At 72.7% G+C, this 54,294-nt stretch carries 55 protein-coding genes (2 of these 55 only partly in view); 26 read left to right on the forward strand and 29 right to left on the reverse strand.

Features of this window, described 5'->3' with window-relative positions:
* The 3 genes from ACZ4O3_RS12370 to ACZ4O3_RS12380 all read right to left on the reverse strand — a co-directional run.
* On the reverse strand, window positions 1-62 hold the start of the coding sequence (locus tag ACZ4O3_RS12370; RefSeq protein WP_467722104.1) for a response regulator transcription factor. 604 nt of this gene lie to the left of the window's left edge; the window shows 62 of its 666 coding nt (coding positions 1-62); its start codon is at window positions 60-62; its stop codon lies beyond the left edge, outside the window.
* Window positions 59-1,291 (reverse strand): sensor histidine kinase, encoded by a 1,233-nt coding sequence (locus tag ACZ4O3_RS12375; protein WP_467722105.1) that lies wholly within the window; start codon window positions 1,289-1,291, stop codon window positions 59-61. Before ACZ4O3_RS12375 ends, ACZ4O3_RS12370 begins: the two co-directional genes overlap by 4 nt.
* A gap of 184 nt (window positions 1,292-1,475) precedes the next feature.
* Window positions 1,476-2,126: a TetR/AcrR family transcriptional regulator gene (locus ACZ4O3_RS12380; protein ID WP_384995190.1), complete on the reverse strand. Its 651-nt coding sequence runs from the start codon at window positions 2,124-2,126 to the stop codon at window positions 1,476-1,478.
* A gap of 223 nt (window positions 2,127-2,349) precedes the next feature.
* Here ACZ4O3_RS12380 and ACZ4O3_RS12385 point away from each other — a divergent pair, with 223 nt between their 5' ends.
* Complete coding sequence (locus ACZ4O3_RS12385; protein WP_467722106.1) at window positions 2,350-3,456, forward strand: medium chain dehydrogenase/reductase family protein; 1,107 nt, start codon at window positions 2,350-2,352, stop codon at window positions 3,454-3,456.
* A gap of 113 nt (window positions 3,457-3,569) precedes the next feature.
* Here the strand turns inward: ACZ4O3_RS12385 and ACZ4O3_RS12390 are convergent, their stop codons facing one another.
* Window positions 3,570-4,262 (reverse strand): TetR/AcrR family transcriptional regulator, encoded by a 693-nt coding sequence (locus tag ACZ4O3_RS12390; RefSeq protein WP_384995186.1) that lies wholly within the window; start codon window positions 4,260-4,262, stop codon window positions 3,570-3,572.
* A gap of 204 nt (window positions 4,263-4,466) precedes the next feature.
* Here ACZ4O3_RS12390 and ACZ4O3_RS12395 point away from each other — a divergent pair, with 204 nt between their 5' ends.
* On the forward strand, window positions 4,467-4,916 hold the full coding sequence (locus tag ACZ4O3_RS12395; protein ID WP_362718812.1) for a nitroreductase family deazaflavin-dependent oxidoreductase: 450 nt from the start codon (window positions 4,467-4,469) through the stop codon (window positions 4,914-4,916).
* On the opposite strand, the gene ACZ4O3_RS12400 is transcribed toward ACZ4O3_RS12395, so the two are convergent.
* Window positions 4,906-6,201 carry a geranylgeranyl reductase family protein gene (locus tag ACZ4O3_RS12400; RefSeq protein WP_362718810.1) on the reverse strand — a complete coding sequence of 432 codons (1,296 nt, stop codon included), beginning with the start codon at window positions 6,199-6,201 and terminating at the stop codon, window positions 4,906-4,908. The two genes, ACZ4O3_RS12395 and ACZ4O3_RS12400, sit on opposite strands and share 11 nt — an antisense overlap.
* Before the next feature lie 237 nt (window positions 6,202-6,438).
* On the opposite strand from ACZ4O3_RS12400, the gene ACZ4O3_RS12405 reads away from it, so the two are divergent.
* On the forward strand, window positions 6,439-7,794 hold the full coding sequence (locus ACZ4O3_RS12405; protein ID WP_362718807.1) for a dipeptidase: 1,356 nt from the start codon (window positions 6,439-6,441) through the stop codon (window positions 7,792-7,794).
* A 61-nt stretch (window positions 7,795-7,855) separates the two neighbouring features.
* Window positions 7,856-8,578, forward strand: a complete 723-nt coding sequence (locus tag ACZ4O3_RS12410) for an MBL fold metallo-hydrolase (RefSeq protein ID WP_362718804.1) — start codon at window positions 7,856-7,858, stop codon at window positions 8,576-8,578.
* Here ACZ4O3_RS12410 and ACZ4O3_RS12415 read toward each other — a convergent pair.
* From ACZ4O3_RS12415 to ACZ4O3_RS12425, 3 genes are all read right to left on the reverse strand, one after another.
* Window positions 8,560-8,805, reverse strand: a complete 246-nt coding sequence (locus ACZ4O3_RS12415) for a hypothetical protein (RefSeq protein ID WP_467722107.1) — start codon at window positions 8,803-8,805, stop codon at window positions 8,560-8,562. The two genes, ACZ4O3_RS12410 and ACZ4O3_RS12415, sit on opposite strands and share 19 nt — an antisense overlap.
* A 257-nt stretch (window positions 8,806-9,062) precedes the next feature.
* Window positions 9,063-10,103 (reverse strand): NUDIX hydrolase, encoded by a 1,041-nt coding sequence (locus ACZ4O3_RS12420; protein WP_362718798.1) that lies wholly within the window; start codon window positions 10,101-10,103, stop codon window positions 9,063-9,065.
* A gap of 144 nt (window positions 10,104-10,247) precedes the next feature.
* Entirely contained in the window at window positions 10,248-10,445 is a 198-nt protein-coding gene (locus tag ACZ4O3_RS12425; RefSeq protein WP_467722108.1) for a hypothetical protein, read from the reverse strand.
* A gap of 414 nt (window positions 10,446-10,859) precedes the next feature.
* On the opposite strand from ACZ4O3_RS12425, the gene ACZ4O3_RS12430 reads away from it, so the two are divergent.
* Entirely contained in the window at window positions 10,860-12,878 is a 2,019-nt protein-coding gene (locus ACZ4O3_RS12430) for an NPCBM/NEW2 domain-containing protein (RefSeq protein WP_362718792.1), read from the forward strand.
* An 84-nt stretch (window positions 12,879-12,962) separates the two neighbouring features.
* On the opposite strand, the gene ACZ4O3_RS12435 is transcribed toward ACZ4O3_RS12430, so the two are convergent.
* Entirely contained in the window at window positions 12,963-13,919 is a 957-nt protein-coding gene (locus ACZ4O3_RS12435) for an ROK family protein (protein ID WP_384995168.1), read from the reverse strand.
* Between the two features lie 221 nt (window positions 13,920-14,140).
* Between ACZ4O3_RS12435 and ACZ4O3_RS12440 the strand changes: the two genes are divergently transcribed.
* On the forward strand, window positions 14,141-15,190 hold the full coding sequence (locus ACZ4O3_RS12440) for a LacI family DNA-binding transcriptional regulator (RefSeq protein WP_362731000.1): 1,050 nt from the start codon (window positions 14,141-14,143) through the stop codon (window positions 15,188-15,190).
* Window positions 15,191-15,197: 7 nt separating this feature from the next.
* Window positions 15,198-15,989: a hypothetical protein gene (locus tag ACZ4O3_RS12445; protein ID WP_467722109.1), complete on the forward strand. Its 792-nt coding sequence runs from the start codon at window positions 15,198-15,200 to the stop codon at window positions 15,987-15,989.
* A 15-nt stretch (window positions 15,990-16,004) separates the two neighbouring features.
* On the opposite strand, the gene ACZ4O3_RS12450 is transcribed toward ACZ4O3_RS12445, so the two are convergent.
* Window positions 16,005-17,303 carry a DUF6986 family protein gene (locus ACZ4O3_RS12450; protein WP_467722110.1) on the reverse strand — a complete coding sequence of 433 codons (1,299 nt, stop codon included), beginning with the start codon at window positions 17,301-17,303 and terminating at the stop codon, window positions 16,005-16,007.
* Window positions 17,304-17,513: 210 nt separating this feature from the next.
* On the opposite strand from ACZ4O3_RS12450, the gene ACZ4O3_RS12455 reads away from it, so the two are divergent.
* The gene (locus tag ACZ4O3_RS12455; protein WP_467722111.1) at window positions 17,514-18,464 is read left to right on the forward strand and encodes an endonuclease/exonuclease/phosphatase family protein; all 951 of its coding nucleotides are present in this window, start codon (window positions 17,514-17,516) and stop codon (window positions 18,462-18,464) included.
* 59 nt (window positions 18,465-18,523) lie between these two features.
* Here the strand turns inward: ACZ4O3_RS12455 and ACZ4O3_RS12460 are convergent, their stop codons facing one another.
* The 4 genes from ACZ4O3_RS12460 to ACZ4O3_RS12475 all read right to left on the reverse strand — a co-directional run bounded on the left by ACZ4O3_RS12460 (window position 18,524) and on the right by ACZ4O3_RS12475 (window position 21,691).
* A complete protein-coding gene (locus ACZ4O3_RS12460; protein ID WP_362731364.1) occupies window positions 18,524-19,486 on the reverse strand; it encodes an electron transfer flavoprotein subunit alpha/FixB family protein in 963 nt (320 codons plus the stop codon).
* Between the two features lie 52 nt (window positions 19,487-19,538).
* A complete protein-coding gene (locus ACZ4O3_RS12465) occupies window positions 19,539-20,327 on the reverse strand; it encodes an electron transfer flavoprotein subunit beta/FixA family protein (RefSeq protein WP_362731366.1) in 789 nt (262 codons plus the stop codon).
* A gap of 217 nt (window positions 20,328-20,544) precedes the next feature.
* The gene (locus ACZ4O3_RS12470; protein WP_467722112.1) at window positions 20,545-21,054 is read right to left on the reverse strand and encodes a flavin reductase family protein; all 510 of its coding nucleotides are present in this window, start codon (window positions 21,052-21,054) and stop codon (window positions 20,545-20,547) included.
* Between the two features lie 208 nt (window positions 21,055-21,262).
* Window positions 21,263-21,691 carry a TlpA family protein disulfide reductase gene (locus ACZ4O3_RS12475; RefSeq protein WP_467722113.1) on the reverse strand — a complete coding sequence of 143 codons (429 nt, stop codon included), beginning with the start codon at window positions 21,689-21,691 and terminating at the stop codon, window positions 21,263-21,265.
* 91 nt (window positions 21,692-21,782) lie between these two features.
* On the opposite strand from ACZ4O3_RS12475, the gene ACZ4O3_RS12480 reads away from it, so the two are divergent.
* Window positions 21,783-22,199: a DUF4395 domain-containing protein gene (locus ACZ4O3_RS12480; RefSeq protein WP_467722114.1), complete on the forward strand. Its 417-nt coding sequence runs from the start codon at window positions 21,783-21,785 to the stop codon at window positions 22,197-22,199.
* Window positions 22,200-22,385: 186 nt separating this feature from the next.
* Entirely contained in the window at window positions 22,386-23,114 is a 729-nt protein-coding gene (locus ACZ4O3_RS12485) for a lysophospholipid acyltransferase family protein (protein ID WP_362730347.1), read from the forward strand.
* A 3-nt stretch (window positions 23,115-23,117) separates the two neighbouring features.
* On the opposite strand, the gene ACZ4O3_RS12490 is transcribed toward ACZ4O3_RS12485, so the two are convergent.
* The 5 genes from ACZ4O3_RS12490 to ACZ4O3_RS12510 form a co-directional block, all read right to left on the reverse strand.
* The gene (locus ACZ4O3_RS12490; protein WP_467722115.1) at window positions 23,118-23,819 is read right to left on the reverse strand and encodes a B3/B4 domain-containing protein; all 702 of its coding nucleotides are present in this window, start codon (window positions 23,817-23,819) and stop codon (window positions 23,118-23,120) included.
* A 10-nt stretch (window positions 23,820-23,829) separates the two neighbouring features.
* Window positions 23,830-24,423: a transglutaminase domain-containing protein gene (locus tag ACZ4O3_RS12495; protein WP_467722116.1), complete on the reverse strand. Its 594-nt coding sequence runs from the start codon at window positions 24,421-24,423 to the stop codon at window positions 23,830-23,832.
* 87 nt (window positions 24,424-24,510) lie between these two features.
* Window positions 24,511-25,581, reverse strand: coding sequence for a threonine aldolase family protein (locus ACZ4O3_RS12500; protein WP_362724880.1), 1,071 nt, complete (start codon window positions 25,579-25,581; stop codon window positions 24,511-24,513).
* A complete protein-coding gene (locus ACZ4O3_RS12505) occupies window positions 25,578-26,336 on the reverse strand; it encodes an SDR family oxidoreductase (protein WP_362724877.1) in 759 nt (252 codons plus the stop codon). The genes ACZ4O3_RS12500 and ACZ4O3_RS12505 overlap by 4 nt, the downstream gene beginning before the upstream one ends.
* Before the next feature lie 38 nt (window positions 26,337-26,374).
* Complete coding sequence (locus tag ACZ4O3_RS12510; protein ID WP_362724874.1) at window positions 26,375-27,772, reverse strand: DUF6421 family protein; 1,398 nt, start codon at window positions 27,770-27,772, stop codon at window positions 26,375-26,377.
* Window positions 27,773-28,185: 413 nt separating this feature from the next.
* Here ACZ4O3_RS12510 and ACZ4O3_RS12515 point away from each other — a divergent pair, with 413 nt between their 5' ends.
* Entirely contained in the window at window positions 28,186-28,869 is a 684-nt protein-coding gene (locus ACZ4O3_RS12515; RefSeq protein ID WP_362724871.1) for a glycerophosphodiester phosphodiesterase, read from the forward strand.
* 4 nt (window positions 28,870-28,873) lie between these two features.
* Here ACZ4O3_RS12515 and ACZ4O3_RS12520 read toward each other — a convergent pair whose 3' ends face one another.
* Window positions 28,874-29,413 carry a GNAT family N-acetyltransferase gene (locus tag ACZ4O3_RS12520; protein ID WP_362724868.1) on the reverse strand — a complete coding sequence of 180 codons (540 nt, stop codon included), beginning with the start codon at window positions 29,411-29,413 and terminating at the stop codon, window positions 28,874-28,876.
* 145 nt (window positions 29,414-29,558) lie between these two features.
* Between ACZ4O3_RS12520 and ACZ4O3_RS12525 the strand changes: the two genes are divergently transcribed.
* The gene (locus ACZ4O3_RS12525) at window positions 29,559-29,951 is read left to right on the forward strand and encodes a VOC family protein (RefSeq protein WP_362724866.1); all 393 of its coding nucleotides are present in this window, start codon (window positions 29,559-29,561) and stop codon (window positions 29,949-29,951) included.
* A gap of 139 nt (window positions 29,952-30,090) precedes the next feature.
* Here the strand turns inward: ACZ4O3_RS12525 and ACZ4O3_RS12530 are convergent, their stop codons facing one another.
* Entirely contained in the window at window positions 30,091-30,651 is a 561-nt protein-coding gene (locus ACZ4O3_RS12530; RefSeq protein ID WP_467722117.1) for a MarR family winged helix-turn-helix transcriptional regulator, read from the reverse strand.
* Window positions 30,648-32,303 (reverse strand): FUSC family protein, encoded by a 1,656-nt coding sequence (locus ACZ4O3_RS12535; RefSeq protein ID WP_467722118.1) that lies wholly within the window; start codon window positions 32,301-32,303, stop codon window positions 30,648-30,650. Before ACZ4O3_RS12535 ends, ACZ4O3_RS12530 begins: the two co-directional genes overlap by 4 nt.
* A gap of 199 nt (window positions 32,304-32,502) precedes the next feature.
* On the opposite strand from ACZ4O3_RS12535, the gene ACZ4O3_RS12540 reads away from it, so the two are divergent.
* The 3 genes from ACZ4O3_RS12540 (at window position 32,503) to ACZ4O3_RS12550 (ending at window position 34,804) form a co-directional block, all read left to right on the forward strand.
* Entirely contained in the window at window positions 32,503-33,048 is a 546-nt protein-coding gene (locus tag ACZ4O3_RS12540) for a DUF5134 domain-containing protein (RefSeq protein WP_467722119.1), read from the forward strand.
* 95 nt (window positions 33,049-33,143) lie between these two features.
* Window positions 33,144-34,079: a M56 family metallopeptidase gene (locus ACZ4O3_RS12545; protein WP_467722120.1), complete on the forward strand. Its 936-nt coding sequence runs from the start codon at window positions 33,144-33,146 to the stop codon at window positions 34,077-34,079.
* 56 nt (window positions 34,080-34,135) lie between these two features.
* On the forward strand, window positions 34,136-34,804 hold the full coding sequence (locus ACZ4O3_RS12550; protein WP_467722121.1) for a phosphatase PAP2 family protein: 669 nt from the start codon (window positions 34,136-34,138) through the stop codon (window positions 34,802-34,804).
* Here ACZ4O3_RS12550 and ACZ4O3_RS12555 read toward each other — a convergent pair.
* Window positions 34,801-35,034 (reverse strand): hypothetical protein, encoded by a 234-nt coding sequence (locus ACZ4O3_RS12555; protein ID WP_467722122.1) that lies wholly within the window; start codon window positions 35,032-35,034, stop codon window positions 34,801-34,803. The genes ACZ4O3_RS12550 and ACZ4O3_RS12555 overlap by 4 nt on opposite strands.
* A gap of 85 nt (window positions 35,035-35,119) precedes the next feature.
* Here ACZ4O3_RS12555 and ACZ4O3_RS12560 point away from each other — a divergent pair, with 85 nt between their 5' ends.
* A complete protein-coding gene (locus tag ACZ4O3_RS12560) occupies window positions 35,120-35,860 on the forward strand; it encodes an HAD family hydrolase (RefSeq protein WP_467722123.1) in 741 nt (246 codons plus the stop codon).
* 137 nt (window positions 35,861-35,997) lie between these two features.
* Entirely contained in the window at window positions 35,998-36,660 is a 663-nt protein-coding gene (locus ACZ4O3_RS12565) for a TetR/AcrR family transcriptional regulator (RefSeq protein ID WP_384995115.1), read from the forward strand.
* A gap of 9 nt (window positions 36,661-36,669) precedes the next feature.
* Here the strand turns inward: ACZ4O3_RS12565 and ACZ4O3_RS12570 are convergent, their stop codons facing one another.
* Window positions 36,670-37,218, reverse strand: coding sequence for a DUF6214 family protein (locus tag ACZ4O3_RS12570; protein ID WP_362729093.1), 549 nt, complete (start codon window positions 37,216-37,218; stop codon window positions 36,670-36,672).
* Between the two features lie 185 nt (window positions 37,219-37,403).
* Here ACZ4O3_RS12570 and ACZ4O3_RS12575 point away from each other — a divergent pair, with 185 nt between their 5' ends.
* From ACZ4O3_RS12575 to ACZ4O3_RS12585, 3 genes are all read left to right on the forward strand, one after another.
* Window positions 37,404-38,750: an FAD-dependent oxidoreductase gene (locus ACZ4O3_RS12575; protein WP_467722124.1), complete on the forward strand. Its 1,347-nt coding sequence runs from the start codon at window positions 37,404-37,406 to the stop codon at window positions 38,748-38,750.
* A gap of 124 nt (window positions 38,751-38,874) precedes the next feature.
* On the forward strand, window positions 38,875-40,233 hold the full coding sequence (locus tag ACZ4O3_RS12580) for a nucleobase:cation symporter-2 family protein (RefSeq protein WP_467722125.1): 1,359 nt from the start codon (window positions 38,875-38,877) through the stop codon (window positions 40,231-40,233).
* A gap of 160 nt (window positions 40,234-40,393) precedes the next feature.
* Window positions 40,394-41,188, forward strand: a complete 795-nt coding sequence (locus tag ACZ4O3_RS12585; protein ID WP_467722126.1) for a DUF5995 family protein — start codon at window positions 40,394-40,396, stop codon at window positions 41,186-41,188.
* 41 nt (window positions 41,189-41,229) lie between these two features.
* Here ACZ4O3_RS12585 and ACZ4O3_RS12590 read toward each other — a convergent pair whose 3' ends face one another.
* Window positions 41,230-42,498 carry a lanthionine synthetase LanC family protein gene (locus ACZ4O3_RS12590; protein ID WP_467722127.1) on the reverse strand — a complete coding sequence of 423 codons (1,269 nt, stop codon included), beginning with the start codon at window positions 42,496-42,498 and terminating at the stop codon, window positions 41,230-41,232.
* Window positions 42,499-42,619: 121 nt separating this feature from the next.
* Entirely contained in the window at window positions 42,620-43,369 is a 750-nt protein-coding gene (locus tag ACZ4O3_RS12595; RefSeq protein WP_467722128.1) for a PaaX family transcriptional regulator C-terminal domain-containing protein, read from the reverse strand.
* A 71-nt stretch (window positions 43,370-43,440) separates the two neighbouring features.
* On the opposite strand from ACZ4O3_RS12595, the gene ACZ4O3_RS12600 reads away from it, so the two are divergent.
* Both ACZ4O3_RS12600 and ACZ4O3_RS12605 read left to right on the forward strand, forming a co-directional pair.
* Window positions 43,441-45,102 carry an acyl-CoA dehydrogenase family protein gene (locus ACZ4O3_RS12600; RefSeq protein ID WP_467722129.1) on the forward strand — a complete coding sequence of 554 codons (1,662 nt, stop codon included), beginning with the start codon at window positions 43,441-43,443 and terminating at the stop codon, window positions 45,100-45,102.
* Between the two features lie 128 nt (window positions 45,103-45,230).
* Entirely contained in the window at window positions 45,231-47,210 is a 1,980-nt protein-coding gene (locus ACZ4O3_RS12605; RefSeq protein ID WP_467722130.1) for a HEAT repeat domain-containing protein, read from the forward strand.
* A 26-nt stretch (window positions 47,211-47,236) separates the two neighbouring features.
* Here ACZ4O3_RS12605 and ACZ4O3_RS12610 read toward each other — a convergent pair whose 3' ends face one another.
* Window positions 47,237-47,830 (reverse strand): Rv1733c family protein, encoded by a 594-nt coding sequence (locus ACZ4O3_RS12610; RefSeq protein WP_467722131.1) that lies wholly within the window; start codon window positions 47,828-47,830, stop codon window positions 47,237-47,239.
* Between the two features lie 294 nt (window positions 47,831-48,124).
* Here ACZ4O3_RS12610 and ACZ4O3_RS12615 point away from each other — a divergent pair, with 294 nt between their 5' ends.
* Both ACZ4O3_RS12615 and ACZ4O3_RS12620 read left to right on the forward strand, forming a co-directional pair.
* The gene (locus ACZ4O3_RS12615; protein WP_384995088.1) at window positions 48,125-48,802 is read left to right on the forward strand and encodes a uracil-DNA glycosylase; all 678 of its coding nucleotides are present in this window, start codon (window positions 48,125-48,127) and stop codon (window positions 48,800-48,802) included.
* Window positions 48,803-49,079: 277 nt separating this feature from the next.
* Window positions 49,080-50,006, forward strand: coding sequence for a sirohydrochlorin chelatase (locus ACZ4O3_RS12620; RefSeq protein ID WP_362731910.1), 927 nt, complete (start codon window positions 49,080-49,082; stop codon window positions 50,004-50,006).
* A 54-nt stretch (window positions 50,007-50,060) separates the two neighbouring features.
* On the opposite strand, the gene ACZ4O3_RS12625 is transcribed toward ACZ4O3_RS12620, so the two are convergent.
* A complete protein-coding gene (locus ACZ4O3_RS12625; protein ID WP_384995082.1) occupies window positions 50,061-51,092 on the reverse strand; it encodes a lactonase family protein in 1,032 nt (343 codons plus the stop codon).
* Window positions 51,093-51,197: 105 nt separating this feature from the next.
* The gene (locus ACZ4O3_RS12630; RefSeq protein ID WP_467722132.1) at window positions 51,198-52,685 is read right to left on the reverse strand and encodes an FUSC family protein; all 1,488 of its coding nucleotides are present in this window, start codon (window positions 52,683-52,685) and stop codon (window positions 51,198-51,200) included.
* Window positions 52,686-52,897: 212 nt separating this feature from the next.
* On the opposite strand from ACZ4O3_RS12630, the gene ACZ4O3_RS12635 reads away from it, so the two are divergent.
* Both ACZ4O3_RS12635 and ACZ4O3_RS12640 read left to right on the forward strand, forming a co-directional pair.
* A complete protein-coding gene (locus ACZ4O3_RS12635; RefSeq protein WP_362730714.1) occupies window positions 52,898-53,374 on the forward strand; it encodes an Lrp/AsnC family transcriptional regulator in 477 nt (158 codons plus the stop codon).
* A gap of 91 nt (window positions 53,375-53,465) precedes the next feature.
* Window positions 53,466-54,294: the 5' portion of an MFS transporter gene (locus ACZ4O3_RS12640; RefSeq protein WP_467722133.1), read on the forward strand. 614 nt of this gene lie beyond the right edge of the window; the window shows 829 of its 1,443 coding nt (coding positions 1-829); its start codon is at window positions 53,466-53,468; the stop codon falls past the right edge of the window.

A 54,294-nucleotide genomic window follows, 5' to 3' on the forward strand; every position in this document is an offset into this window, starting at 1 on the left:
AGCAATGCCCGGAACCCGGCCCGCACCAGCGACTGGTCGTCGGCGAGCAGTACCCGGATCATCGGTCCTGCCGGTCGGTCAGGGGCAGCACGGCCAGGACCCGGAAGCCGCCGTCGGCGCGTGGCCCCGCCTCGATCGTGCCACCGAGGGCGGCCGCCCGTTCCCGCATCCCGGCCAGGCCGTTCCCGCTGCCGCCCGCGTCCGCGCCGGTCGCCGGACCGTCGTCGTCGATCCGCAGCCGCAGCTCCCCGCCCCCGCGTCCGAGCCGCACGCGCGCGTGCCGGGAACCCGAGTGCCGTACGACATTGGTGAGCGCCTCCTGGACGATCCGGAAGGCGGCCAGATCGGCGCCGGGCGGCAGCCGGGGCGGCTCCCCCTCCACGGTCACCGTGAGCCCTGCGCTCGCCGCCTGTTCGACCAGTTCCGGCAGCCGCCCGAGGCCGGGAGCGGGCGTTCGCGGCGCGTCTCCCGGGGCGCGCAGGGTGTCCAGGACCTGACGCACCTCGCCGAGCGCCTCCTTGCTGGCGGCCTTGATGGTGGTGAGCGCGGCCCGGGCCTGCCCGGGGTCGGCGTCCAGGAGCGCCAGGCCCATGCTCGCCTGGACGTTGATGACGGAAATGCTGTGCGCCAGTACGTCGTGCAGTTCGCGGGCGATCCGCAGTCGTTCCGCGTCCGCCCGCCGCCGGGCCGCCTGAGCGCGGTCGGCCCGCTCCCGCGCCCACTGCTCACGCCGCAGCCGGACCAGCTCCGCCACGAAGAGGACGATCAGCACCCAGGTGGCGACGATCACCTCCTGGCCCGCGCTTGCCCCCGTGTCACCCGGTGGGGGCAGCCTGCGGTACAGCCAGAGCGAGATCAGCAGGTGGCCGCCCCACAGCATCCCGACGGCCGCCCAGGCGGCCCGGCGGCGCCCGGCGACGACGGCGCTGAAGCAGGCCACGGCAACGGCCGCGAAGACCGGGCCGTAGGGGTAGCCGGCCGCGAGGTAGCCGAGGGCGAGCAGCGCCGTGCCGAACACCACGGGCACCGGGTGCCGGTGCCGCCACAGCAGCAGCGCGCAGGCGGCCAGCAGCAGCAGCCGGGCGTACCCGTCCAGGGGTTCGCGGTGCGGCTGCCCGTGGGCGGCGAATTTCGAGCCGGCCAGGACCAGCACGGTGAGCGGGAGGGTGGTGCGCCATGGGAGCCGGCCGCGCGGCGGCTCGCCCGTGCCCTCGCCCTCGTGGTGCCACCACGGGGGGCCGTGGTGCCACCACTGCGCGGGGCCGCGCCCCCGTTCCCGCCGCTCGTCCATGCCCGCCACGCTAGACGGCACCCGCCCGCACGAGCGTCAGCCCGGCGAGGTGATCACACGTACTCCCCGCGGAGTAGGGAGCCGCGTGCGGGTGCGGCGGGGGCCGTGCGATCCGTAACCGCACGGACAGGAGCCCTGCGGTCACGAACCGTGCGGTCAGAAGTCGCGGTCAGCGGCCGCGTGCTCAGCGGCCGTCCGTCAGTTCGGCGACCTCGGCGTCGAAGAGCCGCTCCGGATCGAACCCCATGCCCGTGAACTGCCCGGCGAGTTCCAGCGAGAGCACACCGTGCATCCGGGTCCAGAACGCCAGCGCCCTGCGCAGCACCCCCGGCGACGCGGGGTGGCCCCCGGCCCACTCGCGGTGCTGGGCGAGGTGGGCCGTGAAGCCCGCGGAGGCCGGCGCCTCGGGCTCGGCCGCGGCGCACACGTCGAGCAGTGCGGCCATGATCTCCTGGGCAATGGCGGTGATGTCGTCGGGCGCGTGGTAGCCGGGCACCGGCGTGCCGTAGACGAGGAAGTACCGCTGGGGGTCGTCGAGTGCCCAGCGGCGCAGAACGTGCGCGAGGCCTTCGATGCCGGCCCGGGAGCCGGCCGCGGCGCGGAAGGTCTCCGCAAGGCCCCGGTAGGCGTCCCGGATCAGCTCGGTGATCAGCTCGTCGCGGCTGCCGAAGTAACGGTAGAGGGCGGGGCCGCTCATGCCCAGCTCCTTGGCGATCGCGTTCAGGGACAGGCCCGACGCGCCGGACTTCGCGATCTGTTTCCAGGCATGCGCCTTGATGTCGGCCCGCACCTGGCTCCGGTACCGCTCGCGGGGGCTCACTGCTTCTGCCGCCATGACCTGCACGCTCCTCTCGCTGCTGACGTGTGCGCTTTGGGGCTGTTCCGGCTGTTTCAACCTATCACTTCAGAGATCACTTCTAACGGAAACTAGCTCCCTCCGCTTCGCGATAGCTTGACACTTAGGCTATGACCAATCATTTTAGTTATAGCTTCTAACGCAAGCGGACACTCCTCCCGCTTGCGACTGCGTCTTCAGGGAGATCGTCATGGAGGTCGTGATGGAAAACGCCGCAAACACCGCACGCCAGCAGGGCACCACCACCGGCACCGAGCTCGTCGAGGTCGTCCTGCCGGGCATCGTGGAGCCCGAAGGCCTGCAGATCCGGCACCGGCAGATCCCGGCCCCGGGCGCCGGCCAGATCGTCGTACGCGTGGAGGCCACCGGCGTCTCCTTCGCGGAGCAGCAGATGCGCCGCGGCCGCTACTACGACCAGCCGCCGTTCCCCTTCGTCCCCGGCTACGACCTGGTCGGCACCGTGCTCACGGCCGGCGGGGGAGTCACGCCCGGCCTCGTCGGCAAGCGGGTGGCGTCCCTGGTCAAGGTGGGCGGCTGGGCCAGTCACGTCGTGCTCGACGCGGCCGACGCCGTGGAGGTGCCGGCCGGGGTCGGGGCGGCGGAGGCCGAGACGCTGGTCGTCAACGGCATCACGGCCTGGCAGATGCTCCATCGCAAGGCCAGGGTGCGGCAGGGCGGCACGATCCTGGTGCACGGCGCCAACGGCGGGGTCGGCACAGTCCTCGTCCAGCTCGCGCGCGCCGCGGGCCTGCGCGTCATCGGCACGGCCTCCGCCCGCCACCACGACGCGCTGCGGGAGATGGGTGTCACCCCGGTCGACTACCGTGCCGAGGACGTCCCCGCCCGGGTCCGCGAACTGGCCCCCGGTGGTGTCGACGCCGTCTTCGACCACCTCGGCGGCCGCAGCGTCGTCGACTCCTGGAATCTCCTCGCCCGGGGCGGCACCCTCGTCGCCTACGGCAGCGCCACCACCCGGGACGACTCGGGCTCCAAGCAACTGCCCGTCCTGAAGATCCTCGGCCGGGTGCGGCTGTGGAACGCGCTGCCCAACGGCCGGCACGCCTGCTTCTTCAACGTCTGGGAGGGCCGCGCCCTCGGCAAGAACCGCTTCCGGGCCCGGCTGAGCGCCGACCTCACCCAGGTGTTCGAGGCCCTCCAGCGCGGTGAGGTCACCGCCCGCATCGCCGCCCGGCTGCCCCTCACCCGGGCCGCGGAGGCCCTGCGGCTCGCCGAGTCGGGGACGGTCGCGGGCAAGATCGTACTCGTCCCGGACACCGGCGCCGGAACGTCGGCCGCCGAGGCCCGGTGACGACCGCCTGCACCGGGACGGGTGCCGACGCCGGGACGGGCACCGGCCCGGCGACCGGTCTTCACCCGGACCGCCGGAGCCCGCCGCGGCAAGACGGGGTGCCGCAGGACCGGCTACGGGAAGACCAGGCCCACCCCGTGGGCGAGCTGCGCGGCCGCATGCCGGAAGAACCGGTCACGGTCCTCCACGACTCCCTTGAACTGGCCGAACAGTTCGAAGCCGACCAGCCCGAACAGCTGCGCCCACGCCGCGGCCATGGCCACGGCCACCTCGGGCGGCAGGCCCGGCATGAGCTCGTCGGCCATCCGGCGGGCCTCGGGCGCGAGTTCGGCGGGCACGGGGGTGCGGGCCAGACCCCGTCGCTCGAACGCGTCGAGCAGGATGCCGATCAGGACGAGGGCGACCCGGGCGGCCGGCTGGATGGTGGTGTCCGGCGCCGAGTAACCGGGCACCGGCGAGCCGTAGATCAGCGCGTACTCGTGGGGGTGGGCCAGCGCCCAGCCGCGCACCGCCTCGCAGACCGTGACCCAGCGCTGCGCGGGGGCGGCATCGGCGTCGGCGGCGTGCGCGGTCTCGGCGGCCTCGCCGAGGGAGTCGTAGGCGTCGATGATCAGCGCGGTGAGCAGGTCGTCGCGGCTCGGGAAGTAGCGGTAGAGCGCCGAGGAGACCATGCCGAGTTCGCGCGCGACGGCCCGCAGCGACAGCTTGGCCGCACCCTCGGCCGCGAGCTGTCTGCGCGCCTCGTCCTTGATGGCCGCGGTGACTTCCATCCTGGCTCGCGCGCGGGCGCCCTGTGCGGTGGTCATGGAGAGCAGTCTGCCACGCGGGCAGAGCGGTGCACACATTTTGGAGCAGTGCACTCGAACTGGAGCACCGCACCTCCTTCAGTGCACCGATCCCAAACAAGTGCACCGCACAAAAAAGAGAGCACTGCTCTTGCTTTGGGCCGCCGATCTCCCCCACACTGAAGTCAAGCGAGAGCACCGCTCTCCCAAATGGTGGGGGTCACCGTGTCGACACATGTTCAGAAGCCCGGCTGGTTCACCGTCAAGGTCTTCAACCGGGCCGTGGCCTCGCTCACCGGGCGCGGCATCAGCATCTGGGGCTCCCGCGTGCTCGCCGTCCGCGGACGCAAGAGCGGGGAATGGCGGACCACCCCCGTGAACCTGCTGACGGTGGACGGACAGCAGTATCTGCTCGCGCCGCGCGGCCACGTCCAGTGGACCCACAACATGCGCGCCGCCGGCGGCGGCGAACTGCGGCTCGGCAAGAACGTGGACGTCTTCACCGCCACCGAGGTCGCCGACGACGACAAGGTCGAGCTGCTGCGGGCCTACCTGAAGCGCTGGAAGGCCGAGGTCGGCGTCTTCTTCAACGGGGTCGGCCCCGACTCTCCGGACGCCGACCTGCGCCGCATCGCTCCGGACCACCCGGTCTTCCGGATCGCCGTCACGAAGTGACCGAGCCCTCCGTGTTCGGGTCGTCCACGTCGTCCGTCTCGTCCGCCTCGGCGTCGGCGGCCCGCTGCGCGGCGACCGGCTCCGGAGCCAGTGTGGTGAGGGCGCGCTGGGCCAGCGGGTGGGAGCGGACGAGTTCGCCGAGCGAGGTCCGGCCCTGGGTGATCTCCTTGAAGGCGCGCCAGGCGGGGCGGAAGCCGGTCAGGGCCGCGTGGAACAGGCCGGGCCTGCGCTCGAACACCGCCAGCATCCGCTTGCCGACGCTCATCTCGACGCCGAGGCCGGCCTTGACGGCGAAGGCGTAGTTCAGCGCCTGACGGCGGGTGTCCACGGCGTCGTGGGCCTCGGCGATGCGCACCGCCCACTCCCCCGCAAGCCGTCCGGAGCGCAGCGCGAAGGAGATGCCCTCGCGGGTCCACGGCTCCAGCAGGCCCGCCGCGTCACCGCACACCAGCACCCGGCCCCGCGACAGCGGTGAGTCGTCGGCGCGGCAGCGGGTCAGGTGGCCCGAGGAGATGCTCGGTTCGAAGCCGGCGAGGCCGAGCCGGGCGATGAAGTCCTCCAAGTAGCGCTTGGTCGCCGCGCCTTCGCCCCGTGCCGAGATCACGCCGACGGTCAGGGTGTCGCCCTTGGGGAAGACCCAGCCGTAACTGCCGGGCATCGGGCCCCAGTCGATGAGCACCCGCCCCTTCCAGTCCTCGGCGACCGTCTCCGGCACCGGGATCTCCGCCTCCAGGCCGAGGTCCACCTGGTCGACCTTCACGCCGACGTGGGCGCCTATCCGGCTCGCACTGCCGTCGGCACCGACCACCGCGTGGGCCAGCACGGTCTCGCCGCCCTGGAGGACCACGGCGACCGTGCGCCGGTCGGGGACGGCCGAGCCGTGCTGCTCGACGCGCTGCACGGCGGCGCCGGTGCGCAGTTCGGCACCCGCCTTCTGGGCGTGCTCGACCAGCTGCTGGTCGAACTCGGGCCGGTTGATCAGCCCGAACATCATCTGCTTGGAACGGCGGGTGCGGGTGAACCGGCCGTTGTTGGAGAAGGTGACCGCGTGCACCCGGTCCTTGAGGGGCAGCTCGAAGCCGGGCGGGAGCGAGTCGCGCGAGGGTCCGATGATGCCGCCGCCGCAGGTCTTGTACCGGGGCAGCTCGGCTTTCTCCAGCAACAGCACGCGCCGTCCCGCGACCGCCGCCGCGTAGGCCGCCGAGGCCCCTGCGGGTCCCGCGCCCACCACGACGACGTCCCACACCCGCTGCATGTCGTCCGCCGAGGAATTCTCACCGCTCACGATGGTCCGCTGCTCCGATCAAGCCGTAGAAGCCGTAAAAGCCGTATGCCGTGTCCGGCCGTAGGGGCCGTGGTCAAGCCGTGGGCGCCGTCCCGGCCCGCGGGCCGGGACCTGCCCGTCCGCAGCCGGGCACCCATCACCTGTCCCCCCGCATCCTACGGCGGAGATCGCCGCAGGCCGCTGTGGGAGGATCACTCCACTCACCAGTTCAACGTCGCACCCACGAGGAGCGTGCCCATGTCGTCCAATCCGGTCGCCGAGACCGTCGCCGCCCTGCTGCCCAGGGCGAGGGCGGAGCTCGCCGAGCTGGTGGCCTTCAAGTCGGTGGCGGACTTCGCCCAGTTCCCGAGGAGCGAGAGCGAGGGCGCCGCGAACTGGGTCGCCGACGCGCTGCGCGCCGAGGACTTCGTGGACGTCGCCGTGCTGGACACCCCGGACGGCACCCAGTCGGTGTACGGCTACCTGCCTGGGCCGGAGGGTGCCAAAACGGTCCTGCTGTACGCGCACTACGATGTGCAGCCGCCGCTGGACGAGGCCGCCTGGACCAGCCCGCCCTTCGAGCTGACCGAGCGGGACGGCCGCTGGTACGGACGCGGTGCCGCCGACTGCAAGGGCGGCGTGATCATGCACCTGCTCGCGCTGCGGGCGCTGAAGGCGAACGGTGGCGTCCCGGTCCACGTCAAGGTGATCGCCGAGGGCTCGGAGGAGATGGGCACCGGCGGTCTGGAGCGGTACGCCGAACAGCACCCCGGCCTGCTGACGGCGGACACGATCGTGATCGGCGACACGGGCAACTTCCGTGTCGGCCTGCCCACGGTGACCACGACCCTGCGCGGCATGGCCATGCTCCGGGTCCAGATCGACACCCTCCAGGGCAATCTGCACTCCGGGCAGTTCGGCGGTGCCGCCCCGGACGCGCTTGCCGCGCTGATCCGGGTACTGGACTCGCTGCGCGCCGAGGACGGTTCGACGACGGTCGACGGGCTCGCGCCGGAGTCGGGCTGGGAGGGGCTGGAGTACGCCGAGGAGCAGTTCCGCACGGACGCCAAGGTGCTGGACGGCGTCGGCCTGATCGGTGACGGCTCGGTCGCGGACCGCATCTGGGCGCGTCCGGCGGTCACGGTGCTCGGCATCGACTGCCCGCCGGTGGTCGGCGCCACCCCGTCGGTCCAGGCGAGCGCCCGTGCCCTGGTCAGCCTGCGGGTGCCGCCGGGCGTGGACGCGGCCGAGGCGAGCAAGCTGCTGCAGGCCCACCTGGAGGCGCACACGCCATGGGGTGCCCGGGTGCGGACCGAGGCCGTCGGCCAGGGCCAGGCGTTCCGCGCCGACACCACCAGCCCGGCGTACCAGGCGATGGCCGACGCGATGTCGGTCGCCTATCCGGGCGAGACGATGCAGTACGCCGGCCAGGGCGGCTCCATCCCGCTGTGCAACACCCTGGCGAGCCTGTACCCGGACGCCGAGATCCTGCTGATCGGGCTGAGCGAGCCGGAGGCGCAGATCCACGCGGTCGACGAGAGCGTGTCGCCCGAGGAGCTGGAGCGCCTGTCGGTGGCGGAGGCGCTGTTCCTGCGGAACTACGCGGCGGGCTGAACCGCTCTGCCCTCGGCAGAGGACCCTCGTCCGCGGACGGGGGTCCTCCTACGGTCGGGCCATGGACGTCATCGAGCTGTTCCCCCGGCTGCACCTGCTGCGCTTCCCCGTCGGCCAGGCCTACCTGTGGCACGACCCGGACACCGGCGTCTCGACCCTGATCGACGCCGGCCCGCTCGGCTCCGGCAGGCCCGTCGCCGACGCGCTCACCGCGCTGGGGCGGTCCCCTTCGTCGGTACGGCGGATCGTCCTCACCCATTTCCACGAGGATCACGTCGGCGGGGCTGCCGAGTTCGCCGCCCTCAGCGGCGCCGAGGTGCTGGCCCACCGTCTGGACGCGCCGGTGATACGGGGCGACCTCCCGGGGCCGCCCCCGGTGCTCGAGGAGTGGGAACTGCCGGTCCACGCCGCGGCCGCGAAGCGGCTGCCCGTCGGTGAGCCGGCCCGTCCGGACCTGGTGACGGAGTTGTCCGACGGTGACGTCCTGGACTTCGGCGGCGGCGCCCGCGTCGTGCACGTCCCGGGTCATACCCACGGCAGTATCGCCCTGCATCTCCCCTCGCAGGAGCTGCTGTTCACCGGGGACGCGGCGGCGGCCGCGCCGGACACCGGCTCGGTGATGCCCGGGGTGTTCAACCTCGACCGGAACCAAGCCCTCGCGTCCTTCCGGCGGCTGGCTGCTCTGCGGGCCGAGGCGGCCTGCTTCGGACACGGCGATCCGGTGACCGCGGGCGCCTGCGGGGCGCTGCGGAAATCCGCGGACACCTACGGGTCGCCGTGGTGACCATGGGGCTGGATGTTCTTCCCGATGACGTGGGTGGACGTGCCGCCGGCCTTGGTGTCACCGGAGTTGCAGGTGTCCGCCCTGCCCTGACTGGAGCAGGGGGCGAGACCGGCCGAGGTTCCCTTGTCGCCGCCACCACCGCCACCGCTGCTGCAGGCGGCGAGCGCCAGGATGAGCCCGGCGGCAAGTGCGAGTCCCCTTGTGGGGGCCGAAGAGTGCGCGCGCATGTCCCTCCTTCGACCGGTGGATGTCCGGCCTGTGCACGGCGGACGACGGCCGCGAGGAAGTTGAGCTGCGCACCGACGTTAGAACGCCCGTGTACCTCCTCCACGTACCTGTTCATACCGGGACGGCATCGACTCACCCTCGGTTGTCCCTCGGAACCTTCCGCCCCACGCAAAGTCCCCCACACAAGCCCGGGACGGGGCGGTGCGTGCGTCAACTCACGTGAGATCAGACCTGTTTGACAGATCATCAGAGACTGTCAACCGACCGGGACGCCGGCCTCCAGATAGAGCGCGGCACCGCGCTCGCGTGCCCGCAGCGCCCAGCGCAGCCGTTCGTAGCGCACCGGGGGCAGCATCTCCGCGGCCTCCTGTTCGGTGACGAAGCGCCAGCCGCGCAGTTCGGGCCCCGGCAGCACCAGCCGCCCGGCCTCGGCGGAGTCCAGCCGGCCGCCGTCGAAGAGCAGCCGCAGGCCTCCGTAGCGGGGCGGTACGGGCTGCTCCCAGTCGACGACCAGCAGTCTCGGCACCTTCTCCAGCCGTATCCCGGTCTCCTCCTCGACCTCACGCACGCCCGCCTGCGCGGGGGCCTCACCGGGCTCGACGACACCGCCGGGGAACTCCCAGCCGGCCTTGTAGGTGGGGTCGACCAGCAGGACACGGTCCCGCTCGTCGAAGAGGAGCACTCCGGCCGCGAGGGTCTCGGCGGTGGGTTCCGGGGTCTGCACGATCTCGCAGACGGTCGCGGCACCGGTGCCGACGGCCTCGGCGATGTACACGGCCGTCTCGTAGGGGGTGAGGGCGCTGGTGTCCACGAGATGGGCGTCGGCGCCGATCCAGGCGGCGAGGGCGGCGCGGTAGGGCTCGATCCGGTCGTAGGACCACTGCCGGACGCGTATCTCGCCGTCCGGCAGGTCGGGCGGGATCTCCCGGCCGGCTATCCGCTCGCGCAGGATCGTTTCGGCCGGGGTGAGACACAGGTGCCGGACGGCGATCCGGCGGGCCGCGAGACCGCCGAAGATCTCGTCGCGGTACTCCTGGCGCAACAACGTCATCGGAACCACCAGGGTCCCGCCCAGCTCGGCCAGCATCGCCGCCGCGGTGTCGATCACCAGCCGGCGCCAGATCGGCAGATCCTGGAAGTCGCCGGTCTCGGCGAGGTGCTTGGCCGGCAGCAGGTGTGTCAGCGCCCCGCCGATGACCTCGGGGTCGAAGAGCGTGCTGTTCGGGATCAGTTCGATCAGTTCACGTGCGGTGGTGCTCTTGCCCGCACCGAACGCGCCGTTGACCCAGACGATCACGGACTCCCCCTCTTCTGTTGGCCCCCTGAGGCTTGCCCGTTCCACACTGCCACGGAAACCAGTTCCCGTTGAGGGCGCGCAGAACGGAGTGCCGGTGCCCCTTGGGGGAACACCGGCACCGCCGATCGCTCCGGCCCCGCCGGACTACCGCCGGCCCAGGAAGTCCTGATCGGCCTTGAGGCTGTCCTCGCCCACGAGGTGGCCGACGTGCTCCAGGGTGTCCGAGACGAACAGGTCGTCGAGCGGACCGCCGGAGGCGGTTGCGGCGTGCGACGGGGTGATGGCGGCCACGACGAATCCGGTGGCCAGGCTGGCGATGGCGAGCATGCTGCGCTTCTTCATGCCCCTTTCAACTTCGCCGGCGGCCAGGGGTCACGGGTGGACCCACCGAGGGAGCAACGCGGCACGGGAGCTGAAGTGGCCCGCCTGACCGCAGTGGCGCGGCCGGCCGCCTCGGCCGCCCCAGCAGCAGATCCCGTTGGGCAGGACATCGGATGTCCGGCGCTGCGGCGCCCCGCAGACCCCACAGGCCGCCCTCAGGCACCTCACAGTCTCTCGCGACGTCACCATTCAACACAACCCAACGGACATCAAAGCCTCTCCGCCTCAACCAGCGGGACAACCGGGCCAGTAGAGCCGGCAAAGCAACCTTCGCCACTCCCCTTCCAACACAGCCGAACAGCTCCTACCATAAGCGCGCACCGATGACGCCCACCCACCGCTATCCCACCTTTCGCGAGTCGGAGGAACGTAACGATGCGTCACCCTCACACCCGCACAACCCGCCGAAGAGTGGTCGGAGCACTGACCGCGGCCCTTCTGTGTACGGCGGGACTCGCCGCGCCCGCGGCCGCCGGCGCCGGGGCGCCCGGCTCGGCCGCCCCGGCCGACGGTCTCGCCCTCACCCCGCCGATGGGCTTCAACAACTGGAACTCCACGCACTGCGGCGCGGACTTCGACGAGACCATGGTCGAGGGCATCGCGGACCTCTTCGTGTCGAAGGGCCTCAAGGACGCCGGCTACCGGTACGTCAACCTCGACGACTGCTGGGCCCTGCCGAGCCGCGACGCGGACGGCAAGCTGGTCCCGGACCCGGCCCGGTTCCCGCACGGCATCAAGGCGGTCGCCGACTACGTGCACGCCAAGGGTCTCAAGCTCGGCATCTACACCAGCGCGGGCACCAAGACCTGCAACGACGCGGGCTTCCCCGGCGCCCTCGGCCACGAGTACAGCGACGCCCGGCAGTTCGCCGACTGGGGTGTCGACTACCTCAAGTACGACAACTGCAACAATCAGGGCGTGGACGCCAGACAGCGCTACCTCACCATGCGGGACGCGCTGAGGGCCACCGGCCGGCCCATCGTCTACAGCATCTGCGAATGGGGCGAGAACAAGCCCTGGGAGTGGGCGTCGGACGTCGGTCAACTGTGGCGCACCACCGGGGACATCAGTGACAGCTGGGGCTCGATGGTCTCGATCCTGAAGCAGAACCTGCCCCTCGCGCCCTACGCGGGTCCCGGGCACTGGAACGACCCGGACATGCTGGAGGTCGGCAACGGCGGCATGACCGACACCGAGTACCGCACGCACTTCTCGATGTGGTCGATGATGGCGGCCCCGCTGCTCATCGGCACCGACCTGCGCAAGGCCACCCCGGCGACCTTCGACATCCTGGACAACAAGGAGGTCATCGCCGTCGACCAGGACCCGCTGGGCGAACAGGGCACGGTGCTCTCCTCTGCGGGCGGACGCTGGGTCGTCGCCAAGGAGATGAAGGACGGCAGCCGCGCGGTCGCCCTCTTCAACGAGTCCGGGTCTCCCCAGCGCATCGCGACCACCGCGGCGGCGGTCGGCCTCCCGAAGGCGCCCGCCTACACCCTGCGCGACCTGTGGCAGCACCGGAGCTACAACACCGCGGGCACCATCTCCGCGGTCGTCCCGGCGCACGGCACGGCCCTGGTCCGGGTCGCCGCCGACCGGCACTGGGCAGCCAACCCGCCGGCCGTCGAACTCGGCCTGAACGGCAGCCGGTTCATCGAGCCGGGCAGCACGGCAGCACTCACCGCCTCGGTCACCGACCTCGGCCGCACGACGGCACGCAAGGTCTCCGTGGCGCTCACCGGCCCCCGCGGCTGGACCCTCACGCCGACCTCGCGGACCCGGGCCACGGCACTGCCGACGGGCCGCGCCCTGCGCACCGGCTGGCGGGTGACCGCTCCCGCGGGGACGCCGAAGGGGTCGTACGACCTCGAACTCAGGGCCGCCTACCGGTCACCGGCCGGAGCACGCGCCGAGACCACGATGACGATCACCATGACCGTCGCGGACCCGCCGCCCGCCGGAAGCTCCTATCTCAGCGACCTTCCCTGGCTGTCGGCCGACAACGGCTGGGGACCCGTGGAGCGCGACACCAGCAACGGGGAGACCGCCGCGGGCGACGGGCATCCGATCACCATCGCCGGGGTGGTGTACGCCAAGGGGCTCGGCGCCCATGCCCCGAGCCAGGTCGACTACTACACCGGGAAGGCATGCGAGAGGGTCACCGCCGAGGTCGGCGTGGACGACGAGGAAGGCGCCGCCGGAAGCGTCTCCTTCGAGGTGTGGGCGGACGGCACGAAGGTCGCCTCCACCGGCGTGCTGACCACGGAGATGGCCGCTCAGCCGCTCACCGCCGACGTCAGCGGCGCCGAGGTGGTCAGCCTCGTCGTCACCGACGGCGGGAACGGCGTCACCTCCGACCACGGCGACTGGGCGGCCGCGCGGATCACCTGCTGACGGCCGTCCACGAGCGGCCCGGTCGGCCGGGCCTGAACCCCGGCCGACCGGGCCTGAACGTTACTGCCGGGCCCCGTGGCCGCCTCAGACCCCCGCGGCCGTCGCGTCCGTACCCAGTCGTGCCAGGGCGGCCGCCGCGGCGCCCACCAGACCCGCGTCCGTGCCCATCTGGGCCGGCACGACCGTCAGCCGCTGCACGAAGGAGAGGGTCGCGTAGTCGGTGAGGGCCTTGCGCAACGGCGTGAAGAGGATGTCCCCCGCCTTGCCCACCCCGCCACCGATCACCGCGATGTCGATCTCGACCAGGGTCGCGGTGGCCGCGATTCCGGCCGCCAGCGCCTGTGCGGCCCGCTCGAAGGACGCCACCGCGACCGGGTCACCGGTCCGGGCGGCGTCCGCGACCGCCGCGGCCGAGGTGTCGCCGTCGGGCCCCGGCTGCCAGCCGCCCTCCAGGGCGCGCCGGGCGATGTTGGGCCCGCTCGCGATGCGTTCCACGCAGCCGCGTGACCCGCAGGGGCAGGGGTCCCCGTCGAGGTCGACGCTGATGTGGCCGATGTGCCCCGCGTTGCCGGTCGGCCCGGGGTGCAGCTTGCCGCCGAGCACCAGGCCGCCGCCGACGCCCGTCGACACCACCATGCACAGCGCGTTGTCGTGACCGCGAGCCGCGCCCTGCCAGTGTTCGGCGGCCGTGATGGCGACGCCGTCGCCGATCAGTTCGACCGGCAGCCCGCCGGTGGCCGCCCGCACCCGCTCGACGAGCGGGAAGTCCCGCCAGCCCGGCACGTTGACCGGACTCACGGTGCCGGCGGAGGCGTCCACCGGGCCCGCGCTGCCGATGCCGAGCGAGCCGGCCCTTCCCCACAGGGGTGAACCGGCGAGTTCGCCGACCACCTCCTCGACGGCACCCATGACCGTCTCGCCGTCCTGCTGGGCGGGCGTCGCACGCTGGGAGCGCGCCTGGATCCGTCCGTGACCGTCCACCAGTGCGCCGGCGATCTTTGTGCCGCCGATGTCGAGGGCCGCCACGAGGTCGGTGTGCATCAGAGTCAGATCTCCCCGTCAACCATGAGTAGCCGAGTGAAAGGCAGCCGTCCAGCGGTGGGGTCGCGGGCCGGAGATTGCGGTGGACAGTCTCCCTCGCATCTGACAACGTTGTCCAGGCTCTATGCTCGACGCCACATCCTCATACGAACCCATGGACCTGTGCATCCCCCGTGGACAACAGGAATCCCACCGTGGACGACAGGACAGGACGCCGCATCGTGCCCGATACCTCCCGCCGCGCAGACCGTCTTCCCGGCTCCCGTTACGGGACCCGGCCGACGATGAAGGACGTGGCTGCGCGCGCCGGTGTCGGCCTGAAGACGGTGAGCCGGGTGGTCAACGGCGAGCCCGGGGTGACCCCGGACACCGAGCGCCGGGTCCAGGAGGCGATCGACGCGCTCGGCTTCCGCCGCAACGACAGCGCGCGGGTGCTGCGCAAGGGCCGCACCGCGAGCATCGGTCTCGTCCTGGAGGACCTGGCCGACCCGTTCTACGGCCCGCTCAGCCGTGCCGTGGAGGAGGTGGCCAGGGCCCACGGCGCGCTGCTGATCAACGGCTCCAGCGCCGAGGACGCGGACCGGGAACAGGAGTTGGCGCTCGCGCTGTGCGCGCGGCGGGTGGACGGGCTGGTGGTGATCCCGGCCGGCGACGACCACCGCTATCTGGAGCCGGAGATCAGGGCGGGCGTGGCCACGGTGTTCGTGGACCGCCCGGCCGGGAAGATCGACGCCGACGTGGTGCTGTCCGACAGCTACGGCGGCGCCCGGGACGGGGTCGCCCATCTGATCGCGCACGGCCACCGCCGGATCGGCTTCATCGGTGACATGCCCCGGATCCACACGGCGGCCGAGCGGCTGCGCGGCTACCGGGCGGCGATGGAGGACGCCGGGATATCCGTCGAGCCGGCCTGGACCTCGCTCGGCGTGACGGACCCGGAGCGGGTGCGCCGGGCGGCGGAGGACATGCTGACCGGGCCCGGCCGGGTCACCGCGGTCTTCGCGGGCAACAACCGGGTGACCGTCACGGTGATCCGGGTGCTGGCCGAACTGCCCCGCCCGGTCGCGCTCGTGGGCTTCGACGACATCGAGCTGGCCGATCTGCTGCACCCGGGCCTCACGGTCGTCGCCCAGGACGCGGCCCTGCTCGGCCGCACGGCCGCCGAGCGGCTCTTCCGCCAGCTGGACGGCACGCTGCTGGCGCCGGAGCGCATCGAGCTGCCGACCCGGCTGGTCACCCGCGGCTCGGGCGAGCTGCCGCCCTCGGAGTGAGCGGCGGATGACCGGCCGTACGCTCGCGGAACTGGGCCTCGACCAGGCACCGCGCGACCACCCGCTGACCTACCCCGGCACCTGGCCCGCCGACTCCGCGCTCCTCGACGGGGACCGGCTGCTGCCGCTGGAACGGCTGGTGCACGACGACGGCCGGGTGCCGGTCCTCGCGGTCGGCTCCAACGCCTCCCCCGCCCAACTCCAGCACAAGATGGCCGAGTCCGGGACGAGCGGACCGATCCCCATGGTGCGCACCCGGGTGAGCGGCCTGGACGTGGGTGTCTCCGCGCACGTCAGCCGCCTCGGCTATGTCTCGGCGTCCCCGCTGCGCTCCCCCACCTCGGTACGGGAGTTGTTCGTCGTCTGGCTGGACGGCCCGCAGCTGGAGGTGATCGACGCAAGCGAGGGCGTACCGCTGCCGGGCGGCAACTTCGGCCGGGCCTGGCTGCCCGCCCCCCACGTGCGAGTCACGCTCGCGGACGGCACCGCGCTGCCCGGCGTCCACGCCTACGTCAACCGCCACGGCGTCCTCCACGACGGCACCGGAGCGCCCCGCCGCCACCCCGGCGAGCGCGCCCTGCTGACCGATCTCCTCGGGGAGTCGGCCGAGTTGCGGAAGCTGTTCGGTGGCACGCCCGAGGAGTTCTGCGCGCGTGCGCGGGCCGACGGCGAGCTGTGCCGGCGGGGCACCCGGCTGTTCGCCGAGCGGAAGTGGGCGGTCCCGTCGGGCCTGGAGCGGTACCTGCGGGTAGAGCGAACGGGGAGCCTTGAGAGCGGCTCGTCGTCACCACCTCGGTGACCCGGCCGCCGCGCCTCAGTTGCCCGAGACCGTCAGATCGCCGCGCCGGGGTGCCGCGAAGCCTTCCAGGTCGGCCCGGGTCAGACCGGTCAGCCGGGCCACCTCGGCGATGTCGAGGGCGCCGCAGTCCAGTCCGCGCAGCAGGTAGCCGCCGAGGGCCTTGGCGGTGGCGGGCTCGTCCATGACGTCACCACCGGTGCGGTTGGCGTACCGGGCGAGCCGGGCGGCGGCCTGCTCGAACCCCTCGCGGTAGAAGGCGAACACGGCCGCGTACCGGGTCGGGATGTGACCGGGGTGCATGTCCCAGCCCTGGTAGTAGGCGCGGGCCAGGGCGCGCCGGGTGAGCCCGTAGTGCAGCCGCCAGGCGTCGTGCACCTTCGCGGTCGGGCCGACCGGCAGCACGTTGGTGGAACCGTCCGACACGCGTACGCCGGTGCCCGCGGCCGCCACCTGCATGACCGCCTTGGCGTGGTCGGCCGCCGGGTGGTCGCTCGCCTGGTAGGCGGCGGAGACGCCGAGGCAGGCGCTGTAGTCGAAGGTGCCGTAGTGCAGTCCGGTGGCGCGGCCCTCGGCGGCCTGGATCATCCGGGCGACGGTGGCGGTGCCGTCGGTGGCGAGGATGGACTGGCTGGTCTCGATCTGGATCTCGAAGCCGATCCGGCCCGTCTCCAGACCGTGCGCCTCCTCGAAGGCCTCCAGGAGCCGGACCATCGCGGTGACCTGCTCGGGATAGGTCACCTTGGGCAGGGTCAGCACCAGACCCGCGGGCAGTCCGCCGGCCGCCATCAGCCCGGTGAGGAAGATGTCGAGGGTGCGGATGCCCCGGTCGCGCACCGCGGCCTCCATGCACTTCGTCCGGATGCCCATGTACGGGGCCGCCGTCCCCTCGGCGTACGCCTCGGCGATCAGCCGCGCCGCCCGGGCCGCCGTCTCGTCCTCCTCGGCGTCGGGACGGGGTCCGTAGCCGTCCTCGAAGTCGACCCGCAGGTCTTCGATCGGCTCGCGCTCCAGTTTGGCGCGGACCCGGGAGTGGACGGGCTCGGCGAGTTCCTCGGACAGACCGAGGACTGCGGCGAAGGAGGCGGCGTCCGGGGCGTGTTCGTCCAGCGCGGCCAGCGCCCGGTCGCCCCAGGAGCGAACGGTGTCGGCGGCGAAGGCGTCACCGGGGACGTACACGGTGTGGACGGGCTGGCGGGTGCCGGGGTCGCCCGGGTAGCGGCGCTCCAGTTCGGCGTCGACCGGCGCGAGGGAGACGCTGATCTCCTCGCTGACGGCGCCCGCGAGACTCGTCGCCACCTTCTCCTGCTGACCCATCCCACACCCTCCTGTTTTCCACTGTACGGAATCAACAATCCGTTGAATGAAGTTATCCGGGCCCCTTCGGGATGGTCAACACCATGTCCACGGGGCGACACATCCCGCTCCGGGCATGTTCACGCGTGACTCGGACCTGGGTAGCACACTCTCTGCGCAGGACTCGCCTCACGCACGCCTCGTCCGGCCGCCGCCACCCAAGGAGCACCCGTGCCGAACCAGCGCCGAGTCACCCGCCGCCTGGGCCTGAAGGTCCTGCTGGCCGCGGCTGTCACCGTGCCCCTCGCCAGTGCCGCGATCTCCGCCTCGTCCGCCTCCTCCAGAGCGTCCGCCACCCCGCGGTCCGCGCGGACGGCCCCGTCGGCTCTGCCGCGGCGCGCGCCCCGGCTCGACGTCATGACCTTCAACCTGCGGTACGCGAGCACCGCGGAACCCCACAGCTGGGCCGACCGCCGGCCCGTGATGCGCGAACTGCTGCGGCGCGCCCGCCCTCACGTCATCGGCACACAGGAGGGCCTCTACCAGCAGCTGCGCGACATCGACACGGACCTCGGACCGCACTACGACTGGATCGGCACCGGTCGTGAGGGCGGCAGCCGGGACGAGTCCACGGCGATCTACTACGACATCCGGCGCCTGGCCCCCGTGGAGCACTACACCTTCTGGCTCTCCGACACCCCGGAGGTCATCCGCTCCAACACCTGGAACGCCGCTTTCCCCCGCATCGTCACCTGGGTCCGCTTCCGCGATCTCGCCGACGACGGGCGGGAGTTCTATGTCGCAAACACCCACTTCGACCAGAAGAGCCAGTACGCCCGGGCGCGCAGCGCGACCCTGCTCGCCCGGCGGATCGCTCAGTTCGACCCCGCGCTGCCGGTCGTGGTGACCGGCGACTTCAACGCCGCCGCGCACCAGAACCCGGCCTACGACACCCTGGTGGGCTCCGGGCTCGTGGACGCCTGGGACGCGGCGGAGCGGCGCGGCACCCTGTACGGCACCTTCCACGGGTACCGCAGGCTCGTGCGGGACGGCGACCGTATCGACTGGCTCCTGACCTCGCCCGGGGTGACCACGCACCGGGCGACGATCGACACCTTCTCGATGCACGGCCAGTTCCCCAGCGACCATCTGCCCGTGCAGGCCTCGCTGAGCCTGCGCTGACACCACGAGGCCCCCGTGACCGGTACCGGTCACGGGGGCCTCGGACAGCCTGAAGGCGATCAGCCCTTGCGGGTGTTGATCTCCTCGGTGAGCTGGGGGACGACGTCGAAGAGGTCGCCGACCACGCCGAAGTCGACGAGTTCGAAGATCGGGGCCTCGGCGTCCTTGTTGACCGCCACGATCGTCTTCGAGGTCTGCATGCCGGCCCGGTGCTGGATGGCGCCGGAGATGCCGTTGGCGATGTACAGCTGCGGGGAGACGGACTTGCCGGTCTGGCCGACCTGGTTGGTGTGCGGGTACCAGCCGGCGTCGACGGCGGCACGCGAGGCGCCCACGGCCGCGCCGAGGGAGTCGGCGAGGGCCTCGATGACCGCGAAGTTCTCGGCGCCGTTGACGCCGCGGCCGCCGGAGACCACGATCGCGGCCTCGGTCAGCTCCGGACGCCCGGTCGACTCGCGCGGGGTACGCCCGGTCACCTTGGTGCCGGTGGCCTGGTCGGAGAAGGTGACGCTCAGGGCCTCGACGGCACCGGCGGCCGGGGCGGCCTCCACGGCGGCGCTGTTGGGCTTGACCGTGATGACCGCGGTGCCCTTGGAGATACGGGACTTGGTGGTGAAGGACGCGGCGAACACCGACTGGGTGGCCACCGGGCCCTCCTCGCCGGCCTCCAGGTCGACGGCGTCGGTGATGATGCCGGACCCGATCCGCAGCGCCAGACGGGCGGCGATCTCCTTGCCCTCCGCGGAGGACGGCACCAGCACCGCGGCCGGGGACACCGCGGCGACGGCGGCCTGCAGGGCGTCGACCTTCGGGACGACCAGGTAGTCGGCGTACTCGGAGGCGTCATGGGTCAGCACCTTCGCCGCGCCGTGCTCGGCGAGGGTGGCGGCGGTGTCGGCGGCGCCGTTGCCCAGCGCGACGGCGACGGGCTCGCCGATCCGGCGGGCCAAGGTCAACAGCTCCAGGGTGGGCTTGCGGACGGCACCGTCCACGTGGTCGACGTAGACGAGGACTTCAGCCATGGGAATGCTCTCCTGCGAAACGAGGGGGAAGGGCGGTCAGCGGCTACGGGGCTCAGATGAACTTCTGGCCCGCGAGGAACTCGGCGAGCTGCTTGCCGCCCTCGCCCTCGTCCTTGACGATCGTGCCCGCGGTACGGGCCGGGCGCGCGGTCGCGGTCTCGACCTTGGTCCAGGAACCCTCCAGGCCGACCGCGCCGGCCTCGATGTCCAGGTCGGACAGGTCCCAGGACTGAACCGGCTTCTTCTTCGCGGCCATGATGCCCTTGAAGGACGGGTAACGCGCCTCACCCGACTGGTCGGTGACCGACACGACCGCCGGCAGGGAGGCCTCCAGCTGCTCACTGGCGGCGTCGCCGTCACGACGGCCCTTGACCGTGCCGTCCTCGACCGAGACCTCGGACAGCAGGGTGACCTGCGGGACACCGAGACGCTCGGCCAGCAGGGCCGGGACCACACCGGCGGTGCCGTCGGTGGAGGCCATGCCCGAGACCACCAGGTCGAAGCCGGCCTTCTCGATCGCCTTGGCCAGCACCAGCGAGGTACCGATGACGTCACTGCCGTGCAGGTCGTCGTCCTCGACGTGGATCGCCTTGTCCGCACCCATCGACAGCGCCTTGCGCAGCGCGTCCTTCGCGTCCTGCGGACCCACCGTCAGGACGGTGACCTCGACGTCGTCGTCGGAGTTCTCGGAGATCTGCAGCGCCTGCTCGACCGCGTACTCGTCCAGTTCGGAGAGCAGACCGTCCACGTCGTCACGGTCCACGGTCAGGTCATCGGCGAAATGCCGGTCGCCCGTGGCGTCGGGCACGTACTTCACAGTGACAACGATCCTCAGGCTCACGCCGGCTCTCCTACTGCATCGTCTTTTCTGGGCTGCCTCTTGAAGGCAGCATAGGCGCCCCAAGCGGCTCATCCCGGTCGGGGCGGCCGTGCGCTCCGAACGGAATATTACTCGTCAGTACACCCAGTTCGTTCCCGCTAAGCAAGCGCTTTGAACTGTGACCTTCGCAACGCAGCGTAACCGGAACCCGACGCCTCCGCAGAACGAGGGCGCGTGATCAATCGCGCAGTCCGTTGAAACCGCCCTGGTGGTACAGGAGCGGGCGGCCGGCGCGGGAGGGGTCTCCGACGACCACCTCGGCCAGCACGATGCGGTGGTCGCCGGCCGGAACGCGTGCGACGACCCGGCACACCAGCCAGACCAGCACGTCGTCGAGGACCGGAACCCCCGCGTGGCCCTCGCGCCAGCCGGTGGGCGCCCCGAACCGGTCGGCGCCGCTGCGCGCGAAGGTGGCCGCGAGATCCGCCTGGTGCTCGCCGAGGATGTGCACGCCGATGTGCTCGGCGGTGGATATCGCGGGCCAGCTGGAGGCGCCCGTGCCGACACCGAAGGAGAGCATCGGGGGTTCGGCGGAGACGGAGGTGAGCGAGGTGGCGGTGAAGCCGACCGGACCGCCGGCGCCCCGTGCGGTGATCACCGCGACTCCGGCGGCATGCCGCCGGAAGGCGGACCGGAGAAGGTCGGGAGAGGCGAGCTGCGGGGTACCGAGGTCGGGCGTGGCCGTCATGGAGTCTTCCTTCTGAGTGAGGCGGCGTTCAGGTCCGGGGCTGTTCAGCGACCCGGACAGCGCGCGCTCGCGGTGCGGGCCAGGTCGACGTGGACCCGCCCGAAGAGAAGGAGTTCATGGGACATACGGTCAGGCTGACGATAGGTGGCACGCCCAGTCAAGTACGTTCCGGGATATGGGAGCTGCCTCACCGTCATCGGCACGTCCGTCAGACCGCCTCTCCCAGCGCGGCGATGACGTCCGCCTTCCGCGGCTGCCCGGTGGCCCGGCGCACCACCCGGCCGCCGGCGTCGAGCACCAGGACGGTGGGTGTCTTGAGGATCTCCAGTTCGCGCACCAGGTCGAGGCGGTCCTCCGCGTCGATCTCGACGTGCGTGACGCCGGGGACCATCGCGGCGACCTCGCCGAGCACCCGCCGGGTGGCCCGGCAGGGGGCGCAGAACGCGCTGGAGAACTGCACCAGCGTCGCCCGTTGGCCCAGTTCGCCGCCGATCTCGGCCGATCCCAGCCGTTTGCCGTCGTCCCGCCCGCGCACTCGTACCCTCCCGCTCCGCCGCTTGTGCAGCACTCCGTAGACGCTCGCCACGGCGAGCACCGCCACGCACACCACCAGTCCGGTCGTCACGGACCCCAGCATTCACGACCCTGCCCGCCCTTTCGGCCAGCGTTCACGAGACTGCAAAGATTCCCGGCTCCCGTATCGGCCGCCGGGGCGGAATCCTTGGCTCATGGACATCGACGCACGTGGGCCGCGATTCGCGGCGGCCGTGACGACGGCCGTACTGGCCGCCGCGCTGATCACCCGAAGCCCCTGGATCCTCGCCTGGCAGACGCTGGTGTTCGCGCTCGGCGCCGCAGCGGGCGTGAGCCGTTCACCGTACGGCTGGGCGTTCCGGACGGCCGTACGCCCCCGGCTCGCTCCCGCTACCGAATTCGAACCACCCGAACCCCCGCGATTCGCCCAGGCGGTGGGACTGGTGTTCGCCGGACTCGGTCTGGTCGGCTTCGTGTTGGGCCCCGGCTGGCTGGGCCTCGCGGCGACCGGACTGGCGCTCGCGGCGGCGTTCCTGAACGCGGCGTTCGGGTACTGCCTGGGGTGCGAGATGTTCCTGCTCGTCCACCGATTCACCGTACGCACAGAGTAAAGGGAGGTTAAAAATCCGAGGTGGATCATAGGCCGACGTGACGAGGATCTCGCCACTCCGGGGCACCAGGGCTGGCTCCCCGCCCGTTCTTCGGGCACGATCTGCGAAAGCCGTAAACCTACGGCTCCGTAACTTTCCCGCCGGGAGCCCCTTTCCCAGGCAGAGCAGAAAGGGTCCGCCCCGCCCATGGCAGAGCTGGTCTACCGTCCCGTCATCGGTTTCGCCAAGACGCTGTTCAAGGTCTGGGACCTCAAGATCGACTGCCAGGGTTCCGAGAACATCCCGCGCTCGGGCGGGGCCGTGCTGGTGAGCAATCACATCAGCTATCTGGACTTCGTCTTCGACGGCCTGGCCGCTCTCCCGCAGAAGCGCCTGGTGCGTTTCATGGCCAAGGAGTCGGTCTTCCGGCACCGGATCTCCGGTCCGCTGATGCGCGGGATGAAGCACATCCCGGTGGACCGCAAGCAGGGCGAGACGGCGTACCAGCACGCGCTGGACTCGCTCAAGTCCGGTGAGATCGTGGGGGTCTTCCCGGAGGCCACGATCTCCCAGTCGTTCACGCTGAAGAGCTTCAAGTCGGGCGCGGCCCGCCTCGCCCAGGAGGCCGGCGTCCCGCTGATCCCGATGGCGCTGTGGGGCACCCAGCGGCTGTGGACCAAGGGCCAGCCGCGCAACTTCAAGCGCACCCACCTCCCCATCACCGTCCGGGTGGGCGAGCCGCTCGAGGCCCCGCGCGACCAGTACGCGGGCGCCATCACCCGCCGCCTGCGCGAGCGCGTCCAGGACCTGCTGGACGCGGCCCAACGCGCCTACCCGGCCCGCCCGAAGGACACGACCGACACCTGGTGGCTGCCGAGCCACCTGGGCGGTACGGCACCCACGCAGGAGCAGCTGAAGGCGGCCGAAGCGGCCTGAGTCTCAGCCGGCCGACTCGGGCGCCCGCACCTCGACACGCGCCCCCGGGCTGAACTTCTCCAGCAGCTCGGCGAGTTCGGCACCCGCCGACTCGACGTCGGCGACCGGCATCGGGGCGAGGCTCTCCAGCAGGAAGAGGGCCGAGGTGGTCCGCTCGGTCAGGCGGGTGCGGGGGCCCTGACGCCAGTTCCAGCGACGGCAGGTGACACCCCCTCCGTCGCACCACACGACCTCGCCGGCGTCCGGGTGCTCGACGCTCTCCTCGCCCCCCGTGACCGTCACGAAGTCCTCCTCGCCCGTGGCCCGCACCAGGCGCATGCCGCCCTGGATGAGGTCGAGGTCCTCGCCGCCGACGGGGATGAGGTGGGCGACGCTGATGGCGTTGTAGAGGTCGACGAGCAGGTTGATGCGGGGCAGGCCGCCGTCCGCGAGGGCGCGCTTGGCCAGCGCCTCCGCGGAGTTCCGGGTACGGGACGGCTTGGAACCGAACGCGGTGTAGGCCGCACGCCAGGCCACCATGTGCGGGTCCTCGTGCGGGGCGCGCCCGTCCAGGCGCGCGGCGAGCCGCCGCGCCGCGTCGTCGAGGAGAGCCGCACTCGCGTCGGTGCCGGGCCCGTTGACCAGACCATGGGCCTCGATCGCGAGATGCCTGAAGCCGGGCGCGAGTGCACGCACCTCGTCGGACACGGTGAGCGTGAGAGTCATCTGGCTTGCCTCAGAGTGCGGTGGGGAGCGTCTTCCACAGGGCCGGACGGTCGGGCGCCGCTTGCAACGCGCCGAGCACCGCCGGGTGAGGTTCAGCGTACAGGACCGGATAGTCCACCTCACTGGACCGCGGATCGGGGACCCAGGCCAGCCGCTCGCCGTCCAGGGAGAACCGGGCGTCGACGCCGGGCTTGTTGCCGCGCGGATCCTGCCGGTGCCAGGCACCGCCGAAGCGGACGGCGACCAGTCCGTGCACGAGGTGACCGGCACCGTCGTCGTCCGCCAGCCGCTGGTAGCACAGGGCCGCGGGGATGTCCTCGGCCCGCAGCAGGGCGGCCAGGGCGTGGGCCTTCGCGTGGCAGATGCCGGTGCGCTGCTCCAGCACGTCCGACGCCCGCCAGGTGACACGCCGATCACCGGCATCGGCGGAGTGCGGGATGGTGTCCCGTACGAACTCGTAGGCGGCCCGCGCATAGGCATACGAGTCCTCGACGCCCGACGCCAGCCGCGCGGCCGTCTCGCGGACCCGGGGGTGCTGATGGTCGACGGCCTCACCGGCGGCCAGGTAAGCGGACAGGTCGGCGGTGTTCTGGATCAGCTGCATGGGCGCAGAGCATAGGAATGCGGCCACCCGACAGTCAATGACTTTTCAGGTGACCGCATATCTATGCACTTTCCGCGGTGGGCTCGCTCAGCGCGCCATCTCCTCCTTGAGCGCCGCCACGAACGCGTCCACGTCCTCCTCGGTGGTGTCGAAGGCGCACATCCAGCGCACGTCTCCGGCGGCCTCGTCCCAGAAGTAGAACCGGAACCGCTTCTGCAGACGAAGGCTCACGTCGTGCGGGAGCCGCGCGAACACCCCGTTGGCCTGCACCGGGTAAAGGATCTCCACGCCGTGCACCGCACGCACGCCCTCGGCGAGCCGCTGGGCCATCTCGTTGGCGTGCCGGGCGTTGCGCAGCCACAGGTCCTTCGCCAGCAGCGCCTCCAGCTGCACCGACACGAAGCGCATCTTGGAGGCGAGCTGCATGGACAGCTTGCGCAGGTGCTTCATGTGGCTGACGGCGTCCTGGTTGATCACCACGACCGCCTCACCGAACACGGCCCCGTTCTTGGTACCGCCCAGGGAGAGGATGTCGACGCCGACGGCGTTGGTGAACGTGCGCATCGGCACGTTCAGGGAGGCCGCCGCGTTGGCTATCCGGGAGCCGTCCAGGTGCACCCTCATGCCGTGCGCGTGGGCGTGCTCGCAGATCGCGCGGATCTCCTCCGGCGTGTAGAGCGTGCCCAGCTCGGTGCTCTGGGTGATCGACACGACCTGCGGCATCGCGCGGTGCTCGTCGTCCCAGCCGTACGCCTGCCGGTCGATCAGCTCCGGGGTGAGCTTGCCGTCGGGCGTGGGCACGGTGAGCAGCTTGAGGCCGCCCATGCGTTCGGGGGCGCCGCCCTCGTCGACGTTGATGTGCGCACTCTCGGCACAGATCACCGCACCCCAGCGGTCGGTGACCGCCTGGAGTGCGACGACGTTCGCGCCGGTGCCGTTGAAGACCGGGAAGGCTTCCGCGGTCGCGCCGAAGTGGCCGCGGATGATCCGCTGGAGGTTCTCGGTGTACTCGTCCTCGCCATAGGCCACCTGGTGACCGCCGTTGGCGAGGGCCAGAGCGGCCAGTATCTCGGGGTGGGTGCCGGCGTAGTTGTCACTGGCGAAGCCGCGGACCTCCGGGTCGTGGTGGCGACGTGCGTCGGTCTTCGGAGGGTTCACGGCTGCTCGGTCAGCCACAGACGGTTTCCGTTCACTTCGGAGGCGGACTTGCTCCAGACGCCCTCGACGGCCTGGGCCAGGTCCGTGACGTCCGTGAAGCCCGCGAACTTCGCGTTGGGCCGCTCGGCGCGCATCGCGTCGTGCACCAACGCCTTCACCACCAGGATGACAGCAGCGGAGGTCGGGCCCCCGGCGCCCTCGGTCGTCCCGGCCTTGCGGAAGCCGTCGGCCATGGCGAGCGTCCAGGCCTCGGCGGCGGCCTTGGCGGCGGAGTACGCGGCGTTCCCGGCGGTCGGCTTCGAGGCACCGGAGGCGCTGATCAGCACGTACCGGCCACGGTCACTGCGCTGCAGGCCGTCGTAGAAGGCCAGCGAAGTGTGCTGGACGGTGCGGATCAGCAGCTTCTCGAGGAGGTCCCAGTCGGCCAGGTCGGTCTCGGTGAACTTGGAGCTGCCGCGCCAGCCGCCGACCAGGTGGACGAGGCCGTCGACCCGGCCGTGGTCCTTCTCGATGCGGTCGGCCCACGCCCGGGTCGAGTCCAGGTTGAGCAGGTCGACCGTCTCACCGGTCACCACGGCGCCGCCGCCCGCGTAGCGGGCCGCGTCCACGGCCTCGGCCAGGCGCTCGGGATTGTTGTCGGCGCCGACCACGGTCGCACCCGCCCCCGCGAGCCTGACCAGGGTCGCGTGCCCGGCGGGTCCACCCGCCCCCGCCACCGCGATCACCGCACCACTGAGAGACCCGTTGCCCGCCATCTGCTTCCCCTCTTGAGCCGTGTTCCGAAGGCGGTCGCTCACGCGGCGACCGGCTCGGCGCTGTCCGCGGTGATGCCCTTGGTCTCGGCGATCACGTTCTTCAGCTTCTTGGACAGGGCCTCGTAGAACATGCTCAGCGGAAACTCGTCCGCAAGCACGTCGTCCACGAGCTTGCGCGGCGGCAGGCTCAGGTCGAGGGCCTCGGGGCCCTTGGCCCACTTGGAGCCGGGGTGCGGGGCGAGGTAGGTGGCGACCAGGTCGTAGCCGGCGAACCAGTGGACCAGCTTCGGGCGGTCGATGCCGTCCCGGTAGAGCTTCTCGATCTCGCCGCACAGCTGGTTGGTGACCTGCGGGGCACGCTCCCAGTCGATGGCGAGCTTGTTGTCGGTCCAGCGCACCACGTCGTGCTTGTGCAGGTAGGCGAAGAGCAGCTGGCCGCCGAGCCCGTCATAGTTGCGCACCCGGTCGCCGGTGACCGGGAAGCGGAACATCCGGTCGAAGAGGACCGCGTACTGCACGTCACGGGCCTGCGGGACGCCGTCGGCCGCCAGCTTCACGGCCTCCTTGAAGGCGGTGAGGTCGCAGCGCAGCTCCTCCAGGCCGTACATCCAGAACGGCTGGCGCTGCTTGATCATGAACGGGTCGAACGGCAGGTCGCCGTGGCTGTGGGTGCGGTCGTGGACCATGTCCCACAGCACGAAGGCCTCCTCGCAGCGCTTCTGGTCGTGGACCATGGCGGCGATGTCCTCGGGAAGTTCGAGGCCGAGGAGGTCCACCGCCGCGTCGGTGACCCGGCGGAACCGGGCGGCCTCGCGGTCGCAGAAGATGCCGCCCCAGGAGAATCGTTCCGGCGCCTGGCGCACGGCGATGGTCTCCGGGAAGAGGACGGCGGAGTTGGTGTCGTACCCGGCCGTGAAGTCCTCGAAGGTGATGCCGCAGAACAGCGGGTTGTCGTACCGGGTGCGCTCCAGCTCGGCCAGCCAGTCGGGCCAGACCATGCGCAGCGCGACCGCCTCCAGGTTGCGGTCCGGGTTGCCGTTCTGGGTGTACATCGGGAAGACGACCAGATGCTGGAGGCCGTGCGCGCGGCTCGCGGCGGGCTGGAAGGCCAGCAGCGAGTCGAGGAAGTCGGGCACCTGGAAGCCACCGACGGCCCACCGCCGCAGGTCGGTCACCAGGGCGCGGTGGTAGTCGGCGTCGTGCGGAAGCAGCGGGGACAGCTCCTCGACGGCGGCGATCACCGTGTCCACGGCGCGTTCGGCGTCGGCGCGCGCGGGCGCGCCCTCGGCGTCGAAGTCGATCGACCCGTCCTTGGACTGCCATGGCCGGATCCGTTCCACGCCATTCTTGAGCACGGGCCACGCCGGGTGCTCGACCACCCTGGTCACGGGAGGAACCCGCTCCTCCGAACCCACCTGCACAAGAATTTCCGTCATGACCCATCCTCCACGGGTGTACCTCGCGTAAGGACACCGTATGCGTACGGGCTTTCTCCCAGCAAGAGGGCCCTCAGGAAATTATCCTGCGGCACCGCACCTTCACCGCGCTTTTTCCTGTCCGAAACCGTGAAGGCGCTCACATTCGTCGCGATCGATGACGGAGCGTCAGCTGTTCTGCATCGCATGGATCCGGCCGGTCAATGCGCGGCGGGACGCGCCCACCCCCGGGTGACCTCCGACAGGGGCACGAGCCAGGCACCACGCGCCCGGCGCACCAATCCCCCGCGCACGCAGGGGGTTCATCACGACGGGCGGCCATTAGGCTGCGCCCAGCCGCGTGGACAGCGACGTCCCGTCGTACGGTCCGCGCGCGTGCATCCCCGCCGCCGTCGACGGAAGCGAGTTGAATCTTGAACTTCCTTACCATCGGTCACCGCGGAGTCATGGGCGTCGAGCCCGAGAACACCCTCCGTTCCTTCGTCGCCGCCCAGCAGGCCGGCCTCGACCTGATCGAACTCGATCTGCACCTCAGCAAGGACGGCGCCCTGGTCGTCATGCACGACGCGGAGGTCGACCGCACGACCGACGGCACCGGCCCGATCGCCGAGAAGACCCTGGAGGAGCTGCGCACCCTGGACGCGGGCCGCGGTGAGCGGGTGCCCGTCTTCGAGGAGGTCCTGGACGCGGTGCAGGCCCCGTTGCAGGCCGAGATCAAGGACGTGGCGGCGGCCCGCGCGCTGGCCCAGCTGATGCAGCGGCGGGACCTGGTGTCCCGGGTGGAGGTGTCGTCGTTCCACGACGAGGCCGTCGCCGAGATCGGCCGGCTGGTGCCGGGCGTACGGACCGCGCTGATCGCCAGCCGCTACGGCACCGACGTGGTGGAGCGGGCCCGGGAGGCGGGGGCGGCGACCCTCTGCCTGAACATCCGGCGGCTGACCCTGGAGGTCGTCGAGCTCGCCCGCAAGGCGGACCTGAAGGTGATCGGCTGGGTGGTGAACACCCAGGACGACCTGCGGCTGGTGCGCGCCCTCCAGTTGGACGGCGCGACGACCGACTACCCGGAGATCAAACGCACCGCCCGCTTCACCGCGTGAGCCGTCACACCAGAGGCTTGACCAGCAGCTCGAACCGCAGGTCGGCACGCTGGGGGATGCCGAAGCGCTCGTCGCCGTACGGGAACGGCGTCATCTTTCCCGTACGGCGGTAGCCGCGCCGCTCGTACCAGGCGATCAGGTCCTCGCGCACGGAGATCACCGTCATGTGCATCTCCGTGGCGCCCCAGTCCTCGCGGGCCCGGCGCTCCGCCTCGGCGATGACGACCTTGCCGAGGCCGGCGCCCTGGAGGGCGGGGCTGACCGCGAACATGCCGAAGTAGGCGTGGGTGCCGCGGTGCTCCAGCTGGCAGCAGGCGACCATCCGGCCGTCCCGCTCGACCGTGAGCAGCTTGCCGTCCGGCGCCTTGACGACCTCGAGGACGCCCTCCGGGTCGGTCCGCTGTCCCTCCAGGATGTCCGCCTCGGTCGTCCAGCCGGTCCGGCTCTCGTCGCCCCGGTACGCCGACTCGATCAGCGCGACCAGCGCGTCCACGTCGGCGTCGGTGGCGTCGCGGAAAGTCAGTGCGGTGACGGGGTTCTCCATGGGCGGTCTCTCCGATCTCGGGCAGCCTGAACCGCACCCGAGCCTATCGCCGCCCCTCACCGCCGACGGACCGAGGCAGGGAGCGCACGGTCACCGGGTGGCGGGTGCCGGGTGGCGGCGTCGGGTGGGGTTACGCTCCGGTCGCATGGTGCACGTCGTGAGCAGTCGTACTCTTGTCCGCCCCAGCGACCCCGAGCGCTCCCGCGCCTTCTACGGGGAGCAGCTCGGCCTCGCCGTCTACCGCGAGTTCGGCACCGGCCCCGAGCGCGGCACGGTCTACTTCCTGGGTGGCGGCTTCCTGGAGGTCTCCGGCCGCGCGGACGGCCCCGCCGCCCCCGCCGTCCAGCTGTGGATGCAGGTCCCCGACGTCGGCGCGGCGCACGAGGAACTGGTGGCCAGGGGCGTCGAGATCGTCCGCCCGCCGGTGAAGGAGCCGTGGGGCCTGGTCGAGATGTGGCTCGCGGATCCGGACGGCATCAGGATCGTGCTGGTGGAGGTACCGGCCGACCATCCGATCCGGTACCGGCCGGGCATCTGAGGCCCCGGGGTCCGACGGCCGCCGTCAGTCCGGCACACCGGTCCGCGGGGCGTGGTGTTCGGCGTCCCGCGGCCGGATGGGGAAGGCTGAAGGGATGGGCTGAGGGCCCGGCTCAGGGAAGGGCCCGGCCCTCCTGTCGTCAGGCTCGCAGCGCACCCATTCGGCCCTCCAGGCGTCCCAGCAACTCGGCCAGCAGACCGGCCAGTGCGCCCTGTCCGGCGGGGGCGAGCACGGACAGCACCGCCGTCTCGTAGGCGAGTTGCTCGGGCAGGATGCCGTCGACCAGCTCGCGCCCGGCGTCGGTGAGACGGAGGTGGGCCACCCGCCGGTCCCGGGCGTCGCCGCGTCGCTCGACCAGGCCCCGCTCCGTGAGCTGCTTGAGGCGTTTGGTGACGGCGGCACCGGAGGAGAAGGTCTCCTTCGCCAGCTCGCTCGGGGTCAGTTCGTGGCCGGTGCGGCGCAGCGCTCCGAGCAGGTCGAACTCGGGTCGGCTGAGGCCCGCCCGGCGCAGCGGCGCGTCCTCCGCCTGCTGGAGAAGGGCGGCGCAGCGGTTGATCCGGCCGATGACCTCCATGGGTCCGGTGTCCAGCTGGGGATGGACGCTCCGCCACTGACGGACGACGGCGGCGACCGTGTCGTCTCCGCCCGGGCCTCCGTCCGCGTCGCCGCCGGCCGCCGGTCGTCCGCTGGTCGCCGTCATGGCCGTACGTCCTCCGTAGTCCTCGTGCCGTTCCAGGAGTGCGGTCCCTGGCGTCGTACCGTCGCAGCGAGCGTACGGTGTCCGGACTGCTCGGCGAGCACGACCCGCTCCTCGGGCAGTGCGCGCTGCCACCACTCGCCGGACGCGGCGTCGGCCACGGCGCGCAGCTCGGCGAGGGCGGCGGACAGGGTACGGCGGGCGGTCTCCAGGGCACGCGGGGCCGGGCGCCGCTGGGCCAGCAGCCGGGCGGCCTCCTCCCGGGCCCGTTCGACCGCGGTCAGGGCGTGTTCGATGCGGTCGCCGGCCCGCCGGTCGGTGACCACGACGGCGGCGGCGAAGCCGACGAGCGCACCGACCAGGGTGTCCAGGACCCGCTCGGTGATCAGCTGCCCGGAGTCCTGGGTGCGGGCGAACTCGGTGATGAGCAGGGCCATCGGGGTGACGCAGACGCTGCCGAGCCAGTAGTTGCGGCCGATCAGCGCCTCGGCACCGAAGTTGAAGGCGAGGCAGCTCAGCACCAGCACGGCCGGGTGCGGACGGGCGAGCGGCACGACCGCGGCGAAGACCAGGACGCCGAGGAGGTTGCCGACGACGCGCTGGACGCCCCGGCTCCAGGTGAGGGTGGTGTTGGCCTGGTAGAGGGAGGCGGCGGTGACCAGCGCCCAGTAGGGGCGGCCGACGCCGAGGGCGAGGGAGGCGTATCCGGCGAGGGCGCAGCCGAGCGCGGTACGGGTGGCGAGTGGGGCGAGCGGGCGGAGCCGGTGCCACAGGGAGCGGTCCGGTAGGGCGCGTTCGGTGTCGACGCCGGGGAGTTCGTCGGCGGCGCCGGCCACCCGCGGGACGCGTCCGGTGCCGCGCAGCAGGTGTGCCCAGCCGCGCAGCCGCTCCGGGTCGGCGTCGGCCGGGGCGGCGAGGGCGACCTCGGCACGGACGACGAGGTGTTCGAGGGCACGGCGGGTGCGGTCGGGACGGGCGCCGGTGGCGAGCAGGGACTGCCAGGCGGCCTGCACGGCGGCCGCCGCGGCGGCCCGGGCCCGGGCGTGGCCCTCTCCGGTACCGCGGGTGCCGGCGTAGGCGGCGGTGGCGTGCAGGGCCCGGGCGGTGGCCCGGCGTTCGGGACCGTGCGGGCGCAGCAGCCCGGGCGCCATGCCGACCAGCCACGCCCAGGCGCCCGCGAGCAGGGCGAGTCCGACGTGGCCGGGTACCTGGCCGAGACTCTGCGGGGCGAACAGCCCGGCGGAGCTGATGAAGGTGAGGACCACGTTGCCGGGCGGGCCGACCCGGGTGGCATCGCACAGCACCTTCTGCACGGCGGCCGTCAGGGCGCCGACGGTGACCAGGGCGGCCGCGTTCGTGGTGAGCGAAGCCGCGAGCAGGGCGACGGCGAGGCCGCCGGTCATGCCGAGTACGACCAGGGCCAGGGTGCGGGCGCGGGCCGGGTAGGGACGGTTGTGGCCGTAGAGGGCGCACAGCGACCCGGCCATCGCGTACATCGCCAGGTCGAGGCGGCCGAGGGTCAGCAGGGTCAGGTTGGGCGGAGCGACCGCGGCGACCGCGCTGAGGGCGGGCTTGAACCAGATGTCGGAGGGCCGCCCGAGGCGCAGCGCCCCGGCGAGGGGCAGACGGCGGGTGGTCGGGGTCGCAGTGCTCATACCATCAATTTAGCATGTGTTTTACTGGTGAAATATTCTCGGACATGCCGCCGGGACGGCCGTCGGATACCGTGCGAACACGCCACCCTCACCTGCTGTGCTCTACCGAGTGCTCCCCGTGTACACCTTTGCGCTCGCGTGCGCGCCGGGTGGGCGGGGCATCGCATCCATCGATGCGATGTCGAGCGGGGAGGTGCGCGTGCACGGACCGGCTTCGCCCGGCTGGCTGCTGGTCGCGCTGTGCGCGGCGACCGGGGCCTACTGCCTGCTGCGGATGCGCAGCAGCGTCGAGGAACAGCGGCGCGCCGCGGGCGGCGAGGCGCTGATGGGGTTCGGCATGGCCGCGATGGCCGTACCCGCGACCGTCTTCACCCCACCGGTCTGGGCATGGCCGCTGTACGCGACGGTGTTCGGCGCCGCCGCGGCGCGCGCCCTGTTCAGCGCCCGCGACAGCCTGCACCATCTCCACCACCTGGTGGGGACGGTGGCGATGGTCTACATGGCGGCGGCGATGGCGGCCTCTCCCGGCACTCATCACCACGGCGGCGCCGGAGTCCCGGCGGTGACCGGGCTGCTGCTCGTCTACTTCACCGGCTATGTCCTGCTGTCCGGGTCCCGGCTGGTTCCGGTCGCGGTCGCCGCGGCCGGGAGCGGGACGGCCGGCTGGGGCGACCGGCCCGAACTGGCCCGGGCCTGCCGGTTGTCGATGGGAATCGGCATGGTGGCGATGCTGCTGGGACTGTGAGCGGGTGACGGCACCCGGAGCGCACACGTTGCCTGCGTCACTTTGGCGCAACGGGCTGTACCCCTCGGTGGCACCCCGCTCATAGGCTGCCGACCATGATGGTCCCCGTGGCACTGCTGCTGCTCGGCGCCCTGACGGCCGTGGCCGGCCCCCGGCTGCTCGCCCGGGCCGACTGGACGGACCGGGAGCCGGTCGTCGCCCTGTGGGTGTGGCAGTGCGTGGTGGCGGCCGTACTGCTGTGCTGTGCGCTGTCGATGACGCTGAGCGCGGCGGCGGCCTGGCAGGCGGCGCGGGGGCGGCTGTTCGCGAACGCCCCGAGCGGGGTGGCGGACGCCTACCCGCTCACCGCGAGCGGCCCCTGGGCGGCGGTGACCGCGCTGACACTCGCCTGCGCCGGGCTGTGGAGCGGCGCGATGCTGGTGCGCGAGATCTCGGGCGCCAGGGCCCGGCGCCGACAGCGGCGGGCCGAACTCCTCGCCCGCGCACCGCTGTTGCCCGGTGAGGAGAGGTCCACCGACCGCCTGGTCGTCCTGGAGGGTGACCGCTCCGACGCCTGGTGGCTGCCCGGCGCACCGCCTCGACTCGTGGTGACCACGGCCGCGTTGCGACGGCTGAAGGGCGGCCGGCTGGACGCGGTCCTCGCCCACGAACAGGGGCACGCCCAGGCCCGGCACGACTGGCTGCTGCACTGTTCGGCCGCGCTGGCGGGCGGGTTTCCGCAGATCCCGGTGTTCGCCGCGTTCCGCGACGAGATGCACCGGCTGGTCGAACTGGCCGCCGACGACACGGCCTCCCGGCGCCACGGCCGTCTCACCACCGCGCTCGCCCTGGTCGAACTCAACGAGGACCGGGGCGTGTTCGGTCCCGGACCGGCCTCGCACGCGCATGTCCCGCAGCGCGTCGACCGGTTGCTCACCGCCCCGGACCGGCTCCCGGCCCGGCACCGGCTGCGGCTGACCGCGACCGCTGCCCTTGTTCCGGCGGTCCCGGTACTGGTGGCGCTCGTGCCCGGACTGCGCGCGCTCGGGTAAAGCCTTGTCGACATGGGGAATTGCCCTGCGGGCAATGATTCGGCAAAGATCACGTCATGCGCCCCCCGCCCAGCGACCGTCCCGCCCCGCTTCTCACGACCGCCGTCCTCGCCCTCTCCTCGGCGCTGCTGCTCGCCCTCGTCGCCGGCGAGTGGCCCCCGCTGGTCGCACTGGACGAGGACATCGCCGACACGACCCACCGCTGGGCCGTCGCGGACCACGGCACCACCCAGGTGCTGCGCATCCTCACGGACTGGGTCTGGGACCCGCTGACCATGCGCCTGCTGTGCGCGGGGGTCGCGGTGTGGCTGGTGTGGCGGCACTCGGCATGGTGGACCGCACTGTGGCTGGCCGTGACGTGCGCGCTGGGCACCGTCGCCCAGCAGTCCCTGAAGGCCGCCGTCGACCGCCCGCGTCCGGAGTGGCACGACCCGGTCGCGTCCGCCCACTACGCGGCGTTCCCCTCGGGGCACACCATGACGGCCACCGTGGTCTGCGGCCTGCTGCTGTGGCTGCTGCACCGCTGCGGCACCGGCCGGGCACTGCGGCGCACGGCCCTGCTCGGGGCCGGTGTCTCGATCGTCGGCGTCGGCCTGACCCGGGTGTGGCTCGGCGTCCACTGGCCCTCGGACATCCTGGGCGGCTGGCTGCTCGGGGCCCTGGTGGTGGCGCTGGCGGTGGTGGCGTACGAGTGGGAGCGCGACGGCCGGCGACGCTCCCGCTAACGGACGGCCCCGTTCAGGGCCCGGCCGCCGGCCCCGCTGCCGACGATCGGCGGCCTGGCGGTCGGCCGTCGGCCGTCGGCCCTCGGCAGCAGGGCGTCCACACCGCAGGAGGCGCGGGCGCGGGGAGCGGACCGGGCAGCCGGGACCGTGGCGGCGGCGCGGATCCCCGGGGGACGCTCCTCACCGGCGACTTCGCCGTCAGACGCGGCCGGCCGGCCGTCACGTTCCACGGCGCCCCGCTCCCCGCCGAGCCGGGACGGAGCACCTCCCGGGCGGCAGTCCGCGCCGGACTGCCGCCCGGGTAAAGTCCGGTGCATGGCTGCCGTGCTCTTCGACTTCTCCGGGACGCTCTTCCGTATCGAGTCCACCGAATCCTGGCTGCGGGCGGTGCTCGCCGAGACCGGGGCCGGTACGGCGCCCGGGGCGCGGCTCACCGAAGCGGAGCTGGCCGTGACCGCACGGGCGCTCGAGGTGGCCGGAGCGCAGCCCGGCGGGGCGAACCCGGTGGAGCTGCCCGCGGAACTCGCCGAGGTGTGGGAGGTGCGCGACCGGAGCGCGGAGCAGCACCGGGCCGCGTACACCGGGCTCTCCCGCCGGGTGCCGCTGCCGGATCCGGCCCTGCACGAGGCTCTGTACCGGCGGCACATGGTCCCGGACGCCTGGGCGCCGTACCCGGATGCCGCCGAGGTGCTGCGGACGCTGCGCGCACAGGGGATCGCGGTCGGCGTGGTCAGCAACATCGGCTGGGACCTGCGCCCGGTCTTCCGCGCCCACGGTCTCGACGCGTTCGTGGACACGTACGTCCTGTCGTACGAGCACGGTGTGCAAAAGCCCGATCCGCGGCTCTTCACGGTCGCCCTGGAGGCGCTCGGGGCCGCGCCCGCCGAGACGCTGATGGTCGGGGACAGCAGGCCCGCCGACGGCGGCGCGGCGGCGCTGGGCTGCCGGGTGCACTTCGTGGACCATCTGCCGGTGGCCGAACGGCCGGACGCGCTGCTGCCGGTGCTCGACCTGGTGGGCGTGGCCCGCCGACCGGTCACGCGCACACAGGCGTGACCTGTGTGAGCCGTCCGCCCGAGACGCTCCCCCGTGTCGTCCCGGACGGACGGCAGCACTGAACAGGCCCCGCGCAAGGCGGTGCCCACTGCGTCGATTATAGTTGGCTGGCAGCCAGTCAACGCAGGAGCTCCAGCATGTCCCCTCGCAGCGCCTCGGTCAATGAAGAGTTGCGCAGGCGTTCCCGGGAGCGGCTGCTGCAGGCCGCGGTCGAGCTGGTCGACGAGCACGGTTTCGAGGCCACCACGCTGGGCGCCATCGCCGACCGGGCCGGATCGGCGCGCGGACTGGTGTCGTACTACTTCCCCGGCAAGCGCCAGCTGGTGCAGTCGGCCGTGCACCGGCTGATGCACCGCACGCTGGAGGAGGGACTGGAGCGCGAGCCGCACACGGAGGACGGCCGGGAGCGGCTGGCCCGCGCCATCGACGCCATCCTGGGCCTCACGCGCGACAGGCCGGTGCTGATGCGCCAGCACATGGCGGGCCTGCTCCAGGCGGAGGGCTTCGTGCAGTGCCCCGAGCAGCGCCGGCTGTCGGAGCTGCTCGGCGACACCGTCGCCCGCTACGGCTCGCCAGACGTCACGGCCGACTACCCGATGCTGCGCGCGCTGCTGATGGGGGCGGTGTACGCGGCGCTGGTGCCAGGGGTACCGATGCCGGTCCCGGTGCTGCGGGCGGAGTTGTTCGAGCGCTACGGGCTCGACTGGGAGCTGGGCGTCCCCCCGGAGTCCGCGCCCGCGACGGAGCCGCAGGACCTGTCGCGGTTCTTCGCCACGGAGGACCGGTCCGGGTCCATGTGACCGGCGCCGTCAGCGTCGCGCGTGACGCGGTGTCAGAAAGCCCGCGTCACGCGCCTGGGCGATGAGCCGGAGCGACCGCCGCCGGCTGTGCCCGGTCGCCCGCATCACGGCGAGGACGGGGTCGGCACCCTCCTCCTGCGCGGCCCGGTACTCCTGGGCGACCAGCCACCGCCCCTCGATGCCCCGTGGCCAGGCGGGCCGGGCGCGTCGCGGACCGGCGGCACCCTCCGCACCTTCACCGCCCTCCGTCCGCTCCGCTCCCTCGACGCCTTCCGGACCCGCCGAGCCGTCGTCGAGATCCTCGGCCGCGGGCTCCTCGTCCGCGTACGACTCCATCCCGCACGCCCTGAACAGCGGCTCCTCGATCCAGTCGGCGAGCACCGTCAGATCGGCCAGGGACAGCGCGGGCTGCGCCTTGACGTCCTCGATCGACACCCGCCCCCCGGCCACCACGGCGAGGGCCTCCACCTGAGCGCCGTCCCCGAAGGCCAGCCGGACCTGGAACCAGGACGTGGCCCCTGTGTGCTCCTGCACCTCCCAGGCCGGCGTCACGGACACCGTGCCGTCCTCCGCACGCCGATCAGAAAGATTAAGAAAGGATGCTTCTAGCACACACGAAACGTAACCGCATGATCACATCCCGTACGGCCGGACACGCTTCCGCTTCACCCCAGCGGCCCCTGTCGAGGCGGACGCACCGGTGGGATGCTGGAGCCACCAGCCCCTCGGGCAAGGAGTCCCCCGTGTTGCGTGTCGCCGTCGTCGGCTCCGGGCCCAGCGGGTGCTACACCGCCCAGAGCCTCGTCCAGCTCGACCCCACGGTGGTCGTGGACGTCCTGGACCGGCTGCCGTGCCCGTACGGACTGGTGCGCTACGGCGTCGCCCCGGACCACGAGAAGATCAAGTCGCTGCAGGGCAACCTGCGCACGGTCCTCGAACACGAGCGGGTGCGGTTCCTCGGCGGGGTCCGGATCGGCGGCGGCCCCGGCGAACTCCCGGTGGAGCGGCTGCGCGAGCTGTACCACGCGGTGGTGTACTGCGTGGGCGCCGCCGGTGACCGGCGCCTGGGCATCCCGGGCGAGGAGCTGCCGGGCAGTTGGTCGGCGACCGAGTTCGTGTCCTGGTACAGCGCGCATCCGGACGCGATCGACGCCGGTTTCGTGCGCGACGCCCGCTCTGCGGTGGTCATCGGCGTCGGCAATGTCGCGGTGGACGTGGCCCGGATGCTGGCCCGGGGCGTGGCGGAGCTGAGCCCGACCGACATGCCGCAGGCGGCGCTGACCGCGCTGGCGGCGAGCCGCATAAGAGAGGTCCATGTGGTGGGCCGGCGCGGGCCCTCCCAAGCCCGTTTCACCACCAAGGAACTGCGCGAGCTCGCTGCTCTGCCGGACACCGAAGTCCGCGTGGATCCGCACGAGTTGGCGCTCGATCCGGCCTACGCGGACCCGTCCGCGCTGCCTGCCGCGCAGCGCCGCAACGTGGAGGTGCTGCGCGGCTGGGACGGGGCCGGCGCCCGGGGCGCGCGGCGCCGCATCTGGCTGCGGTTCTTCCTGCGCCCGGTCGAACTGCTCGCGGACGGCGGGCGGGTGAGCGCGGTGCGCTTCGAACGGACGGAGCCGGACGAGTTCGGCGGGGTGCGGGGCACCGGCCGGTACGAGACCCTCGACGCGCAGTTGGTGCTGCGGTCGGTGGGCTATCGCGGGGTACCGCTGGCCGGGCTCCCGTTCGACGCGGGGACGGGCACCGTGCCGCACGCGGCCGGCCGGGTCCTGCACGGTCGCGCCAGTGCGCCCGGTGACTACGTGGCCGGCTGGATCAAGCGCGGCCCGACCGGCGTCATCGGCACCAACCGGCCCGACGCCAAGGAGACGGTGACCTCGCTCCTGGCGGACGCGCCCGTGCTGCTCGGCCGGGCGGTGCCGGAGGATCCGGTCGCCGCGCTGCGCTCGCTGGGCGTCCGGCCGGTCGAGTGGCCGGGGTGGCAGGCGATCGAACGGGCGGAGGCGGCGCTCGGTGCCCGCCTCGGCCGCGGGGTGGTCAAGCTGGCCGACTGGGACGCCCTGCTGACGGCGGCGCGCTCGGGGGCGTAGCGCGTCGAGCGCGATCAGGTGGGCAGGACATGTACCGGCAACACCACGGCAATCAACAAACTGTTCAAGCCGCTTACGGTCTCGTCCTGACCGGATGTCGTCCCGCCGCCGCCCTGGAGTGCTCGTGTCCACCACCGCCGCCCCCGCCCCCGTCCATCCCGTCGACGAGGTGCCACCCGTACGGCACCTGGCCGCGTTCGGCCTGCAGCACGTGCTCGCGATGTACGCGGGTGCCGTCGCCGTCCCGCTGATCGTGGGCGGTGCGATGAAGCTGTCGGCCGCCGACCTGGCGTATCTGATCACCGCCGACCTGCTGGTGTGCGGGGTGGCGACGCTCATCCAGTGCGTCGGCTTCTGGCGCTTCGGCGTCCGGCTGCCGATCATGCAGGGCTGCACGTTCGCCGCGGTGTCGCCGATGGTCCTGATCGGCACCACGGGCGGCGGCCTGCCCGCGATCTACGGCTCGGTGATCGTCTCAGGTCTGGCGATCATGCTCCTGGCCCCGGTCTTCGGAAAGCTGCTGCGCTTCTTCCCGCCGCTGGTCACCGGAACGGTGATCCTGATCATCGGGCTCTCGCTGCTGCCGGTCGCGGGCAACTGGGCGGCGGGCGGCGCCGGTGCGAAGGACTTCGGCGAACCGAAGAACCTGGCGCTGGCCGCCTTCGTGCTCGCGGTGGTGATCGGCGTGCGGCGGTTCGCCCCGGTGTACCTCGCCCGGATCGCGGTCCTGGTCGGGATCGCGGTCGGCCTCGCGGTGGCGGTGCCCTTCGGGTTCACGGACTTCGGCGGGGTCGGCGACGCGGACTGGCTGGGCATCAGCACGCCGTTCCACTTCGGTACGCCGACGTTCAGGGCGTCCGCGATCGTCTCCATGCTGGTGGTGGCCCTTGTCACCATGACGGAGACGACCGGTGACCTGATCGCGGTCGGCGAGATGACCGGCCGCAGGGTCGAGCCGCGCTCCCTGTCCGACGGTCTGCGTGCCGACGGTCTCTCGACCGTCCTGGGCGGGGTCTTCAACACGTTCCCGTACACGGCGTTCGCGCAGAACGTGGGCCTGGTCGGCATGACCCGGGTGCGCAGCCGCTGGGTGGTCGCGGCGGCCGGCGGCATGCTGGTGCTGCTCGGTCTGCTGCCCAAACTGGGCGCGGTGGTCGCGGCCGTACCGGCCCCGGTGCTCGGCGGCGCCGGCCTGGTGATGTTCGGGACGGTCGCGGCGAGCGGCCTGCGTACGCTGGCGGCCGTGGACTTCCGCGGCAACGACAACCTGACGGTGGTGGCCGTCTCGGTGGCGGTCGGACTGCTGCCGGTGGGGGTGCCGACGGTCTACGAGAAGTTCCCCGACTGGTTCCAGACGGTGATGAACAGCGGTATCAGCGCGGGCTGTCTGACCGCGATCGTCCTGAACCTGCTCTTCAACCACCTGCCGGCGAAAGCGGATCCGGCACCGAGCACCGTGCCGTCCGGAGCCGAACCCGTCTGATCGGCTCGCGCCGGCGAGGGGTACACGACCTCGGCGGTCACCTGCAAGTGAGCCCGGGCGGCGGGGCCTTCGCCACTCATGCGGTGCCGGCCGCGTCCCGGGTGGTTCGCGTGCGCCGTGGAGCGGGGATGAACCAGGAGACCGGGGGACGGAGTCGGGCATGGCGGCAGGGAACGCAGAGAACATCGACGAGGTCGTGGACAGGCTCGCCGGGATCGTGGGGGAGGCCGCCCGCGCCGGTGACCGGGTCGGGTACTTCGCGGCGCTGTACCGCCAGGTGACCGTCGAGGTCCGGACGGCCATCCACGGCGGGCTCTTCGACGACGGCCCCCGCATGGACCGTTTCGACACCCACTTCGGCAACCGCTACTTCGAGGCGTACGACGCCTGGCGCCGCGATCACGGCGGGCCGCGCTGCTGGCGCGAGGCGTTCGGGCTGCTGGAGGACGCCGATACCGTCATCGTCCAGCATCTGGTGCTCGGCGTGAACGCCCACATCAACCTCGACCTGGCCGTCGCCGCCGCGCGGACCAGCCCGGGCCCGGCCGTCCAGGAGTTGCGGCACGACTTCCTGCTGATCAACGACATCCTGGCGCGGGTGGTGCTGGCGGTGCAGGACTCGGTCGACGCCCTCTCGCCGTTCATGTCACTGCTCGACAGGGTCGGTGGCCGTACCGACGAACGGATCCTCGACTTCAGTGTCCGGCAGTCCCGCGAGGAGGCCTGGTACAACGCCGTCCTGCTGGCCGGCCAGAGCGAAGCGGAACGCGAGGCCACCATCGAGCGGCTCGACCTGCGGGCCGCCGTGCTCGCGCGGTTGATCGCCCGGCCGGGCGGCCTCCTGCGGCCGGCTCTGGAACTGATCCGGCGCACCGAGAACGGTGACGCGCGCGCCGTCATCACCCGTCTGGACAACGCCATGGAGCAGGCCGCCGCCCACCCGGGGACGGGGTGAGTCCGGCCGGGCGGGCGAGGCCCTTCCGCACACCCGGTCCGTCAGGTCGGAGTGCCGGGCACCGGCGGCTGGTCGGGCCAGGCGACCGCGTACCGGGGATCGCCGCCGCGGCTCAGCCGTACGAAGCGCAGGAGTTCGCGGACGACGCCCGCGTTGCCCATCGCCCAGCCGGTGCGCGGTTCGAGGTCGCCGGGGACGGGCCGGTGTTGGACGTTGGACCAGCGAGCGCCGTCCTCGTCCCGGACCGCGCGGGCGGCGAGGTCCGCGACGAGCACGTGGGCGAACTCGTAGGGGTCCTGCCGTTCGGCGATCCGGTCGCAGGCCAGGGCGAGGACGCCCGCGGTGCCGCAGCAGCGGCCGTTGTTGTCCCAGAAGCCGGGGCGCAGCCGCTGGGGCAGGCCGGAGCGGGTGACCGTGTGCCAGCAGCGGTCGGCGAGGTCGGTCCAGACCGGGTCGGCGGTGACGTCCCGCAGCAGCCGGAAGGCCTGGGCGTCGCCGGCCGGGCCGTGGCACCAGCCGTAGCTGACGGGATCGACCACGTCGGGGCGGTACTGGGGGGTGGAGTGCGGCACCAGGAAGCCCACGGGCCCCGCCCGGTCCCGCGCCACCACGTCCGCGGCACCGGCCAGGGCCAGTTCGACCAGGTCCGTGCGGCCGGTGGCTCCGCCGACCCGGGCCAGCGCCAGGACGATCCCGAGCGTGCCGTGCGACACGTGGTGCAGACGGGATTCGACACCCGTGCGGTGAGGCCACTGGACGCCCGCCGGCGTCGGCTCCGCCGTCCGCAGGTACGGCTCCACGGCCAGGACGGCCAGTTCGGGGTCTTTGGCCGCGAGTGCGCCGAGGCCGATCCCCGCGTTGCCCCCCATCAGCTCGAACAGGACCCCCCACCGGGTGCCGTCGAAGCGTGACCGCACGACCGCCAGCGCCCGGTCGGCCGCGGCACCGGCGGCCTGGTCGCCGAGAGCTTCCTGAAGCTCCCTCAGGACCAGCGCCATCCCGGTGCGGCCGAAGTACAGGGAGTCGTCGTCGACGCCGGCGACGGCGTCCGCGAGGCCGCGGCCCGCGCGCAGGGCGGTGTCGGCGTAGGAGTCGTCGCCGAAGTGGCGCCATGCCTCCAGGAGCACCGGGACCTGCCCGGCCGTACCGCCGTAGAACGCCGGGGCGACGTCGCTGTCAGAGCGGCGGTTCGGCCAGCCGAGGCCCCCCGCGGTGGTCTCCCGCGCGGACCCGGTCAGCCACCGCAGTCCGGCGGCCGCGAGCGCCTCGGCTTCGCCGGCCACCGCCGCCGTGTCCCGTGCTGCCGTCATGGGACCACTCTCGCATGATCGTCCGGACTCGCCCAGGGAGATTCCCGTGCCGCCGCACTCCGGTCCCGGGCCCCTCACCGGCGGTCCGGCGCCCGCCGGGGTCAGCCGGCTTCGCCCGACGTCACCCGCCCTCGGCCGGCTCGCCCAGTTCCGCGCGGTAGGCCGCGTAGGCGCCGCGCAGGTCGTCGCCCGGCCAGTCGGCGGGCAGGAGTTCCGGGGGCAGGACGGGGTCTTTCAGCAGGTGGCGTACGGCCGCCGCGAAGACCGTGAAGCGGTCCGGCGGCCGGTGGGCCTCGGCCGCGCGGCTCAGCAGGGCGCGGGCGGTACCCGCCCAGGTGGTCAACGGCCAGAGCTCGGCGGCGAGTTCGGGTGCGGGGCGGGACGGGCGGGCCGTGCAGGGCTCGGTGATCTCCAGCACGTCGGCGGGCAGCGGGCGGACCAGGTTCGCCGGGCGGAGCCAGACGCCCTCACGGAGTTCGGCCAGGCGGAGAAAGGCCAGGCGGGTGCGCAGGTCCGCGCGTTCGGCGGGGCCGCGGCCCGTGGTCGTGATGATCAGCATCTCCCAGTCGCCCTGCCAGGCGCGCGTGCGGGGCCGCACCGCCTCGTCCTGGCGCCGCTGGCGGGCCAGCAGTCGGTCGCTGAGGCCGTAGACGGCGTCGTCGGTGCGGCGCAGGTCGCCGGCGGCCGTCATCCGGCTGAGCGCGGCCCGCAGCGCGGAGCCGCCGACCCCGAACGGCTCCACGAGCCGGAGCAGGTCCTTCACCGGCAGCCGCGGCGGATGCGTGCCCAGCAGCAGGCTCAGCACGACCGACCGGGCGGACAGCGGCCGCAGACCGGCGCCGTCGGGCTCGGCGGACACGTTCATACGCATGGTCACGTACTGTACGTGCGGCATCATATTGCAGTATTGCTACAGCCGTAGCGAGAGTGCAACATGGAGTCATGGACTCGACCGCCGCGCTCCCGCAGCCGCAGTACGCCACCCACGACGTCACCAATCAGCCGCCGCCGCTCGCCCCGTACGACGCCTCCGACGACCCGGCCCTGCTCGAAGGGCTGCGCCGGGAGGGCGCCGAGTGGGCCGAGCAGGGGATCCGGCGGCTGGGGGCGCGGGCCGGGAGCGCGGAGGCGCAGGAGTGGGGGGAGCTGGCCAACCGGCACGAGCCGGAGCTGCGCAGCCACGACCGGTACGGCAACCGGGTCGACGAGGTCGACTTCCACCCCAGCTGGCACCACCTGATGCGGACGGCCGTGACCGAGGGCCTGGCGGGGGCGGCCTGGGCGGACGACCGCCCCGGCGCCCATGTCGCGCGGACGGCCGGCGGACTGGTGTGGGGACACACCGACTCCGGCCACGGCTGCCCCGTCTCGATGACCTATGCGGCCGTACCCGCGCTGCGCGCCACACCGGACCTGGCCAAGGTGTACGAGCCGCTGCTGACCAGCCGGGAGTACGACCCCGGGCTGCGGGTCCCGGCCGAGAAGCCGGGGCTGCTCGCCGGGATGGGGATGACCGAGAAGCAGGGCGGTTCGGACGTCCGGACGAACACCACGGCCGCCACGCCCACCGCCGAGCCGGGCGTCTACACCCTGCGCGGGCACAAGTGGTTCACCTCGGCGCCGATGTGCGACGTCTTCCTGGTGCTGGCCCAGGCGCCGGGCGGGCTGTCGTGCTTCCTCGTGCCGCGGGTGCTGCCCGACGGCAGCCGTAACACGTTCCGTATCCAGCGGCTCAAGGACAAACTCGGAAACCGGTCCAACGCGTCCTCGGAACCGGAGTTCGACGGAACCGTGGCCTGGCTCGTCGGGGCCGAGGGGCGGGGCGTGAAGACCATCATCGAGATGGTCAACTGCACCCGGCTGGACTGCGTGATGAACTCGGCGACCCTGATGCGCAAGACGCTCGTGGAGGCCGGTCATCATGTGCGCCACCGCGGCGCGTTCGGCGCGCGGCTAGTCGACCAGCCGCTGATGCGCAACGTCCTGGCCGACCTGGCGCTGGAGTCGGAGGCCGCGACCACGCTCACGCTGCGGCTGGCCGGTGCCGCCGACCGCGCGGTGCGCGGGGACGCACAGGAGCGGGCCTTCCGGCGGATCGCGACCGCCGTCGGCAAGTACTGGGTCACCAAGCGCGGCCCGGCGTTCACCGCCGAGGCCCTGGAGTGCCTGGGCGGCAACGGCTACGTCGAGGACTCCGGCATGCCCCGCCACTACCGCGAGGCACCCCTGCTGTCGATCTGGGAGGGCTCGGGCAACGTCAACGCGCTCGACGTGCTGCGGGCGCTGGCCCGTGAACCCGGCGCCGCCGACGCCCTGTTCGGGGAGCTCGCGCTCGCGCGCGGGGCGGACGCCCGGCTGGATGCCACCGTGACCCGGCTGAAGGCCGAATTGGCGGAAACCGATCAGGCGGGCGCCCGCCGGCTGGTCGAGCGGATGGCGCTCGCCCTCCAGGCCTCGTTGCTGGTCCGGTACGCCCCGACCGCCGTCGCGGACGCCTTCTGCGCGACCCGGCTCGGTGGCGACTGGGGGTACGCGTTCGGCACGCTGCCCGCCGGCACGGGGCTCGACGCGATCCTGGAGCGGGCGCTGCCTGGCGCGAACTGATCCCCCCGGGGGCCGTGGCTGGCCGGTGACCGTCGACGGATCGCACACAGTCGTCGTCCGATTCCGCATCGTTGTCAGTGCCGTGGTGCAAACTCCTGAGCAGGTGCTACTCGCCCGGGGAGGACAACGTGTTCACGGGGATCGACGAGGTCGACTGGGCCTCGCTGCGGCACGCGTACGGCAGCGCGGAGGACGTGCCCGGTCTGCTGCGCGCACTGGCCTCGCCGGACGCCGCCGAGCGGGAGGTCGCGCTGGACGGGATGTACGGCTCGGTGCACCACCAGGGGAACGTGTACGACTCGACGCTCGCCTGCGTTCCGTTCCTCTTCGCGCTCGCCACCCGCGCGGAGGTACCGGACCGGGGCGCCATAGTCGAACTGCTGGTCAGCATCGGGACGGAGAGCGCCGGCCCGCCCGCCCAGGCCGCGGTGCGGGCGGGTGCCGAGGCCTTCGTGCCGCTGGCCGACGATCCGTGCCCGGGGGTACGGCGGGCGGCCACGCCCGCGCTGGTCCGGTTCCTGGACGAACCCGCGCGGGTGCTGGAGCTGCTGCGCCGGCGGATCACGATGGAGCGGGACGAACAGGTGCTGCCGGCCCTGACCGCGTCCCTCGGCCTGTTCGCGCGACGCCATCCCGCCGACGCGGCCGGGGCGGTGGAGCTGCTGGCCGCGCAGAGCGAGCCACCGCACTCGCCGGGGACGCGGCTCGCCGCGCTCGGCCAGCTGGCCCTCGGCGCACCGGAGCGACTGCCCGCCGATCTGGTGCCGACGGCGGTCCGGCTGCTCCGCGAGCGGTCCGGGCGGCGCGCCACGGGTCCGGACCGGACGGACCCGCACACGCTGGTCGGCCGGATACGGCGGCTGAGGCCCTCGGACGAGGAGGGCTCCTCGCTGCTGCGCACCCTCCACCGGGGGCTGGACGACCGGGTGGCCGAGCGGATCGCCCTGCTCGTGGGCCAGTTGGGCAGTCCGGACGTCATGGACCGGTGCAACGCGGTGCGGATGTCGGCCGGGCTGTTCCGGGAGTGGCGGGCGGACTTCAGCGTGCCCGTCTCCCTGATCGGCACCCAACTGGGCTGCGAGGAAGACCAGTTGCGTGATGCCGCGGTCTCGGTGCTCGCCGAGCTGTTCGAGCTGGCCGCGCCCGCCGCCGACGAGCTGCACGCACTGGTGATCGCGCGGCCCGACCTGTGGGTACGGACCTGGGAGCGGGGCAGGCCCTCGCTGGGCGGACCGCTCAAGGCGCTGGCCAGAAGCGGTGATCCGCGAGCGGTCCCGGTCCTGGCGCAGTCACTGGCGGGCCCGGCGGCCCCCGCCGGCCTGGGCTTCGAGGTGGTCCGGCTGGGCCCGGCCGCCGCTCCGCTCGCCCCCGCACTGCGCCGCCGGCTGGGCCGGATACCGCTGGACTCCCCCGAGGCCGCCGAACTGGCCGCTCCGCTGCTGGCGGCCCTGACCGCCCTCAGGGATCCGGCGGCGGTGCCCGAGGTGCTGCGCCTGTTGCGCGGCGCACCGGACGGGCTCGGGGCGCGGGAGGCCCTCGTCGGACAGGCCGTGCGCACACTCGACGCCCTGGGCGCATCGGCCCGGGCGGCGTCGCCGCTCCTGCGCAGGCTCCTCGACACCCGGCACGCGCCGCTGGCGGCGGGCGCCCTGTGGTCGGCGGAGGGCGACGCGGACGCCGTACTTCCGCCGCTGCTGCGGGAGTTGACGCACGGTCGCAGTCGCAGTGCCCGGACGGCGGCCGAGCAGCTGGGGCGGCTCGGGGCCGCCGCCGGCGACGCACTGCCCGCGCTGCGCCGGCTGGCCGGATCGGGCCGGGTGTGGGAGCGGACGGCGGCGGCGCAGGCCTGCTGGCGGATCGACGGGGATCCGGATCCGGTGCTGCCGGTGCTGAAGGCCGCCTGGTCGGAGAACCCGTACACGCGCGCCACGATCGCCGGCTGCCTGGCGGAGATGGGCCCCGCGGGTGCGCCGCTGCGCGACCTGCTGACGGCCGAACTCGCCACCGCCCGGCGGCACACGGCCCGCCCCGGCGGGTACGGCAGCCACGACATCGCCCGGGACGAACAGTTGCTCGCCGACTGCCGGACGGCACTGGCCGGTCAGTGACCTCGAAGCCACCGGGACGGCCCGGTTCAGCCGATCGTCCGGCCCCACTGCGGGCCGAGCCGCGACCACTCGGCGTCCCAGCGATCCATCCGCCACCGCTCCAGCCGGCCGCGCGCCACGAGCCCGGCGACGAACGGGACGGCCGCCGCGCTCAGCCCGACCAGACCGCCGATCAGCGCGGACCGGACGTGGGCCTCGGACGCGGTGGCGGGCCGGGTGACGAGACGCCCCTGGGGGTCCGTCCAGACGGGGACCGGGGTGCCGACGTTGCTGCCCGCCGCGACCCGCGCCTGGCCGGTGTGCGCGGAGCCGTCGGCGACGGTCCAGCCCACCCTCGCCCAGACCCGTTCGCCGCCGGAGGACGGGGACTTGGGCGCGGACCCTCCTGGGGCCCTGTCCATGACGTGGGCCACGACCGGGTGCCATTCGGCGCGTTCACGGGCCAGACCGTCGTCGACCGACCGGGCCGCCGCGAGCCCGCCGAGCACTCCGGCCACCAGGGTGAACAGCCAGGCGCCGAGCAGCACCCAGGCCTCGAGCGTGTCGCCGGGACGCTTCAGCGGGTTGCGCCGCCAGCGCCACAACCAGACCTTCGGACCACGGAACGCCTTCAAAGGCATCCTCCTCACGCGCGCACGGAAAGCCCGGACCGCCCTCCCATACGGGAGCGGCCGCCAGGTTGCTCACGGCGAACCTCCGAGTCGACGGTCGCACGACTGAGCCCGCCCGCGCAGGCGTCTTTCCGAACGAGTCCCGCCACCTTGTCCGAACGGGCCGGCACGGCGGCTCCGACCTGACCCGGCGAAGGGCCGAAGGCCGCGGTTCCTGTCGTACGAGCCGACGGTCCGGCCATCCTCGGCCGTCCCGCGACCGCGGCTTGATCACCGACCCGTGTACGGCAGTAGGGTGACGCCGTGGCACCACGACCCTTGCATGAAATCGTCGAACCGGGCTGGGCGAAAGCCCTGGAACCCGTGGCCGGGAAGATCGCCGCGATGGGCGACTTCCTGCGCACGGAGATCGCCGCGGGACGCACCTACCTCCCGGCCGGGCCGAACGTACTGCGGGCCTTCCAGCAGCCCTTCGACGACGTTCGCGTCCTGATCGTCGGTCAGGACCCGTATCCCACTCCGGGGCACGCGGTGGGCCTGTCGTTCTCGGTCGCTCCCGAGGTACGCCCGCTGCCGGGCAGCCTGATCAACATCTTCCGGGAGCTGAACACCGACCTCGGCCTGCCCCAGCCGTCCAGCGGCGACCTCACCCCCTGGACCCGGCAGGGCGTCCTGCTGCTCAACAGGGCGCTCACGACGGCTCCGCGCAGCCCGGCCGCGCACCGGGGCAAGGGCTGGGAGGAGGTCACCGAGCAGGCGATCCGGGCGCTGGCCGGGCGCGGCAAGCCGCTGGTGTCCGTCCTGTGGGGCCGGGACGCCCGCAACCTCCGTCCATTGCTCGGCCAGTTGCCGGCCGTGGAGTCCGCGCACCCCTCGCCCATGTCGGCGGACCGCGGCTTCTTCGGCTCCCGCCCGTTCAGCCGGGCCAACGACCTGCTGATCCAGCAGGGGGGACAGCCGGTGGACTGGCGCCTGCCGTGAGGCACCTCCCATGAGGCACCTCCTATGACGAAGGGAGCGGCGCCGCGCGCCTTCGATGGGTGGGGCGGCGCCGGGCCGCTCACTCTGCCGGGTGTTGAAAAGCTGCTCTCCGCAGTACATACAAAAAGGGATTGATCCTACTCGGACGTGAAGTGTCCGACAGTTGGCGGGATCACCTCCGAATCATGCGTAACTCATCAGACAAAACCGGACGGATACCGCTCACCTGCACCCTCCCCGAACAGGGGAGCCCCCTGAGCCAGTAACATGCGTCGCCATGAGCTCCCCCACTGGGCCCGCGTCCGGCCTGCCAGTACGAATGCCGCGACCTCGCCAGCCCGGGCGGCACCGCCGACCCGAGCCGCTGGTGGCTCCCGAGGACGCGCCCGCGCTCGTCCTCGCGGTGCCGGGTACCCCCAGCGCAGCCACCCGCGGCCTCGCCGAGGAAGTCGTGAGCATCGCCCGCTCCGAGCTGCCCGGCCTGGATGCCAGGATCGGGTACCTGGACGGCGGCGACGCCGAGTTCCCCACCCTGCAGTCCGTGCTCGCCGGTGCCGCCGAGGAGCGCACCGCCCGCTACGAGCAGGCCGTCGCCGCCGGTGTCGAGGGCCTCAAGATGCCCGACGGCCCCGTCGCGGTCGTCGTGCCGCTGCTGGCAGGCCCGGACAGCGCGCTGCTGCGCCAGGTCCGCCAGGCGGTCATGGAGAGCCGGATCGCCGCCGACCTGACCGACGTCCTCGGCCCGCACCCGCTGCTCGCCGAGGCGCTGCACGTGCGGCTGTCGGAGGCAGGTCTGGCCCGCGCCGACCGTGCCCGGCTGTTCACCGTGGCCACGGCCGCCGACGGCATCATCCTCGCCTCCGTGGGCGGCGAGGAGGCCGTGCAGGCCGCCGGGATCACCGGCATGCTGCTCGCCGCGCGCCTGGCCGTGCCGGTGATGGCCGCGGCGCTGGACCAGGAGGGTTCGATCTCCTCCATCGCGGAGCAGCTGCGGGCGTCGGGTTCGCAGCAGCTGGCGCTGGCGCCGTACCTGATCGGTCCCGAGATAGACGGAGACCTGCTGGCGGCGGCCGCCGAGGAGGCGGGGTGCGCCACGGCCGAACCGCTGGGTCCGTATCCGGCGATCGGCAAGCTGGCGCTGGCCAAGTACACGACGGCACTGGGGATCGCTCCGCAGCAGCCGCAGGGTACGCCGGTGCGCTGAGGCCGGCGTGAGTCTCCCGACGGGTTCCTTCATGGAAGGGACCCGTCGGTCTTTTCAGCCGAAGACCACGCAGGACGCCGCCGGGATCTCCACCGAACCGTCGTAGCGCGGCACACCCGTCTCCTGGCCGACGGCGAACCAGGTGATGTCCCCGGAGCGTTCGTTGGCCGAGTAGAGGAAACCCCCGGACTCGGTGAGGGCCCTCGGCCAGTGCCCGCCGCACGGGACCGTGGCCGTCAGGCGGAGTTGGTCCCCGTCGACCGCGAACGTCGTCAGGACGTCCTCGCCGCGGGTCGCCGTCCAGACGAACCGGCCGTCGGGCGACACGACGATGCCGGACGGGTAGGCGTCGCCGGCCGGGGCGCCGGGCAGCACCGGGGTCTCGGCCAGGGGCTTCAGGGCGCCGGTCCCGGCGTCCCAGCGGCAGACCGTGACGGTCGGGGTGAGTTCGTTGACCACGTACGCGTACCGGCCGCCGGGGTGGAAGGCGAGGTGACGGGGGCCGGAGCCGGGGCGCAGGGCGAACTCGCGGTGGACGGCGAGGGCGCCGCCGGTCAGCGTGCAGACCCGGACCGAGTCGGTGCCGAGGTCGACGCTGACCGCCCAGCGGCCGCTGGGGTCCGGCTGCACCTGGTGGGCGTGCGGGCCGCGCTGGCGGCGCTCGTGCGGTCCGGAACCGGTGTGCCGCAGCACCCCGGAGGCGGTGCCGGCGAGCGTGCCGTCGGGGCGGACGGGGACGGCGCTGACGCTGCCCGAGCCGTAGTTGGCGGTCAGGACGTGACCGTCGAAGACGCTGAGGTGGGTGGGGCCGCTGGCGTCGACCGGGACCGGCGGTCCGGCGAGCCGCGGCTTGTCGTCGTGGACGTGGTACGCGGCCACCGCGCCGTCGGCGGTCTCGCTGACCGCGTACAGGGTGCGCCCGCCGGGTGAGAGCGCGAGATACGACGGGTCGGGGACGCCGTCGACACTCTCCAGCAGGGCCAGGGCACCGCTGTGCGGATGGACCGCCGCCGTGACGACCCCCGGTCCGCCCGCCGCCGTGAACGACCCGATGAAGGCCCTCCGCCGCCTGCCGCCGTCTGCCACCGGTGTCCCCTCTCGATCCGAGCCGGTACGAGTCAGTACTACGAGCCAGTCCGGGCCGACGGTAGCAGTTTGCGGTCTAGACCAAGACTTCCGGGGCGGCGCGTCTCAGGCGCCGACCAGGGGTGAGCCCGAGGGGGCGCGCAACGGCTCGGCGAGTTCGGCCAGCGCGCGCTCCACGCCGTGCAGATGGGCGAGGGCGGGCTCGGTGGGCGGCTCGGCAGGGCCCGCGCGGTGTGCGCAGCCCCGGGTGAGTGCCTCCACGGCAGCCTCGACCCGCCAGCAGGCGGCGGCCAGCCGGGCGTCGTGGGAGGCCTCGGGATCGGCGGCGACGGTGACCAGCCCGCGGATCTCCCGGGCGCAGTCGTCGAGCAGGGCGAGGACCCGGCGGGCGCGGCGCTTGCGCCCGGTCATCGGGGTGAGCGGGTGGACGAGGGGGGCGACCGAGAGCCGTACCCGGCCCAGCAGCTGCTCCAGTTCGGCGACCCGGGGCGCCGGGTCGGCGGTGGCCGACCCGGCGAGCCGGGCGGCTGCCTCGGCCGTACAGGCGTGGACGCAGCGCAGGGCACGCTGGATCCAGGCGTCGGTGGTCAGGTGGGTGGTGACCGGCAGCACGAACAGCACGGCCAGTGCGGCGCCGAGGGCGCCCACCGCGGTCTCGGTCAGCCGGAGCGCCAGCAGGCCGGGGGTGAGGACGCCGATGAGGCCGTAGAGGAGCCCGGCGAGGAAGGTCACCCAGAGCATCATCCAGGTGTAGGAGACAGCCGCCGAGTAGAAGACGCCGAAGACGGCGACCGCGATCAGCGCGGCGGTGGGTACGGGGGCGCCGTGCAGGGGGACGGCGACGAGCAGGCCGAGCGCGATGCCGAGGACCGTGCCGAGGACCCGGCGGAAGCCCCGGACCAGGGTCTCGCCGCGCGAGGCGGTGTTGACGAAGATCCACCAGGTGGCGCCGACCGCCCAGTACCAGCGCTGCCCCGACACCGCCTGGCCGACGACCAGCGCGAAACCCGCGCCCGCGGCCGCCTGGACCGCCTGCCGGGTGGTCACGCGGGCCAGGCCGGTGCCGGCGGGCGGGGCGGGTGCCGGCGCCGGGGGCAGGTGGCGCTCGTAGCACCACAGGCCGAAGCGGACGGCGGCCGCGGCGAGCACGGAGAGCAGCACGGCGGCGTACAGCTGGGGCAGCTGCCCAGGCGTGGCGTGCAGGAACTGGGCCACGAAGTAGGTCATGAAGGCGAACACGCCGAGGCTGTGGCCGCGCGGCCCCCAGCGGCGCGCGTACACGCCCGCGCCGACCACGGCGAGGAAGACCAGGTCCCGTGCGACGGGGACGTCGTGCAGTTCGGTCGCGGCGGTCAGCACGGGGAGGCCCACGACGGGCAGCAGCGCGGTGGTGAGGGCCTGCCCGCGCACGGTGGCGTCGGCGACCGTGAACAGGGCGAGGAGCGCGGCGAGCCCGCCGGTGACGGTGCCCGTCAGGGAGTGCCCGGCGACCCCGCAGAGCACGACCGCGAGGCCGATGCCCAGCACGGCCCGCCCGGCGAAGCGCAGCCGCACCCGTCCCGGGTCCGGAGCCGTGAACGCCCTCTTCAGCACTGCTTCCCCTCCTGTGGACGGCACAGAAATGGCGCCGCGGGGATCCGCAGCGCCATCGACACCCCATGAGAGCACCGCCGGGCAGACTGGCTCAAGTCATCTTGATTTTGCTGGGCCATTGGCCCACTCGCCGAAGTCAGTTCATCCCTGACGTGGCGCCATTTGCACGCATCGGCGCGGTTCCGCTGTGAGCCATTGGTACAGTCGGACAGATGACCGTGGACGAGCTCGACACCCGCATCCTGCGCCTGCTGCTGGAGCAGCCACGCACCAGCGTGCGCGAGTACGCCCGGATCCTCGGGGTCGCCCGGGGCACCCTGCAGGCCCGCCTGGACCGGCTGGAACGGGACGGCGTGATCACCGGTGCCGGCCCCTGCCTCTCCCCCGCCGCGCTCGGTCACCCGGTGCTGGCCTTCGTGCACATCGAGGTGACCCAGGGCCACCTCGACGATGTCGGGGACGCGCTGGCCGCCGTACCGGAGATCGTGGAGGTCTTCTCGATCACGGGCGGCGGGGACCTGCTGACCCGGGTGGTGGCGAGGGACAACGCACACCTGGAGGACGTGATCCAGAAGCTGATCAGCCTGCCGGGCGTGGTACGCACCCGCACCGAGGTGGCCCTGCGCGAACGCGTCCCGCACCGGCTGCTCCCCCTGGTCGAGTCCATCGGCCGGGCCGCACGCACCTGACGGCGTCCTGCGTCACCCGCACGGAGCAGCGCCGCCAGCCGTTCGCTCCGCCGGTCGTGCGATGTCCGGGAGGGCTGCCTAGCGTGACGGCATGACCACGACCTGGGCGAAGCCACAGCGACCGGCCACCGAGGACCGGCGGTGGCGGGCGCTCGGGGTGTGTCTGGCGGCCGGTTTCATCTCGCTGCTCGACACCTCCATCGTGAACGTGGCGCTGCCCTCGATCGAGCACGGGCTCGGCGCGAGCGATGCCGCCCAGTCCTGGGTGGTCTCCGGCTACGCCCTGACCTTCGGGCTGGCGCTCGTCCCGGCCGGCCGGCTCGGCGACATGCGCGGACGGCGCCAGGCCTTCCTGATCGGACTCACCGTGTTCACGCTGGCGTCGACGGCCTGCGGGCTCGCCGCGAGCCCTGACTGGCTGGTGGTGTTCCGGCTGATCCAGGGCGCGGCGGCGGGCATGGTGGCCCCGCAGACCTCGGGGCTGATCCAGCAGATGTTCCAGGGCGCCGAGCGCGCCAGGGCCTTCGGGCTGCTCGGCAGTGTCATCGGCGTCTCGACGGCGGTGGGTCCGCTGGCGGGTGGTCTGATCATCGACGCGGTCGGCACCGGCGACGGCTGGCGCTGGGTGTTCTTCGTCAACCTGCCCATCGGGGTGGCCGCGCTCGCGGCCGGACTGCGGCTGCTGCCCCGGTTTCCCCCCTCGACCGGGCGGCGCGAGGAGTTCGACCCCGTCGGCGTGGTGCTCCTCGGTGGCGGGGTGCTCGCGCTGATGCTGCCGCTGGTGCAGGAGCAGCAGTGGACCGGGCGGCTGAAGTGGGCGCTGCTGCCGGTGGGCGGGCTGCTGCTGTGCCTGTTCTGGGCGTGGGAACGGCGCCAGGGCCGGCTCGGCCGGGCGCCCCTGGTCGATCTGGAGCTGTTCT

Source organism: Streptomyces sp. NPDC026515, assembly GCF_055567595.1.

What these genes read in the sequence shown, in the direction of transcription:
- ACZ4O3_RS12595 (WP_467722128.1), bottom strand. Translation starts at nt 43,369, where the DNA reads ATGCGTATGAACGTGTCCGCCGAGCCCGACGGCGCCGGTCTGCGGCCG.
- ACZ4O3_RS12385 (WP_467722106.1), top strand. Translation starts at nt 2,350, where the DNA reads ATGGAAAACGCCGCAAACACCGCACGCCAGCAGGGCACCACCACCGGC.
- ACZ4O3_RS12415 (WP_467722107.1), bottom strand. Translation starts at nt 8,805, where the DNA reads ATGCGCGCGCACTCTTCGGCCCCCACAAGGGGACTCGCACTTGCCGCC.
- ACZ4O3_RS12565 (WP_384995115.1), top strand. Translation starts at nt 35,998, where the DNA reads ATGTCCCCTCGCAGCGCCTCGGTCAATGAAGAGTTGCGCAGGCGTTCC.
- ACZ4O3_RS12525 (WP_362724866.1), top strand. Translation starts at nt 29,559, where the DNA reads ATGGTGCACGTCGTGAGCAGTCGTACTCTTGTCCGCCCCAGCGACCCC.
- ACZ4O3_RS12485 (WP_362730347.1), top strand. Translation starts at nt 22,386, where the DNA reads ATGGCAGAGCTGGTCTACCGTCCCGTCATCGGTTTCGCCAAGACGCTG.
- ACZ4O3_RS12590 (WP_467722127.1), bottom strand. Translation starts at nt 42,498, where the DNA reads ATGACGGCAGCACGGGACACGGCGGCGGTGGCCGGCGAAGCCGAGGCG.
- ACZ4O3_RS12445 (WP_467722109.1), top strand. Translation starts at nt 15,198, where the DNA reads ATGACCGGCCGTACGCTCGCGGAACTGGGCCTCGACCAGGCACCGCGC.
- ACZ4O3_RS12435 (WP_384995168.1), bottom strand. Translation starts at nt 13,919, where the DNA reads ATGCACACCGACCTCGTGGCGGCCCTCGACATCGGCGGCACAAAGATC.
- ACZ4O3_RS12635 (WP_362730714.1), top strand. Translation starts at nt 52,898, where the DNA reads ATGACCGTGGACGAGCTCGACACCCGCATCCTGCGCCTGCTGCTGGAG.
- ACZ4O3_RS12430 (WP_362718792.1), top strand. Translation starts at nt 10,860, where the DNA reads ATGCGTCACCCTCACACCCGCACAACCCGCCGAAGAGTGGTCGGAGCA.
- ACZ4O3_RS12560 (WP_467722123.1), top strand. Translation starts at nt 35,120, where the DNA reads ATGGCTGCCGTGCTCTTCGACTTCTCCGGGACGCTCTTCCGTATCGAG.
- ACZ4O3_RS12600 (WP_467722129.1), top strand. Translation starts at nt 43,441, where the DNA reads ATGGACTCGACCGCCGCGCTCCCGCAGCCGCAGTACGCCACCCACGAC.
- ACZ4O3_RS12510 (WP_362724874.1), bottom strand. Translation starts at nt 27,772, where the DNA reads ATGACGGAAATTCTTGTGCAGGTGGGTTCGGAGGAGCGGGTTCCTCCC.
- ACZ4O3_RS12450 (WP_467722110.1), bottom strand. Translation starts at nt 17,303, where the DNA reads ATGGGTCAGCAGGAGAAGGTGGCGACGAGTCTCGCGGGCGCCGTCAGC.
- ACZ4O3_RS12585 (WP_467722126.1), top strand. Translation starts at nt 40,394, where the DNA reads ATGGCGGCAGGGAACGCAGAGAACATCGACGAGGTCGTGGACAGGCTC.
- ACZ4O3_RS12405 (WP_362718807.1), top strand. Translation starts at nt 6,439, where the DNA reads ATGTCGTCCAATCCGGTCGCCGAGACCGTCGCCGCCCTGCTGCCCAGG.
- ACZ4O3_RS12520 (WP_362724868.1), bottom strand. Translation starts at nt 29,413, where the DNA reads ATGGAGAACCCCGTCACCGCACTGACTTTCCGCGACGCCACCGACGCC.
- ACZ4O3_RS12490 (WP_467722115.1), bottom strand. Translation starts at nt 23,819, where the DNA reads ATGACTCTCACGCTCACCGTGTCCGACGAGGTGCGTGCACTCGCGCCC.
- ACZ4O3_RS12390 (WP_384995186.1), bottom strand. Translation starts at nt 4,262, where the DNA reads ATGACCACCGCACAGGGCGCCCGCGCGCGAGCCAGGATGGAAGTCACC.
- ACZ4O3_RS12375 (WP_467722105.1), bottom strand. Translation starts at nt 1,291, where the DNA reads ATGGACGAGCGGCGGGAACGGGGGCGCGGCCCCGCGCAGTGGTGGCAC.
- ACZ4O3_RS12425 (WP_467722108.1), bottom strand. Translation starts at nt 10,445, where the DNA reads ATGAAGAAGCGCAGCATGCTCGCCATCGCCAGCCTGGCCACCGGATTC.
- ACZ4O3_RS12505 (WP_362724877.1), bottom strand. Translation starts at nt 26,336, where the DNA reads ATGGCGGGCAACGGGTCTCTCAGTGGTGCGGTGATCGCGGTGGCGGGG.
- ACZ4O3_RS12545 (WP_467722120.1), top strand. Translation starts at nt 33,144, where the DNA reads ATGATGGTCCCCGTGGCACTGCTGCTGCTCGGCGCCCTGACGGCCGTG.
- ACZ4O3_RS12535 (WP_467722118.1), bottom strand. Translation starts at nt 32,303, where the DNA reads ATGAGCACTGCGACCCCGACCACCCGCCGTCTGCCCCTCGCCGGGGCG.
- ACZ4O3_RS12410 (WP_362718804.1), top strand. Translation starts at nt 7,856, where the DNA reads ATGGACGTCATCGAGCTGTTCCCCCGGCTGCACCTGCTGCGCTTCCCC.
- ACZ4O3_RS12495 (WP_467722116.1), bottom strand. Translation starts at nt 24,423, where the DNA reads ATGCAGCTGATCCAGAACACCGCCGACCTGTCCGCTTACCTGGCCGCC.
- ACZ4O3_RS12460 (WP_362731364.1), bottom strand. Translation starts at nt 19,486, where the DNA reads ATGGCTGAAGTCCTCGTCTACGTCGACCACGTGGACGGTGCCGTCCGC.
- ACZ4O3_RS12620 (WP_362731910.1), top strand. Translation starts at nt 49,080, where the DNA reads ATGAGCTCCCCCACTGGGCCCGCGTCCGGCCTGCCAGTACGAATGCCG.
- ACZ4O3_RS12475 (WP_467722113.1), bottom strand. Translation starts at nt 21,691, where the DNA reads ATGCTGGGGTCCGTGACGACCGGACTGGTGGTGTGCGTGGCGGTGCTC.
- ACZ4O3_RS12530 (WP_467722117.1), bottom strand. Translation starts at nt 30,651, where the DNA reads ATGACGGCGACCAGCGGACGACCGGCGGCCGGCGGCGACGCGGACGGA.
- ACZ4O3_RS12380 (WP_384995190.1), bottom strand. Translation starts at nt 2,126, where the DNA reads ATGGCGGCAGAAGCAGTGAGCCCCCGCGAGCGGTACCGGAGCCAGGTG.
- ACZ4O3_RS12480 (WP_467722114.1), top strand. Translation starts at nt 21,783, where the DNA reads ATGGACATCGACGCACGTGGGCCGCGATTCGCGGCGGCCGTGACGACG.
- ACZ4O3_RS12610 (WP_467722131.1), bottom strand. Translation starts at nt 47,830, where the DNA reads ATGCCTTTGAAGGCGTTCCGTGGTCCGAAGGTCTGGTTGTGGCGCTGG.
- ACZ4O3_RS12470 (WP_467722112.1), bottom strand. Translation starts at nt 21,054, where the DNA reads ATGACGGCCACGCCCGACCTCGGTACCCCGCAGCTCGCCTCTCCCGAC.
- ACZ4O3_RS12550 (WP_467722121.1), top strand. Translation starts at nt 34,136, where the DNA reads ATGCGCCCCCCGCCCAGCGACCGTCCCGCCCCGCTTCTCACGACCGCC.